At 57.7% G+C, this 57,301-nt stretch carries 54 protein-coding genes (1 of these 54 cut by a window edge); 29 read left to right on the top strand and 25 right to left on the bottom strand.

Annotated elements, in window-relative coordinates; all coding sequences use genetic code 11:
• Positions 1–1,126: the 5' portion of a T9SS type A sorting domain-containing protein gene (locus AC5FXY_RS16670; protein WP_493557837.1), read on the bottom strand. The gene continues 2,033 nt to the left of window position 1, outside the view; 1,126 of the gene's 3,159 nt are visible here — the first part of the coding sequence; the start codon lies at positions 1,124–1,126; its stop codon lies off the left edge, out of view.
• Between the two features lie 805 nt (positions 1,127–1,931).
• A complete protein-coding gene (gene murI / locus AC5FXY_RS16665) occupies positions 1,932–2,762 on the bottom strand; it encodes a glutamate racemase (protein WP_493557836.1) in 831 nt (276 codons plus the stop codon).
• Between the two features lie 164 nt (positions 2,763–2,926).
• On the opposite strand from murI, the gene AC5FXY_RS16660 reads away from it, so the two are divergent.
• The 3 genes from AC5FXY_RS16660 to AC5FXY_RS16650 all read left to right on the top strand — a co-directional run bounded on the left by AC5FXY_RS16660 (position 2,927) and on the right by AC5FXY_RS16650 (position 6,091).
• Positions 2,927–3,166, top strand: coding sequence for a hypothetical protein (locus AC5FXY_RS16660; RefSeq protein ID WP_493557835.1), 240 nt, complete (start codon positions 2,927–2,929; stop codon positions 3,164–3,166).
• Positions 3,167–3,418: 252 nt separating this feature from the next.
• Positions 3,419–5,329, top strand: coding sequence for an ABC-F family ATP-binding cassette domain-containing protein (locus AC5FXY_RS16655; RefSeq protein ID WP_493557834.1), 1,911 nt, complete (start codon positions 3,419–3,421; stop codon positions 5,327–5,329).
• A 207-nt stretch (positions 5,330–5,536) separates the two neighbouring features.
• Positions 5,537–6,091 (top strand): DUF2911 domain-containing protein, encoded by a 555-nt coding sequence (locus AC5FXY_RS16650; RefSeq protein WP_493557833.1) that lies wholly within the window; start codon positions 5,537–5,539, stop codon positions 6,089–6,091.
• A gap of 392 nt (positions 6,092–6,483) precedes the next feature.
• Here the strand turns inward: AC5FXY_RS16650 and AC5FXY_RS16645 are convergent, their stop codons facing one another.
• Both AC5FXY_RS16645 and AC5FXY_RS16640 read right to left on the bottom strand, forming a co-directional pair.
• Positions 6,484–6,831 (bottom strand): DUF952 domain-containing protein, encoded by a 348-nt coding sequence (locus AC5FXY_RS16645; protein ID WP_493557832.1) that lies wholly within the window; start codon positions 6,829–6,831, stop codon positions 6,484–6,486.
• A gap of 150 nt (positions 6,832–6,981) precedes the next feature.
• A complete protein-coding gene (locus tag AC5FXY_RS16640; RefSeq protein WP_493557831.1) occupies positions 6,982–7,356 on the bottom strand; it encodes a hypothetical protein in 375 nt (124 codons plus the stop codon).
• Positions 7,357–7,515: 159 nt separating this feature from the next.
• Here AC5FXY_RS16640 and hppD point away from each other — a divergent pair, with 159 nt between their 5' ends.
• Entirely contained in the window at positions 7,516–8,649 is a 1,134-nt protein-coding gene (hppD, locus tag AC5FXY_RS16635; RefSeq protein ID WP_493557830.1) for a 4-hydroxyphenylpyruvate dioxygenase, read from the top strand.
• Positions 8,650–8,890: 241 nt separating this feature from the next.
• Positions 8,891–9,883, top strand: a complete 993-nt coding sequence (locus AC5FXY_RS16630) for a LamG-like jellyroll fold domain-containing protein (RefSeq protein ID WP_493557829.1) — start codon at positions 8,891–8,893, stop codon at positions 9,881–9,883.
• A gap of 349 nt (positions 9,884–10,232) precedes the next feature.
• On the opposite strand, the gene AC5FXY_RS16625 is transcribed toward AC5FXY_RS16630, so the two are convergent.
• Entirely contained in the window at positions 10,233–11,930 is a 1,698-nt protein-coding gene (locus tag AC5FXY_RS16625) for a Hint domain-containing protein (RefSeq protein WP_493557828.1), read from the bottom strand.
• Positions 11,931–12,158: 228 nt separating this feature from the next.
• Here AC5FXY_RS16625 and AC5FXY_RS16620 point away from each other — a divergent pair, with 228 nt between their 5' ends.
• The 3 genes from AC5FXY_RS16620 (at position 12,159) to AC5FXY_RS16610 (ending at position 16,443) form a co-directional block, all read left to right on the top strand.
• On the top strand, positions 12,159–13,910 hold the full coding sequence (locus AC5FXY_RS16620; protein ID WP_493557827.1) for a phospho-sugar mutase: 1,752 nt from the start codon (positions 12,159–12,161) through the stop codon (positions 13,908–13,910).
• A gap of 108 nt (positions 13,911–14,018) precedes the next feature.
• A complete protein-coding gene (locus AC5FXY_RS16615; RefSeq protein ID WP_493557826.1) occupies positions 14,019–15,164 on the top strand; it encodes a porin family protein in 1,146 nt (381 codons plus the stop codon).
• A gap of 145 nt (positions 15,165–15,309) precedes the next feature.
• Positions 15,310–16,443 (top strand): hypothetical protein, encoded by a 1,134-nt coding sequence (locus AC5FXY_RS16610; RefSeq protein WP_493557825.1) that lies wholly within the window; start codon positions 15,310–15,312, stop codon positions 16,441–16,443.
• Positions 16,444–16,545: 102 nt separating this feature from the next.
• Here the strand turns inward: AC5FXY_RS16610 and AC5FXY_RS16605 are convergent, their stop codons facing one another.
• The 9 genes from AC5FXY_RS16605 to AC5FXY_RS16565 all read right to left on the bottom strand — a co-directional run bounded on the left by AC5FXY_RS16605 (position 16,546) and on the right by AC5FXY_RS16565 (position 27,270).
• Positions 16,546–18,690, bottom strand: coding sequence for a hypothetical protein (locus tag AC5FXY_RS16605; protein ID WP_493557824.1), 2,145 nt, complete (start codon positions 18,688–18,690; stop codon positions 16,546–16,548).
• A 130-nt stretch (positions 18,691–18,820) separates the two neighbouring features.
• Positions 18,821–20,506, bottom strand: a complete 1,686-nt coding sequence (locus tag AC5FXY_RS16600; RefSeq protein ID WP_493557823.1) for an ABC1 kinase family protein — start codon at positions 20,504–20,506, stop codon at positions 18,821–18,823.
• A gap of 113 nt (positions 20,507–20,619) precedes the next feature.
• A complete protein-coding gene (locus tag AC5FXY_RS16595; protein WP_493557822.1) occupies positions 20,620–21,114 on the bottom strand; it encodes a phasin family protein in 495 nt (164 codons plus the stop codon).
• 176 nt (positions 21,115–21,290) lie between these two features.
• Positions 21,291–22,289 carry an alpha/beta hydrolase gene (locus AC5FXY_RS16590; protein WP_493557821.1) on the bottom strand — a complete coding sequence of 333 codons (999 nt, stop codon included), beginning with the start codon at positions 22,287–22,289 and terminating at the stop codon, positions 21,291–21,293.
• 385 nt (positions 22,290–22,674) lie between these two features.
• Complete coding sequence (locus AC5FXY_RS16585) at positions 22,675–23,856, bottom strand: lysophospholipid acyltransferase family protein (RefSeq protein WP_493557820.1); 1,182 nt, start codon at positions 23,854–23,856, stop codon at positions 22,675–22,677.
• 128 nt (positions 23,857–23,984) lie between these two features.
• On the bottom strand, positions 23,985–25,274 hold the full coding sequence (locus AC5FXY_RS16580) for an aspartyl protease family protein (protein WP_493557819.1): 1,290 nt from the start codon (positions 25,272–25,274) through the stop codon (positions 23,985–23,987).
• Between the two features lie 73 nt (positions 25,275–25,347).
• A complete protein-coding gene (locus AC5FXY_RS16575; protein ID WP_493557818.1) occupies positions 25,348–26,424 on the bottom strand; it encodes an o-succinylbenzoate synthase in 1,077 nt (358 codons plus the stop codon).
• A 90-nt stretch (positions 26,425–26,514) separates the two neighbouring features.
• Entirely contained in the window at positions 26,515–26,796 is a 282-nt protein-coding gene (locus tag AC5FXY_RS16570) for a hypothetical protein (RefSeq protein ID WP_493557817.1), read from the bottom strand.
• 141 nt (positions 26,797–26,937) lie between these two features.
• The gene (locus AC5FXY_RS16565; protein WP_493557816.1) at positions 26,938–27,270 is read right to left on the bottom strand and encodes a hypothetical protein; all 333 of its coding nucleotides are present in this window, start codon (positions 27,268–27,270) and stop codon (positions 26,938–26,940) included.
• Between the two features lie 330 nt (positions 27,271–27,600).
• Between AC5FXY_RS16565 and egtB the strand changes: the two genes are divergently transcribed.
• The 5 genes from egtB to AC5FXY_RS16540 all read left to right on the top strand — a co-directional run bounded on the left by egtB (position 27,601) and on the right by AC5FXY_RS16540 (position 32,589).
• A complete protein-coding gene (egtB, locus tag AC5FXY_RS16560; RefSeq protein WP_493557815.1) occupies positions 27,601–28,908 on the top strand; it encodes an ergothioneine biosynthesis protein EgtB in 1,308 nt (435 codons plus the stop codon).
• 56 nt (positions 28,909–28,964) lie between these two features.
• Positions 28,965–29,966, top strand: a complete 1,002-nt coding sequence (gene egtD, locus AC5FXY_RS16555; protein ID WP_493557814.1) for an L-histidine N(alpha)-methyltransferase — start codon at positions 28,965–28,967, stop codon at positions 29,964–29,966.
• A 200-nt stretch (positions 29,967–30,166) separates the two neighbouring features.
• Complete coding sequence (locus AC5FXY_RS16550; RefSeq protein ID WP_493557813.1) at positions 30,167–31,546, top strand: MATE family efflux transporter; 1,380 nt, start codon at positions 30,167–30,169, stop codon at positions 31,544–31,546.
• A 40-nt stretch (positions 31,547–31,586) separates the two neighbouring features.
• Positions 31,587–32,210, top strand: coding sequence for a DUF922 domain-containing protein (locus AC5FXY_RS16545; protein ID WP_493557812.1), 624 nt, complete (start codon positions 31,587–31,589; stop codon positions 32,208–32,210).
• Positions 32,211–32,235: 25 nt separating this feature from the next.
• Positions 32,236–32,589: a tRNA-binding protein gene (locus tag AC5FXY_RS16540; RefSeq protein ID WP_493557811.1), complete on the top strand. Its 354-nt coding sequence runs from the start codon at positions 32,236–32,238 to the stop codon at positions 32,587–32,589.
• A 75-nt stretch (positions 32,590–32,664) separates the two neighbouring features.
• Here AC5FXY_RS16540 and AC5FXY_RS16535 read toward each other — a convergent pair whose 3' ends face one another.
• Complete coding sequence (locus AC5FXY_RS16535; protein ID WP_493557810.1) at positions 32,665–33,027, bottom strand: DUF4296 domain-containing protein; 363 nt, start codon at positions 33,025–33,027, stop codon at positions 32,665–32,667.
• A 50-nt stretch (positions 33,028–33,077) separates the two neighbouring features.
• Between AC5FXY_RS16535 and AC5FXY_RS16530 the strand changes: the two genes are divergently transcribed.
• The 5 genes from AC5FXY_RS16530 to AC5FXY_RS16510 all read left to right on the top strand — a co-directional run bounded on the left by AC5FXY_RS16530 (position 33,078) and on the right by AC5FXY_RS16510 (position 37,255).
• Positions 33,078–33,998, top strand: coding sequence for a DUF58 domain-containing protein (locus AC5FXY_RS16530; protein WP_493557809.1), 921 nt, complete (start codon positions 33,078–33,080; stop codon positions 33,996–33,998).
• A gap of 44 nt (positions 33,999–34,042) precedes the next feature.
• A complete protein-coding gene (locus tag AC5FXY_RS16525) occupies positions 34,043–34,975 on the top strand; it encodes a hypothetical protein (protein ID WP_493557808.1) in 933 nt (310 codons plus the stop codon).
• Between the two features lie 36 nt (positions 34,976–35,011).
• Positions 35,012–36,061: a VWA domain-containing protein gene (locus AC5FXY_RS16520; RefSeq protein WP_493557807.1), complete on the top strand. Its 1,050-nt coding sequence runs from the start codon at positions 35,012–35,014 to the stop codon at positions 36,059–36,061.
• A 20-nt stretch (positions 36,062–36,081) separates the two neighbouring features.
• The gene (locus AC5FXY_RS16515) at positions 36,082–36,759 is read left to right on the top strand and encodes a YggS family pyridoxal phosphate-dependent enzyme (RefSeq protein WP_493557806.1); all 678 of its coding nucleotides are present in this window, start codon (positions 36,082–36,084) and stop codon (positions 36,757–36,759) included.
• Positions 36,760–36,874: 115 nt separating this feature from the next.
• Positions 36,875–37,255, top strand: a complete 381-nt coding sequence (locus AC5FXY_RS16510) for a DUF423 domain-containing protein (protein ID WP_493557805.1) — start codon at positions 36,875–36,877, stop codon at positions 37,253–37,255.
• A gap of 81 nt (positions 37,256–37,336) precedes the next feature.
• On the opposite strand, the gene AC5FXY_RS16505 is transcribed toward AC5FXY_RS16510, so the two are convergent.
• The 5 genes from AC5FXY_RS16505 to AC5FXY_RS16485 form a co-directional block, all read right to left on the bottom strand.
• Positions 37,337–37,855: a DUF1573 domain-containing protein gene (locus AC5FXY_RS16505; protein ID WP_493557804.1), complete on the bottom strand. Its 519-nt coding sequence runs from the start codon at positions 37,853–37,855 to the stop codon at positions 37,337–37,339.
• Between the two features lie 100 nt (positions 37,856–37,955).
• Positions 37,956–38,198 (bottom strand): hypothetical protein, encoded by a 243-nt coding sequence (locus AC5FXY_RS16500; protein ID WP_493557803.1) that lies wholly within the window; start codon positions 38,196–38,198, stop codon positions 37,956–37,958.
• A gap of 72 nt (positions 38,199–38,270) precedes the next feature.
• Complete coding sequence (locus tag AC5FXY_RS16495) at positions 38,271–39,716, bottom strand: ATP-dependent DNA helicase (RefSeq protein ID WP_493557802.1); 1,446 nt, start codon at positions 39,714–39,716, stop codon at positions 38,271–38,273.
• A gap of 32 nt (positions 39,717–39,748) precedes the next feature.
• Positions 39,749–40,318, bottom strand: a complete 570-nt coding sequence (locus tag AC5FXY_RS16490; protein ID WP_493557801.1) for a hypothetical protein — start codon at positions 40,316–40,318, stop codon at positions 39,749–39,751.
• On the bottom strand, positions 40,318–40,776 hold the full coding sequence (locus tag AC5FXY_RS16485) for a PaaI family thioesterase (RefSeq protein ID WP_493557800.1): 459 nt from the start codon (positions 40,774–40,776) through the stop codon (positions 40,318–40,320). Before AC5FXY_RS16485 ends, AC5FXY_RS16490 begins: the two co-directional genes overlap by 1 nt.
• A 170-nt stretch (positions 40,777–40,946) precedes the next feature.
• Between AC5FXY_RS16485 and AC5FXY_RS16480 the strand changes: the two genes are divergently transcribed.
• From AC5FXY_RS16480 to coaD, 3 genes are all read left to right on the top strand, one after another.
• The gene (locus AC5FXY_RS16480; protein WP_493557799.1) at positions 40,947–41,450 is read left to right on the top strand and encodes an NUDIX domain-containing protein; all 504 of its coding nucleotides are present in this window, start codon (positions 40,947–40,949) and stop codon (positions 41,448–41,450) included.
• Positions 41,451–41,664: 214 nt separating this feature from the next.
• The gene (locus tag AC5FXY_RS16475) at positions 41,665–42,561 is read left to right on the top strand and encodes a DUF3822 family protein (RefSeq protein WP_493557798.1); all 897 of its coding nucleotides are present in this window, start codon (positions 41,665–41,667) and stop codon (positions 42,559–42,561) included.
• Between the two features lie 86 nt (positions 42,562–42,647).
• Positions 42,648–43,115 (top strand): pantetheine-phosphate adenylyltransferase, encoded by a 468-nt coding sequence (gene coaD / locus AC5FXY_RS16470; RefSeq protein ID WP_493557797.1) that lies wholly within the window; start codon positions 42,648–42,650, stop codon positions 43,113–43,115.
• On the opposite strand, the gene AC5FXY_RS16465 is transcribed toward coaD, so the two are convergent.
• Positions 43,112–43,597 carry a hypothetical protein gene (locus tag AC5FXY_RS16465; RefSeq protein WP_493557796.1) on the bottom strand — a complete coding sequence of 162 codons (486 nt, stop codon included), beginning with the start codon at positions 43,595–43,597 and terminating at the stop codon, positions 43,112–43,114. The genes coaD and AC5FXY_RS16465 overlap by 4 nt on opposite strands.
• Before the next feature lie 54 nt (positions 43,598–43,651).
• Positions 43,652–44,356, bottom strand: a complete 705-nt coding sequence (locus tag AC5FXY_RS16460) for an NUDIX hydrolase (protein ID WP_493557795.1) — start codon at positions 44,354–44,356, stop codon at positions 43,652–43,654.
• A gap of 238 nt (positions 44,357–44,594) precedes the next feature.
• On the opposite strand from AC5FXY_RS16460, the gene AC5FXY_RS16455 reads away from it, so the two are divergent.
• Positions 44,595–45,089 (top strand): metallophosphoesterase family protein, encoded by a 495-nt coding sequence (locus AC5FXY_RS16455; RefSeq protein WP_493557794.1) that lies wholly within the window; start codon positions 44,595–44,597, stop codon positions 45,087–45,089.
• A gap of 141 nt (positions 45,090–45,230) precedes the next feature.
• On the opposite strand, the gene AC5FXY_RS16450 is transcribed toward AC5FXY_RS16455, so the two are convergent.
• Positions 45,231–45,395: a hypothetical protein gene (locus tag AC5FXY_RS16450; protein WP_493557793.1), complete on the bottom strand. Its 165-nt coding sequence runs from the start codon at positions 45,393–45,395 to the stop codon at positions 45,231–45,233.
• A 326-nt stretch (positions 45,396–45,721) separates the two neighbouring features.
• Here AC5FXY_RS16450 and AC5FXY_RS16445 point away from each other — a divergent pair, with 326 nt between their 5' ends.
• A complete protein-coding gene (locus tag AC5FXY_RS16445) occupies positions 45,722–46,750 on the top strand; it encodes a threonine aldolase family protein (RefSeq protein WP_493557792.1) in 1,029 nt (342 codons plus the stop codon).
• A 188-nt stretch (positions 46,751–46,938) separates the two neighbouring features.
• Here AC5FXY_RS16445 and nhaA (AC5FXY_RS16440) read toward each other — a convergent pair whose 3' ends face one another.
• Both nhaA (AC5FXY_RS16440) and nhaA (AC5FXY_RS16435) read right to left on the bottom strand, forming a co-directional pair.
• Entirely contained in the window at positions 46,939–48,114 is a 1,176-nt protein-coding gene (gene nhaA / locus AC5FXY_RS16440; RefSeq protein WP_493557791.1) for a Na+/H+ antiporter NhaA, read from the bottom strand.
• 165 nt (positions 48,115–48,279) lie between these two features.
• On the bottom strand, positions 48,280–49,425 hold the full coding sequence (gene nhaA / locus AC5FXY_RS16435) for a Na+/H+ antiporter NhaA (protein ID WP_493557790.1): 1,146 nt from the start codon (positions 49,423–49,425) through the stop codon (positions 48,280–48,282).
• Between the two features lie 123 nt (positions 49,426–49,548).
• Here nhaA (AC5FXY_RS16435) and AC5FXY_RS16430 point away from each other — a divergent pair, with 123 nt between their 5' ends.
• The 6 genes from AC5FXY_RS16430 to AC5FXY_RS16405 all read left to right on the top strand — a co-directional run.
• Complete coding sequence (locus AC5FXY_RS16430) at positions 49,549–50,814, top strand: cation:proton antiporter (protein ID WP_493557789.1); 1,266 nt, start codon at positions 49,549–49,551, stop codon at positions 50,812–50,814.
• 21 nt (positions 50,815–50,835) lie between these two features.
• Complete coding sequence (locus AC5FXY_RS16425) at positions 50,836–51,303, top strand: GNAT family N-acetyltransferase (RefSeq protein WP_493557788.1); 468 nt, start codon at positions 50,836–50,838, stop codon at positions 51,301–51,303.
• A gap of 304 nt (positions 51,304–51,607) precedes the next feature.
• A complete protein-coding gene (locus AC5FXY_RS16420; RefSeq protein WP_493557871.1) occupies positions 51,608–52,789 on the top strand; it encodes a serine hydrolase domain-containing protein in 1,182 nt (393 codons plus the stop codon).
• Between the two features lie 11 nt (positions 52,790–52,800).
• Positions 52,801–53,493, top strand: a complete 693-nt coding sequence (locus tag AC5FXY_RS16415; protein ID WP_493557787.1) for a metallophosphoesterase family protein — start codon at positions 52,801–52,803, stop codon at positions 53,491–53,493.
• Between the two features lie 18 nt (positions 53,494–53,511).
• Entirely contained in the window at positions 53,512–54,156 is a 645-nt protein-coding gene (locus tag AC5FXY_RS16410) for a DNA-3-methyladenine glycosylase family protein (RefSeq protein WP_493557786.1), read from the top strand.
• Between the two features lie 774 nt (positions 54,157–54,930).
• The coding region (locus tag AC5FXY_RS16405; protein WP_493557785.1) for an Ig-like domain-containing protein at positions 54,931–57,301 on the top strand (2,371 nt) is incomplete at its 3' end.

Here is a 57,301-nt window from a genome sequence, read left to right as displayed (position 1 = left end):
CATTGGCGCCCGTCGGAGCCGGAGTACCACGCCCCGTCACGGTTACGTTTTGCGTAGTAGCATTAGCAGCCGAAACGGATACGTTCTCAGTGATCTGCCCAGCCACGTTTGGCGTAAAGCGCACATCAACTACAACGTTGGAAATCGTACCGTTAACGGGCACAATCGTCGCGCTGGTGCTGAAGGGATTGGAACCAACACGCACTTGGAAGTTCGTGGGTGCGTCTACGGTTACTTCATTGGTACCGAGGCTGCTTGCATTAACAGTAAACGACTGCGAAGTCGACGCTGTACCAACCTGCGTGTTAGGAAAGGCCAGTGGGTTTGGCGAATAGGTTACCGTTAGCGTAGCCGGTACTTGCTGACCTTGGCCCGAAACCTGAACTGTTTTCTGCGCGGCGCCTGGGCTGTTAAACGTCACATTGCCGATGTAAGGCACTGCTTGGGTCGGTGCAAAGACTACGTTTACCGTGCCACCCGCTGCCGGCAGCGTAAGCGATGAGGCATAGCCAGTGTTGCTAGTGCTAATCAAAAAACCAGCAGGTGCAACCACCGTAATGGGCGACATTACCGAATTGCTGGATACAGCAATAGACTGCGGCGCCGAAGTCGTGTTGATGACCTGCGGCTGGAAGCCCAAAGCAGTTGGGTTCACCAAAATCTCAGGCGTACCAGCAATACCATTGCCAATCAGGTTGACGGTATTTGAAAATATCGGGGGATTGCCACCCGTGCGGTTTGAGAAAGCCGACAGATCATCGTCATAGGCCTGAATCTGGCTCGGAGCGAAGCGCACTTCTACCGTACCCGAAGCAGTACTGCCGTTCCGGGCAATAGTAAGGGTAGATCCGGTGTTAGCAGTAAAGGCACCACCGTTGAGGCTTGCTTGAAAGCCTGCTGGAATAATAACAGTGATGTCACGGTTAAGCCCACTGCCTGTTACTGTGAAAGAACGAGCAGCAGAAGTTTGACCTACCACTACATCTCCGTAGTCTTGAGCAGCCGCAGGAGTGATGGTGACCGTCTGGGCGGTACTGACGAGCGAGAAGCTCAGCAAGGTTATCAGAACCGCACAGAGACGCTGCCAGGCAACGCGTCGTAAGGCGATTTGGTAAGCGTTTTTCATATGAAAAGGCGAGGAATGGTTACTAAAGGAGTCGGCGTGCGTTTTTGCCATGCGCAGATACGTGGCTTACCACGAAGCGGATGGTTGCTTTATGTTAAAAATATTGAATCTTTCCAAGATGTTTTCTGGACCACCCAGTTTTACATTCAGTCCTTCCTACCACATTTCGTGCCACACAAAGCTTTCTTCGGGTTGTTCTCATGCTAGGAAGATTACTCTTTTGCTAACACGCTTTCAGGTAGCACAGCACGTATATAGAATAATACCATATACAATATTACATTTCCTTTATTGTTTAATTTGTGGTGCAAAAATGCATCACAAAAACAGAAATACCTACAAACTTGTCGTATATAGCCGGCTTGTTTGGCCAGCAGCCACCAACTTCTGTATCCGATAGCACTGCGAAAGAACATGAGGAGTCGAGGGCGCAATACGTTTAGATTGATGCTAGGTTAAAAAAAGCAGCCGACCTGATGGTTCTTATTCAAGGGCACCATCACAAATTTACACAATCACGCGTTGGTAGTCAGCGCAATGTATAAGATTATTAAATAGTTAACATGGAATAGCTCCACTTGCAGACATGATTTGCTGTTTTCCTAGAATCCATAAAGGGAATACGTAGCCAGCCTAACGCAGGGAACTTTTTTTTAGTGCTAAGGAAAATTCACTTTTTACCTAACAGCCTCAAGACAAGGAGAAATCGTTAACAAACACTTCTGTCGGGTGATTAGTCCTGAGATGTTGCCTCCTCAAGACCATTCTTTAAGCAATGACTTCAGTAGCAGTTATGTTTTAGGGTTTATTCCCATAGCGGATAATGCTCCAGGCTTACCTCTTTCCCAAAGAATAAGCGGGTGCTTTCCTCGAAGGATGGGGTGAAATCGGAGACGTAAAAGTGATGCACAGGCATCTGCTCCGATGGGTGGGCGGCTAATCCGTGCTCAATCAGCATTTGTTGCAAAGATTTGGCTACGGTGGCAGAAGGATCTAGTACATCCACCTTGCCTTGGTAGTACTCTGCAATCTGTTCCCGAATAAGTGGATAGTGTGTGCAGGCTAACACCAATGCTTCCACCCTTTCAAGTCCAGGGTCGGACAGGTACGTATCAATAACGCTTTGGCTAACAGCTCCACGCACAAAACCTTCTTCAATCATCGGAGCCAGTAGCGGGGTAGCTAAGGCGTGCAGGCTAATGTCCTGATCCAAGTCATCCAGCTTCTTACGGTATACGTTGGACCCGACGGTCTGCTTCGTCCCGATCAAGCCTACCTGCCGGCCCGCGTAATGCTGACCCACATACTTAACGATAGGGTCGATGACGTTGAGCACTTTGGCCTTGGACCCCACGTACTCCCGCACTAGTTCGTAAGCTGCCGCCGAGGCTGAGTTGCAGGCGATTAGAATCACCTTGCAATGTTGCCGCAGTAGCAAATCACAAATTTTAACGCTGTATGCCTGTATGGCTGCGGTTGACTTGTCGCCGTACGGCAAATGGGCTGTATCGCCGAAATACACTAGTCGCTCGTGAGGCAAGAGCTGATTAACGGCGCGGGCTACGGTGAGACCTCCGATGCCACTATCAAACACCCCTATAGGGCGCGAATCAGTGGAAGAAGCAAGTGCAGACATGGCCCCAAAGGTACGGCAGTTTTAGCGGTGCACAGTGCCTTTCACGGTCGGCTGGCAGGTTGCGAATCCGCTGCTAGCTGCATTGGATCGGCAAGGCTGCAACCCTTAAGAGGTGATGATTCGTCCTATTTATGTATGTTGCTCAGCAAATCATCCTTGCTTTTATGACCCGAAGCGTCATTCTGGAAGAAATTGACCAGGCGCTGGCTCATTTTAATGCCGCCCAAGGCCGCCCCGTTGCTATTGAGCTTGGTGAGCGGAAATACACGCAACTGGTTATCGATGTAGCTGGTCTGCACGCTGATGGCGGCCACCTTACTACGAATACGGGGCGCCCCTTGGCTTACCGCGGACTGGAAATACTGCGCGACGACGTGCACGTGGACCGCGTGCGGGTTATTTAGCGCCGCTACCACGCATACTTGACAAAACCCGTTCTGACCTTCCTTTCCTGAAGGATTGGCTACCAGAACATGCCCCGCGTCTAGTCCCTCATTAGAGTGGCGCGGGGTATTTATTTATGAAACGGTTCTGCACGTCCGGCAGGCCAGACATGTTGTTGGTATACCGTGCTGGGCTGCCACGCGCCAACCCGATGACGATGAAATCCGTGGCACGCATCCAATCCGAAAAATCCGTGGTCTACCTTTGTAGTTATGAATCTGCTTTCTGGCGAAAATCTTTCTAAAAATTATGCGGACCGTTGGTTGTTCCGCGACTTGGCGTTTGGCTTGCAGCAAGGGCAGCGCGTGGCGCTGGTCGGTATCAACGGTGCCGGCAAAACGACGTTGCTACGCATTTTGGCTGGCTTGGAGCAGCCCGACACGGGCCTAGTGAGCGTGCGCAAAGGCATACGGGTAGCATTTCTGGGCCAGCAGCCGGTGTTCAACGAAGATCTGACGGTGGAGCAAACCATCTTTGCTTCCCAAAACGATACCCTGGCGGCCATTCGGGACTATGAGCACGTAGTGAACGACCCAAACCACAAGTCAGAAGACTTGCAGCGGGTAATGGAGCAGATGGACGCGCTTAATGCTTGGGACTACGAGGCACAGGTAAAACAAATTCTGGGGCGCTTGGGCATCCTAGGGCCGCTGTTGGATCGGCCGGTGCGGCAGCTTTCGGGCGGGCAGCGTAAGCGCGTAGCGTTGGCGCGTGTGCTCATTGAAGAACCCGAAGTTCTCATTCTCGACGAGCCCACCAACCACCTCGACCTCGACACCATTGAGTGGCTGGAAAACCGGCTGGCATCCCCTACCCTCACGCTGCTGATGGTCACCCACGACCGGTACTTCCTGGACAAGGTGGCCAACGAAATTGTGGAATTGGACCAGGGACGTGTGCACCGCTATCAGGGCAACTACTCCTACTTCGTGGAGAAGAAAGCCGAGCGCGAGCAAATGGAGGTGGCCGAAGTGGAAAAGGCTCGCAACCTGCTGCGGAAGGAATTGGAATGGATGCGCCGCCAACCCCAAGCGCGCGGCACCAAGCAGAAAGCCCGCATCGATGCGTTCTATGAAACGCAGGAGAAAGCCAAAACCAAGATTGGCGGACCGCAGCTGGAGCTATCGGTGAAAACGACCCGACAGGGCGGCAAAATCATCGAAGTCGAGCACCTGCACAAAGAATTTGGCGGCAAAGTGGTGCTGGACGACTTCAGCTACGTGTTCAAGAAAAAGGACCGTATTGGGCTGATCGGCCCGAATGGCGCTGGCAAGTCGACGCTGCTGAACATGCTCACTGGCAAGCTGCAGCCCGACTCCGGCATCGTGGATGCGGGCCAGACTACCGTATTTGGTTATTACACGCAGAACGAGTTGGAGTTCGACGAGTCGCAGCGCGTCATCGACATCGTGAAGGAGGTGGCCGAAGTGGTAGAAATGGCCAACGGTGATGTGGTCACGGCTTCGCAATTCCTGCAGCACTTTCAATTTCCGCCGGCTCAGCAGTACACGCTGGTAAGCAAGCTGAGTGGAGGCGAAAAGCGTCGCTTGCAACTGCTACGCGTGCTGATCAAGAACCCGAACTTCCTGATCCTTGACGAGCCGACCAACGACCTCGACATCATCACGCTCAATATCCTCGAGGACTTTCTGCTGAACTTCACCGGCTGCCTGCTCATCGTATCGCACGACCGGTACTTCATGGATGCCCTGGTTGAGCACGTGTTTGTGCTGGAGCCCGGTGGCCAGATCCGGCAATTTCCCGGTAACTACACCGACTACCGCGAGTGGCAAAAGGAAAACCAAGCTGAGGAGTATGCGCGGGAGCAGGCCCGTACGGCCAAGGCTGCAGCTGGCGTCGCCCCATCAGCCGTGCCGGTAGCCGCGCCCAAACCTGCCGGCAATAAGCGCAAGGCTACTTTCGCGGAGAAGAAAGAGTACGAGCAACTGGAAAAAGACATCGAACGCCTCGAGACTCAGAAGCAGCAGCTTATTGCACAGCTAAATTCTGGTAATGGCTCCCACACCGAGCTAGCCGATTGGGCTGCTGACCTTAAGCGCACCGACGCCGAACTAGACGCGAAGGGCGAGCGGTGGCTGGAGCTGGCTGAGTTCATGGACTAGGCAATCAATAATTGCTGCAACGGCCCAGCACGGAACCTTTGGGTTTCCGTGCTGGGCCGTTGTTGTTATACTCCGTTGCTGCCATTGACGGCAGATATTATGGAACTGCCATAAACAAATAAGCTTACATCAATATTAGAGGAGCAACCTCTGCCTGTCCTTTGGCTTCTGTTCTGCGAATTCATTCTCACCCTACTCCCATCACTCATGAAAACGACTCGTCTTTACACTTTACTGCTTCTCGCACTGATTGGTGCCTTTTCCATTCAGGCCCAAGACAATAATGCTGTTCCTCCGGTTATCGGCACCATCGCCATTCCGGCCCAAGAAAAACCCAGCCCGGCAAGCACCGTGACGGGTAAGGCTGGCCAAGCCAACGTTACCGTCAAATACAGCAGCCCAGCCGTAAAGGGCCGCAAAGTTTGGGGTGAGCTGGTGCCCTACGGCCAAGTGTGGCGTGCCGGTGCCAACGAGGCTACTACCGTAACGTTTGATAAACCCGTAACCGTAGAAGGTCAGGCGCTGCCAGCTGGCACCTACGCCTTCTTTGTCATCCCGACGGAACAGAAGTGGACGGTAATCTTCAATAAGACGGCCAACCAGTGGGGCGCTTACAAATACGACCAGCAACAGGACGCGCTGCGCGTAACGGCCACGCCGCGCAAAGCAGCATCCATGAACGAAAGACTAACTTACGCCGTCACCAGCCCTGGCATTGTGATGCGCTGGGAAAACCTGGAACTGCCTGTTACCATTAAATAGAATCCTGATTCATCGGCGTTCTGCCTTCACACAAAGGCCCGCCTGCTGTACAGCAGGCGGGCCTTTGTGTGACTTGCCGTTGAGGTAGGCCTTTGAGGTTTATCATTCTAAGCCTGAATCAAATCATGAAGAAAAACTAACCCAGCGCCAGCGCTGCCACTGCCCCCATTGCGTACGATATGCACGCCCGACGGCAGTCTGGCCTGTAGGCCTAGCTACAGCTTTCCGGCTGGCTCTCGGATAGTTTTATGACTTGGCGATAGAATTCAATAGGCGCCCCTCGCGGCTTTAATAAAGGCCGAGCGCCCCCAGATGCATTGCTAAAGGTGCTTTCGGCCGCTCCGCCTCAGGAAAGGCGCTTTATTGGGATGAACGGCTGCTCCTCTTGTTGCTCACTGCAGCTCCGTTGGCAGCATAAAAGCCCCGTCTGCCGTAGGCTGAAACTCAATAGCCCGAACAATGGCATGCAAGGGTATCGGGCCGAATACATGTGCAAAGTATTGCTGCCGAGCGGATGCCCACTCTCGCTTTACTTCCACCCCTGCGGTTTGTAGTTGTGCTTCATCTATTTCCAGCAACACCACATCGGAGCGGCCGTGGTAGTAGCGGTTAGCCGTTTCAAGCAATTGATGCCGTTCGGAAGTATGAACGAAGCCTTCGGCCTGTAGGTCGGCGCTGGCGAAGAAACCTGTATGCTGGGCCTGCTGCCAATCAGACAGTTCGGCGACGCGGTAAAGCATTTATTGGAAAGCAAGAATTGAAAATTCAGTCAAGGGCCGCCAGAGAACTGGGGCTAACGTGCGCTGATAAGAACAAGCAAAAAGGAGGACTAACAGCCGCAGCCATCAGTCCTCCTTCTGAATTCTTCGTTCTCAAAATTCAAATTTCTACTAAGCTTTCCACAGCTCTATTTGCTTGGCTTTTGTATTGAGCACCAAGCGCGTAGGACTGGGCAGCAGCACGAGGCGCACCTTGCCGGGGTATTTCTCCGAATCGACCCATACGCCGTCTTCGGAAGTCAACTCAGGGCCGCCGGGCAGGTAGGCGGTGGGCAGCAGCACATCGGTATCCGAACCTAGTTCGCCGTGCACTTTCTCCAGCGCGGCCTCCAGGAACTCCCCATACTCCTCGTTGAAGTCGTCTTCGAGGTCGTGCAGTTCTTCCTCTACGTCGTCGTAGCGGGCGTCGCTGTAAGCGAGCTTGTGCAATTCGTGCTTCTTGGTCAGCAGGGCCGCAAGGGCTTTGTTCAGAGCGTTGGTATCCATAGGCTAGAAAGACGGCCGGCACGGCTGCACGGCTGAGAAGGCAAATTTGGGAAAGATTCAAGAAAACGCATTCGTCGGGCACGAATTACCCCGAAACAGTATTTTTACCGAAGTATTCCCCCGACACCTCATTTTTCCACCCGAACCTCGCTCCTACGCATGGAAACGATGACCCCGGCCGCCGCGGCCACTTCTGTAAGCACTGACTTCTTGCCTCTTAACGGCACCGACTACTTAGAGTTTTATGTCGGCAACGCGAAGCAGTCGGCCTATTTTTATCAGGCCGCCTTTGGTTTTGAGTTGGTGGCTTATGCCGGCCCCGAAACCGGTGTCCGCGACCGGGCTTCCTACGTACTGCAGCAAAACAAGATTCGGCTGGTGCTCACCACGTCGCTACTGCCCGACTCCGACATCACCCGCCACGTAGCCCAGCATGGCGACGGCGTGAAGGTGATGGCCTTGTGGGTGGACGATGCCCGCAAATCATTTGAGGAAACCACCAAGCGGGGTGCCAAGCCGGCCTTCGAGCCTTACACCATCTCTGATGAACACGGCGAAGTAACGCTGGCTGGCATTTACACTTACGGCGAAACCATCCACACCTTCGTGGAACGCTCCAAGTACAACGGCCCGTTCCTGCCCGGCTTTATGGCTCGTACCAGCAATGTGCCACAGGGAAGTCCGGTAGGCCTACAGTACGTTGACCACTGCGTAGGCAACGTGGGCTGGGGTGAAATGAACCAATGGGTGAAGTTTTATGAGGACGTAATGGGCTTTAAGCTGCTCATCACATTCGACGACGACGACATCTCGACCGAGTATTCAGCCCTGATGTCGAAGGTGGTATCGAACGGCAACGGCTACGTGAAGTTCCCGATCAACGAACCGGCTGAAGGCAAGAGAAAGTCGCAAATCGAAGAGTATCTCGACTTCTACCACGGCGCTGGGGTCCAGCACATGGCCCTTATCACCCACGACATCCGCTCGACCGTAGCCGAACTGCGCCGCCGCGGCGTGGAGTTCCTAACGGTCCCCAACACCTACTACGACGACCTGCTGGAGCGCGTGGGCCACATCGATGAGGAACTAGATTCGCTAAAGGAGCTGAACTTGCTGGTAGACCGCGACGAGGAGGGCTACCTGCTGCAGATCTTCACCAAGCCCGTGGAAGACCGCCCCACGGTGTTCTTCGAAATCATTCAGCGCAAGGGCGCCAAGTCGTTCGGCAAAGGCAACTTCAAGGCCCTGTTCGAAGCCATTGAGCGGGAGCAGGCGCTGCGCGGCAACCTGTAAATAAGCCCACTCCATCGGCTCACTGAGGCCACGACCGTTCCGGTCGTGGCCTTTTTGTTTGAGGAGGCTGCGGCCATGGCCTCACACGATTATGTTATTGATCCTTAAGCATCCTAGCCGTTGTTTTGGGCTGGCTTTCAAGCGCAGCTTTTTTCTGCATCAAAACCTCCGTTAGGTCATTGCGAATCAGCGCGCCTGCAGCTTTGGCAAACCGATCTTCACTTCTTATTCCTTTTCTGCTATGAAACATTTCTTCCGAAAAGCCAGCCTGCTTGCGTTGCTCGGCATGGGCCTTAGTGCAAGCAGCTACGCCCAGCGCGGCGGTACTTTCCTAGGCTTCACCAAAAACGAATCCGATAAAGTATCGGTCAACCTGGCTGCCCCCAGCGGCCCTTTCACCCTGGAGGCGTGGGTGTACTACAATGGCGCATCGTTCAGAAATGGGGGGTCCTACAATACCGTTTTGGAATTTGGCAACGACTCTGACTGGTTTGGCGTCAATGGCAGCGGTGAAGTGGAGCTGTACGGCGTGGTGCAGGGTGGCGCAGTACCGGTGCGCCAGTGGGTGCATGTGGCTTACACCTGGGATGGCACCACCAGCCGCCTGTACCTCGATGGCACCCAAGTAGCCTCAACCATCGAAGAGCCCCGGCAATCGGGCACTACGCTGGGCATCGGCTACAACTCCGGCGACTCTGGCTGGCAGGGTTACATCGATGAGGTGATGGTGTGGAATGTGGCTCGTACGGCGGCTCAAATCCAAAGCGACCGGACCAATGGAAACACGACGCTGTCGTCGGCGCTGCTCGCGTATTTCAAGTTCGACGAGCCTGTGCTTACCGACCAAACGGTGATAAACAGCACCCTGCCTGGCGCACCCAATGGCGTGTTTGGTTCCACCGTTGCCGTTGAAACCAACGACCCAATCCGTACCAATGCCATCGTTAACTCCTCGCGCAACCAGACTGCGGAGGACGTAGCCCAACTGCAGACCGCGTTTCCCAACCCGCTCGCGGCAAACAGCACTATTCCTTTTGTATTGAAGCGGGCCGGCCACGTACGTTTGAGCTTGCTCGATATCAATGGTCGCGAAGTAGCTATGCTGCTGGACGAAACCCGCGCTGCGGGCAATCATGCCGCCTCTTTGCAAAGCAGTAAGCTAGCCGCTGGAATTTATGTATGCCGGTTGGATGTCGATGGCCAACGCTTTACCCAACGCGTAGTGGTTCAGTAGTCCTAACCGACAAGCCCCCTCCAAGCAAAACGCCCCCGGTCATACTGACCGGGGGCGTTTTGCTTGGGGTGCTAACCAACGCCAGAATATGTGACGCAGTGTCAGATAGCCGTTGGGCTTGTCCCAAACTGCTGAAGTTCGCCGTGCTGAGTAAAGACGGGGAACAGAAATTAGCTCCTCAACGCCGTGCCTGCCCCCTTTACTGTGGGGCAGCTCAAACTTCTCAGATACCACATGTCGGGATACCCCTAAAAATGACCGTCCTGCTGAAGCCACGCCTTGGATTTGGCAAGGCTAGCTCAGCAGGACGGCTTATCAGTTTCCTCCGCCTGGTGCGGAAAGCAGATGTTTATTTAGATCCTACCAATACCCCGCTCACGAAGTAGTTACCGGACTCGGTTTGCAGGTTGTATACAATGGAGGCCGAGCCCACTGACTGTCGGTCACTGAGATGAGTGATTCCTAAGCCGTTGGTATGCAGTTGCAATACGTCATCAGAAGGCTGCAATTGATCGGCACGCAAAGCTTGGCCATCGGCTGTTACCACGGGGTGATTGGGCGTCAGAACCAATTCCGCGACATCCTTGGCAGAGCGCTCCGGCGCTGCATCCAAGCTTGCATACACGGCGGGCGTACCAATGGTTAGTTGCACCAGCGGGTAATCCTTTTCATCGTGAATATCCAACCGCTGCACACGCACAGGCTTTAGCTGGCCAGTAGTAGCATCATAGCCCAAGACCTTCATGCCCACCCGGATTTTGCTGATAGGTACTTGGCGGCCGTTGGGCAATGTGACGCGGGCGTAGGCCGGGAAGCATACGGCCAGCTCGCACTGGAAGGGCTTGTCGTAGGAAGCCTTCAACTCCATGTACTGCTTGTTCAGCTCGTACAGTTCGGCCGAATAATCCGCCACTTGCTTTACCATGCCCAACATCATTTGCTGACCACCGGCTAGCGTGGCAATGAGCTGCTTTTCGTCGGCACGCTGAATGTCGTCGCCGTAATGAATCTTGGCCAGCTCGGTTTGAAAAGGCGTGACGCGGGCCTTCAACGTCGTTTTGTGCGTGCGCCAGGCTTCGTTGAGTTGGGGCAAGTACTTGCTCATCAGATCGAGGCGGCGCTTGAGGTACTGGCGAGTTTCGTCGTACACCAGCTGCTGACCACGGCAGTCTCCTTCCCGGGCTTCGGGCTTGCGTTTGGTTCGCCACTCTTCCTGCGCAGTGTTGAGGTCGAGCTGAAACTGCTGCTGCAGGCGCGCGAAGCCCGTCGGAGCGTTGATGTTGCTGGCCATAGCACTTACCATTTGACTGTGCGCTTCCATGGCTGCCGTCGTCACCATGGGGCCGGGATTGGCGGGGCGGACGTTGCCCCCGATGGCTTTCATGCGGCTCTCATCGAGGCCGTGTTTGCGCATGAGCTGCGCCATGTACGCATCCTGCTCGGCCACCGACTTCTTTTCCCAGGCTGTCCGAAACGCAGGACTCTGCATCTGCTTCATAAAATCGGCTTGTGCGGCCTGAAAGGCGGGGTCTTGCACCATACGCTGCTGCGAGGAGCCAGGCGTGGCCATCTGGGCCTGCATAAACTGCGCTTTTTCAGCGTCGCTCATCTTGGCTAGCTTAGCCTGGAACGCGGGGTCCTGCATCTGCTGGGCCAATTGGGCCGCTTGCGCATTGTAGCCGGGCATGGCGGCCCCGTTCTGCTGCATGTAGGCCATCTTTTGCTGATCGGTCATTTTACCGACGCCGTCAGCTGTGGCCTTTTGGCTGAATGCCTGCTGCGCCGACTGCTGTTTCGCTTGTTCGGCCGTCCGCGCAGCCCCAATGCTGTTGTGCAGCTGGCCGAGCTGCCGTTCCAGCTCGGCAAAAGCCGCCGGCTGCTTAACGGCGCTGCTAAAGGCCGTGGGCGGCGCGGGCACCTTATCAAAGAGCGGCAGCACATCGGTCTTCACGGGCTTCTGAGCGAAAGCTACCGCAAAGGGAAGCACCACTAGCAGCGCCACCAGCAAGAACATCAACAGGCTGACCAGACGGTGAATCGTTTTCATAGCGGGTAAGAAAAGGGAGTTGGAACGGTAGCGGAGAAGCGAATGGGCAACCCAATTTGCCGGAAGACTAATGACCGAGCTGGCACCAAGCGTTTGCGGCTGCAAGTGCGGAAAAAACTCGACGCCGCTCAATCGCATGATAATGTGAACATTATCCTACCCAAGCTCTTTTGTGTCCAAACTTCCCCTTTCTTTGACGTAGAAACTCCCTCTCGAACTTTCGCACATATGGCAATTACACCCGACGTACAGCGCAAACTCAGCACCTGGCTTACCGGCAACTACGACGACGAAACGAAGACTGAAATCCGCCGCCTGCAAGACAGCGGCGACGACGAAGCGCTGAACGACGCTTTCTACCGCGACCTGGAATTTGGCACCGGCGGCCTGCGCGGCGTCATGGGTGTGGGCTCCAACCGCATGAACCGTTACACCCTGGGCATGGCTACGCAGGGCCTCTGCAACTACCTGTTGCAGCAGTTCCCCGGTCAGGAAATCAAGGTGGCCGTGGCCCACGACTCGCGCCTGAACTCGCGCACCTTCGCCGAAACGGCGGCCGGCATCTTCTCCGCCAACGGCATTAGGGTATACCTATTTGAAGACCTGCGCCCCACGCCTGAGCTGTCGTACACCATTCGCCACCTGGGCTGCCAGAGCGGCGTGGTCATTACGGCCTCGCACAACCCCAAGGAGTACAACGGCTACAAAGTCTACTGGAACGACGGTGCCCAGGTAGTGGCCCCGCACGACAAGAACATTATCACGGAAGTCAACGCCATTCAGAGCGTCGACGAGGTGAAGTTTACGGCCGATCAGGCGCGCATTCACCTGATCGGGACTGATATCGACGAGGCGTACCTGAATGAGGTACAGAAGCTAAGTATCAACCCCGAAGCCATCAAGCGCCAGCACGACCTCAAAATCGTGTACACGCCGCTGCACGGCACGGGCATCACCATGGTGCCGAAAGCCCTGCAGCGTTTCGGCTTCGACAACATTCACATCGTGGCGGAACAAGCCACGCCCGATGGCAATTTCCCCACCGTGAAGTCGCCGAACCCGGAGGAGAAAGTGGCTATGCAGATGGCCCTGGATCAGGCCAAGCAGCTCGATGCCGATATCGTTATTGCCACTGACCCCGACGCGGACCGTGTGGGTATCGGCGTGAAGAATACGCAGGGCGAATGGGTGCTGGTGAATGGTAACCAGACCGCCGCGCTGCTCACGCACTACCTCGTATCGGCCCGCGAGCAGGCCGGCAAGCTGGACAAGGAGAAGGACTACATCGTGTACACCATCGTGACCAGCGACGTGCTCGGCGACGTGGCCCGGCACTACGGCATCCGTTCCTACCAGACGCTGACGGGCTTCAAGTACATCGCCGGCATCATCCGCGAGTTGGAGGCCCAAAACGAAGGCCACTACTACATTGGCGGCGGGGAGGAAAGCTACGGCTACATGATCGGCGACTTCGTACGCGACAAAGATGCCGTATCAGCCTGCTGCCTGATTGCCGAAATGGCCGCGGCTGCCAAGGACCAGGGCCGCACCTTGTACGAGGAAATGGTGCAGATGTACCGCACCTATGGCCTGTACAAGGAAGACCTCATCTCGCTGACCAAGAAAGGCCAGCGCGGCGCCGAGGAAATCCAGGAAATGATGGCTCAGCTGCGCCAGAACCCGCCCGCTTCGCTTGGCGGCTCGCCGGTAGTGCAGCTGCTCGATTACCAGCAGCAAGTGGCCCGCGACCTGCGCAGCGGCCAGGAAACGCCGCTGGACCTGGAGCGCTCCAACGTGCTGCAATTCCTGACCGAAGACGGCTCCAAGGTGTCGGCCCGCCCCTCCGGCACCGAACCCAAGATCAAGTTCTACTTTAGCCTGAAGCAGCCGAATTTCGGCTCCGATGGCTCATTTGAGGAGGCGCAGCAGCAGCTAGACGGCCGAATTCAGCAGATCATCCAGGAGATGCAGCTGCAGTAAGGAAGCCCTCCTAATTGCTTTCCAAAGCCCGTAAACGCAGGTTTACGGGCTTTTGCTTTTCCAATCGGTTGCTACTTTTATCGCTCCAACTCTTACCCCGTTCGATTTGTGCGACGTTTTCTTTTCCTTACCTCAATTCTGTTAACCTCCTCCGTCGCACTGGCGCAACGTTTCGCTTCCGATTACCTAGTCACGCAAGCCGGCGACACCTTGCGTGGGGAGGTAGAGCTGCATCGTTATGAGTCCGTGCGCTTGCACCGCAAGGGCTTGCCCACGGCTACGTTTACCCCGACTGAAATGGTCAGCTGCGGCAATGCCAAAGGGCCGTACTTAGTCAGCCGGACCGTGGGAGCGCACGGCCGGCGGCAGCTACTAGCTCCGTTGGTGGAAGGTCCCACACGCCTATATCTAGCCGAAGACGCCGACCGCAAGAACCGCTTCTTTGTGCAGCCCGCCGACTCGGCATACGCCGTGGAGGTGCCGCCCGTCACCGCGCGCGTTACGCTGCTGCGCCTGCTGCCTGGTTGCGCCACGCTCGACTTTGCCTACAGCGACATCGAGCGGCGCTACCCCTACACTCCCATCGGTATGACGCGCTTAGTGCAGGCCTACGACGCCTGCCGCCACCCTGAGCAACCGAGCAGGGCGGTAAAGTCTATCGGTGGGATCAGCACGCAGTTTGGGGTTAGAGCCGGGTTGAATACTGCCCGCTTCCTGCTGCCAGCCTCTATTGGCACCGGCTCCCTGGTACTAAACGTTGGCTACCAAGCGGGCGTAGTGATGCATGTTGCGACGAAAACCCGCCTTTCGATGCAGGCCGAACTAGTTTATGCTCACCTGCGCAATCTGCACCGGCCAGTTCAGGTTCCCAATGGCTTTGCTTTCTACACTACCACCCGAACCTCGGACATCCGGCTTTCTCAGTTACAAGTTCCCCTCCTATTCCGGTATACATTGGGCAGAAACTCCATACGCCCTTATCTAAACGCCGGAGCGAACATTGGCTATAATCTTTTCAACCGCTCCGAGACTATCTACAAAAACTCGCATCAAGCCGAGTCTACCCGAGTGCCAATGGCGTTGCCTTGGAAAGCAAGTATTGGAGTTGCCGGTGGTTCAGGCGTATCGATTCAAGTCGCGGGGCTTCCAGAGTTCAATGCTGAACTTCGGTTGATTCAACATTCCGCCGAAGCCAATGATCAGACATGGGCAAAACAGCGCGTTCTGCGTTTGGATTTTGGAGTGATGCTCTAAGCTTATAGTGCAGCTGCAGTAATCCTCTTCGCGCCAGCATTAATTGGAATCTGGCACCTAACCCTAAAGTCTAGGCGTCGCTGCTCAGGCTTTCCTTTACCTTTGTACAAGGTTCAGCTACTTGTAACTCATCTACCCCTGCTTTATGCCTCACTTTTACGTACTAGTTTGCTTTATATTCTTAAGCGTAAATGCAGCAGCACAAGGTCTTCCTGGGTATGTAATTAACTTGGCAGGCGACACTCTCCGCGGCAATGTGCAGGAAAAGTCAGATGGGCGTGTTCAGTTGTACCAGCAAGGGGGTGAATTACCTCAGGTGTATCGGGCACAACATCTGCGTGGCTATGGAGTAGGACGCAACCCCTTGGTGCGCAGCTTCATCGTGCATCTTTCCAATGGCAGTGACTCGGCTCGGTTTGCGCTACCCATCCTTACCGGCACTGCTAGCTTATATTCATTTACCGACGAAAGCGGTCAGCTCCTGCGTCCATCTGCGGCCGATACGCTCTACGAGCTGACGGCTGTGAATTGGCATGTGGTATTTCACCGGTACCTAACTGTCTGCCCTACCTTACAACAAACCGATCCGAAGTTGATAGGCCTGGCGTTTAACCCTGCGAACTTGGAGCAGGTGCTGAAGCAGTACAATAAATGTGTGGATGCGCAATGGCAGCACCGCCCGAGCCCATCAGCACTTTCGCAACGGGGCTTTGCAGTCAGGATAAGCGGCTACCGCCGTTTCTTCTCCGAAGCCGGCATTTACGGGCAGTGCTTTAACGGTAAAGGAGTGCAGGTAGGCGGTGAATGGACTAGTGTACGTACCACAGGTTTGCAGACGAGCATTCAGCTCAATTATGGGGTAGAAAGACTGCAGTCCACAGTATACGATTTTACAACTAGCCCTTCCTCTCCCACCGACCAACGAGAACGAGGCCAAGTAAGCATTCTGACGGGTGTAGCTACTCTAGGCAAGCGCTGGGCTGTATGTTCTAAGGCTTATGTGACGCTCGGTTCAGGTTTGGGGCTCGATTACGTGCTGCTTGGCCAATATGTAACTCAGCAGCGCGCAGCCAATAGCGCAGAAGCCTTCCGTACAACTGTTTTGGAGCAGCAGCGCGGTGATGCTTCCCCATTTTTGTCGGTGTATGCCGGCCTAGCCTTGCCCATAGCCTCACACAAGGAAATACGCCTTAATGGCTATTACGAAGGGTTACTACCCTACTTACACCTGACCGGTAGGTGGGGCATTCAACTCGCTTACTATATGTATCAAAGGTAGTCCTGCTCACAACCGGGTGCATTACCCGTTAACTACCCTAAACCACTTCCATTCGTTTAAAGCACTGGGGGCCGACTGCGCTTGGATGTGTAGTACAGAAAGCTACAGCCGCACTCCGATACCTGGCCCCAACAGGAAAAACCAGTCTTTCTTCGAAAGCAGATAACCGCCGCCTAAGTACAGCGGGAAGGTAAGCTTAGCCTCGCGACGTGTGGGGTATACCGACCCTAAGATTACTAAGCCTAGGTCGCGGTTTGCGTTGTCACTCAGGTTGAAAGCATTGATGGCGACGAAGCCGGCACCCACTTTATACGGGCGCAGGCGGTTAATTTTCTCCGGGTGATAGAAGCTGAACTGGGCCAGGGTCGCCAACGAAATACCCCCGAATGAACTGTAGCCCGATTCGCTTAAGCGCTTCGTAAGCAAACCGGCCGGAAAGCTCACGTCGATGTCAAACTTAAACTTGCGCTTCAGCACTAGTTCCACCGTTTGGGTGTAGCCCGGCTCGCTGTACTGCGTGGCATTGTGCTTCACCGTCACAATGATGCGGCTCCAATCGTCGAGGTCGTAGGTTTTGCGGGAAAGGATGGTGTTCAGGCTGAGCGGGTCAGTGCGGCACTGCTTGTCCTGGTAAAAGGCGGCGCGGGGCGAGTTGTCGCCGGGGCAGATGAGCACATTATCGATGTTGCGCATCTCCACCAATTCGCCCTTACTATTCAGGGTACGAATCTCAAACGAGAGGTACTGCTTGCCAAAGAGTTGCCGGTCCGAATCGATGCCGGCGGGGTTAAAGTTGAACACCACGTCGCGCACGGTGTGGTCGTACAGAATCGGTCCGCCCAGGCGCGTAATCTGCCGTGCCGATTCGCCGTAGCTCACTGATATAAAGTCCAGCGCGTGCGGGCGTTGGAATTCGCGCACACTTAGCGAAAAGCCCGTCGGTTGGCCGGCGTTGTAGATGATGCTTTTGCGCTTGTCGTACGTCACGGGCACCTGCACGCGGTATACCGTGCGCGTATCGGTACGCACAGCCGAATCGGAAGGAATAATCTGCAGATCCTCGAAGTGGAAGCGGGCTTTCTGCAGCCCCTCCCCTTCTAGGCGCACGTCCACCGTTTCGCCGGGATTCACGTTCAGCGACGACGACCAGTCGCCGCCGCGGTGCAGTACCTGCACGCTGCTGATGGTGGTTTTGGGCGTGATGTCGAGGTTGGTGATGTACTGGGCCTGGTCGTTGAGCTTGATGTAGAGGTAGCCTTCGGTCTGGCGGTGCGTGTTGTAGGGGCGCAGGTAGCACAGCACCCGGTCGTTGCTGAGGTACTGGCGCGTGTAGAGCTCGGCGATAAGTGAGCCGCCGGGCTCCTCCTGATCTTCGAGGCGATAGGTACGGCGCAAATCGAAGGAACGGCCGTTGTCCAGAATCAGCTCCACGCCCCGGCGACGGTTTTGCTCGTCCAGCGTTATGCTACGTTTATCGGGCGAAAGAAAGCGCAGACGCGAGGCCTTCACCGTAAACTCATAGCGCAACGGAGGCAACTGATAATTCAGCTTACCGCCGCTCTGCAGCAGGGGCCGTTCGGTTTGCAGCTTCACTACCAAAGTGCGTCGGCCCAGCTGATTAGGCAGCACGTGCAGCCGCAGGGTGCCGCTGGCTTCTCGGACAAGCCGGTAGTCAAATTCTGCCTCGCGCACCCATTCCCCGGTGGCGCGCACGTTGCGCGGGTTGGAGCTGGTCAGCTCAAATACTTTTTCCTCCCCCACGTACAGTTCTTCATCGACGCGGCGCAGGGCTACGGTGGTTCGCGCTACGGGCAGCAGGGGCACTACATCGCGCGTGGGCTCCTGGCCGGCTACATCGGCGGGCTGCTCCACCACTAACCGGATAAACTGCGCGTTAGTAAGGTCGTTGAATTTCAGGCGCGTGCGGTACGAGCCATCGGCTTCGAGCGTGAGCGAGTCGAGTTGCTGAAAATCAGCGGAGCGGCGCAGGCGCAACGGGCGCTGCCCCGGCAACTTAGCTTCGGGCTGCAGGCGCAATTCCACTGTCTCATCGTCGCGCCGAAACCAGAAGAACATGGTCGGCTCACCTTGCACGACGACGGTGTGCCGGCTCAGCTGATAAGTAGCCGTGTCGGTCCGGATGGTGACGTCGCGCAGCAATGAAACTTGTGCTTTAGCCGTTACGGGCAGCAAAAACAGCAGGCCAAATAGCCCACCCAACAGGCGGAGAACAGAATTGAAGCGCACGATGCAGAACCCAAGCGCAGCCAATGGTTTCTAGCTGCGCAATTCGGGGGCAAAGTTCAGCCCTTCAGCCGGGAGCTGCAATGAAACGTCCCTTAAAAAGTGCAAAGTCTCTGTATCAGCCTAGCATCGGCTATAGCTTCTGCTTCCGAATCGTTAGAATAAACAGCACCATCAACCAAAAAGCGGTGGCGCCTAGCCCCCACCAGGTCACGGCCGGGAGGCCTCGGTAGTAAGGCATCTGATCGGCGGGGTAACGCCCGAGCAGCGACAGGCCCGAGAACAGCAGAAAGGCAATGGCCAGTAGCGTGATAATGGTGCGCGACACCAACCGCTCGGCAGTGCTTAGCAATGGCCCGTAGCCCGACAGTTGTGCCTGCACCCGCAGGTCGCCTTTCGACAGCTTGCGCACAATCTGCCGCACATCCGTCGGCAAAGTATACATCAGCGCCAGCAGCTGCTGTCCGGTGTGTTGCAGCTCCGTGGTGACATTCGAAACGGAATACTGTTCCAGAATCAGCCGCCGGCCGTAAGGGCGCACAAACTCAAACGTATTGAAAGCCGGGTGCAGCACCTTGCCGATGCCTTCGAGAATTACCAAGGCCCGCAAAATCAAAAACACCGAGCCCGGCACCTGCAGCTTGTAGCGATATATCACGTGCTGCAGCCGCTCGGCCAAGGCGCTCATGCTCATCTCCTTTACATCCAGCCCAGCAAAGTCGTCAATAAGCAGTTGCAGGTCAGCCTCAAAGGTGCGCATGTCTTGAATATCGGCGGTGAGGGCCAGCCGCCGAAAGTTCAGCGCCATGCCGCGGGCATCTTGCTGGCCCATGCTGATGAATACGCCCGCAAAGGCGTATTTCTGCTGCTTGGTGAGGCGCCCCACCATGCCGAAATCGATGAGTACAATGGTGCCATCGGGCCGCACGAGCACGTTGCCGGGGTGCGGATCGGCGTGGAAGATGCCGAACTCGAATATCTGCGTCAGGTAGATATCCATGCCGGTTTCAGCGACGATGGCCGGGTTCAGCTTCCAGCGCAGCAGTTGCTCCTTGTCCGTGATTTTGCAACCGCTCACAAACTCAATAACCAAGATCTGCGCCGTACTCAGCTCGCGGTAGGGCTTGGGCACGTAGAAGGTCTGGTAATCGGCGTAGAGCTTGCGAAACTGCTCCATGGCCCGCGCCTCGGAAGTGTAGTCCAGCTCCTGCATCATGCTCCGCTCGAACGCTTCCACGATGTCGCGCGGGTTGGAAAGGCCTTGCTTGCGAAGGTAGCCTCCGGTGAGGCGTACCAACTCGCGCAGCAGGCTAAGGTCGGTCGTGACTTTGTCCCGGGCATCGGGCCGCTGCACCTTCACCACCACTTCGGTACCATCGATGAGACGGGCGCGGTGCACCTGCCCGATGCTGGCCGAGCCCAGCGGCACCTCATCAAACTCGCTAAACACTTCCTCCAAGGGCCGCCCCAGTTCCCGGGCTACTATTTGCCGGGCTACTTCGGTGCTAAAAGGCGGCACGTTGCTTTGCAACTTGGCAAACTCATCCACCAAGGCCTGCGGAAGCAGGTCAGCCCGGTTGCTGAGCACCTGCGCCAGTTTGATAAACGTAGGCCCCAGCTCTTCGATGACCATGCGCACCCGTTCCCAGCGCGACATTTCGAATACGGACTGCTCACCGTGCTGCCAAGTGAGCCGGCGGCCGTTCGGCACCAGCCGCCGCAAAGCGGTGGAAGTCACAGCATCCTCGAACCCGTAGCGCAATAGCACCTCCGCCACTTGACCGATGCGGCCGAGGTTGGACATCGTATTTTTGAACATTGTCGCCAAAGTCGGAAAAAAACGGGTGCGGCGCACTTGCCCGCCCGCGGGGAGCAACAAAAGAAAACCCCGCTGGCACCGGCCAGCGGGGTTCTTTTAGCTATAAGCTGAAATTAGGAGTTGTCGGCGGCAGTATCCGTAGCAGCAGCGGGGGCAGCAGTCGACTTTTTGGCCGAACCGCCCTTGCTGCCAGCAGCGGCTTTCTTGGCCGTCGTCGAGGCACCTTCAGTTTTCTTGGCTGTGCTGCTAGCAGCCGATTTGGTGGCGCTGCCTGCGCCCGACTTGCTGGTAGTGGCTTTCTTCTCACCGGTAGCGGCGCTGGATTTGCTGGCAGGACCTTTCACTGCACGCTTCAGCTCCTCAACTTCTGCGTCGGAAGCTACGCCCATGCCCTTCATCACGCGCTTGGCGATGCTGTTGATTTGGGTCTCGAACTCCTTGCGCTTGGTGTCGGTGTTTTTCTGCAGGGCCTTGATGATGTTCTCGCCTTCCTGCTGCGAGAGTTTGTTTTCCTGCACCAGCTGATTGATGGTGTCCTGCACCCGGTCGTTGGTACGCGAAACAAAGCCAACGCCGGCGTAGATGAATTTCTTGAACAAATCTTCCATGACTGGGAAAAAATTGGGAGTTAAGAAAACCGGCGCGGCAAGCTTGGGGTGCTCAAAAGTAGTATGCATGCCGACTACCTGATGCAAACCTACAAAAAGGTAAATATTCAGGGACAATTGAGTGCCAATTTTTTGCAGAAAAAATCGGCAGCGTGATTCATCCGTCTAATACAGCCTTATGCAGCGGCACGCATGCGGCTGCGAAGCGGCTTTTCTGCCAATTTTCGATTTCTGTGCAGCGTAGCCAGCCGCTGTGCTTCTGCTTGGGCGCGCCACACGTTTTGAACAAAATCACTGGCCTGCACCAAGGCCAATTTGGCCTCCGGCATGGTGCGCCAGAACAGATGCCACCAATGCACCAACCCTTCAAACGCCTGCACCGTCACGGGCACACCCACGGCGCGGGCGCGGGTTGCCAACGTTAGGGTATCGTGATACAGCAGTTCGCCATCCGATACTTGCAGTAACAACGGCGGTAGGTTGTGCAGATCGGCGTACAAGGGCGAGAGTAGCGGGTTGGTTAGGGGCGTCTGGCCCGCGTACTGCTGCCCCCAAGCCCGTATTTCGAGGGCTTCCACGAATTTGGCTTCGTCGGGCAGGCTTTCAGCGGTGCGGGCGGCTCCGGGCAGGTCAAGGTCGGTCCAGGGCGAAAGGCATAGGGCAGCAGCGGGCAGTGGCTTTCCGGCATCGCGCAGGTATTGAAGCAGGGCCAGCACTAGCCCACCACCCGCCGAGTCGCCGGCCAGTATTACGTCTTGGGGTTGATAGCCCTGCCGTAGCAGCCAGTGCCAGGCCGCTACCGCGTCGTGCAAGGCTGCCGGAAAGGGGTTTTCAGGGGCCTTGCGGTAGTCAGCTGATAAAGCCCGCATGCCGCAGCGCTGGGCTAGTGCCCCGATGAAACCGCGGTGGGTATTCAGGGAACCCATTACGTAAGCACCGCCGTGCAAGTACAGCAGCACCCGGCTTTGGTCGGCACCTTCAGGCTCTATCCATTCAGCCACCACGCCTTCTTGGGCGGCGACGCGTTCAAAATGCACGCCCCAAGGCATAAACTGCAGCAAGGTGCTCACCTCTAGCCCAAGGCGTAGGCTATTGATGGTTGGGCGGCGACGCGCAATAGGTCCGGCCGCTGCCGTAAGCAGGCATTTGACCAGCTGGTGCTGAAACGAAGGCATGAGGTGGGGATGCGTAGGAAAAGAAAGCGGCAAGCATGGCCCGCCGAAGCTTGCCAAACGGGCAGCAGGCCCAAAGGTCCGTTGTCCAGACTACCAGTAGTTTAGGTGGTAAACGAGGGTAGCGGGTGCAGGGTTGATAAGGTACTGGTTTTTCTGCAGCGTTTTGTCTTTTTCCGCTGTCGTGTGTTTTTGAAAAGCATTACCCTTTACAGTCGTTGAGCTAACTAGGTGCTTGTCAAGGCTTTTATACAATACTAGGTGCCAGCCACAACTATAAGGGCTTGATTGATATCGAAAAATCCAAAATGACTTGGCAGTATGTGAGCCAGGAAAAGGCTGTGGCTAACCGTGCACTTTACAACATGTACTTCGCAAGTGTCGGAGGCTATTGGCCGGGCAGCTTCTGGCCGATGCGGTTTTTATAGTAACCGCGAATGGCAATAGGAATCCAGCCCAGGATGGGAATAAAGAAATTGATAACAAACGGGTTGCGCCACAGCAGGCGCAGCGTGGTGCCCCATCCGGTTAGCTTCATCTTAAAGCCTCGTTTGCCCTCTTTGGCGTAGCAACGTTCAAACTCATGAAAAATCAACGGCCAGAATGGCGGTAGGTAGAACGGGAAGTATTGCCGGTGCTCTTTCATGCGCTGCCACAGTTCCCGCCAGTTGTAAGGCTTCTGGCCGTATTGTGCCACGGCTGCATCCAGTTCCTGCTGCATCTGGGCTTGCACCCGCTCCGACAGCGCCACGAAATCCTCCCGGGTCAACTCTTCGAACGGCTTATCGACCCACTCATACGGCCGTACCCGACTGCCGAGCACAAAGGTAAGCTTGGCCGGAAAGGCCATGTAGAACATCCAAGGCTGCAAGATGATACCGATGAGCAGCAGCGTCATTGGCAGAAACGGTATACCGATTTTCTTGCTCCACTTGTTGATGCCTTCCCAGCTGTAGGCGTGGGGATTCAGGTACTCGCCGTTGACGGTGGAGAAGAGAATCAAATCGGTGCGGTGCTGAATGCTGAGGCGCACGGTGCTGCTGGCCAAACGCTGCAGTTGGTACTTCCGGTTGAATCCCTTCCCGATGCCCGGTACGCCCTCGGGGTACAGCATCAGGTTGTGGGCGGTGTAGTACATCATCGTCTCGAAGTTCAGCGTGGTGGCATCCACGCAGCCCGCGCGCTTCCAGAAGTCGCGCAGCAGGAAGGGGTTCATCAGGGCCGACTGCGAGAGTAGCGGGGCCGATAAAGGCCGGGGCACATCGGCGATGCTGGGCAGGCGGCGGTACATGTGCGACAGGGCCACCACAGCGTCCCAGGGAAAAGCCATGCCCGAGTGGTTGGAACAGAAGATCAGCGGCCGCGCCGGGTTGTTGCGCTCAGGATAATTCTCCACGAACCCCACTAGCTCTGAACGAAACCACACCTTGTCCAACAGCTCTAGCAGGTTTTCATCGATAGCCCGCACGAATTCCTCGTCGAAATAGTCGTGGTAAATATGTTGATTGGCCCGAATAGCGGCCGACGTAGGGGGCTGAGACGGGGCGGCGGAGATGGTGGCCGAGGACATCGGGACGGAACGCGACGAAGCTGGAAGAAGCCCCAAGCCTGATAGAGGGGTGTTCCAAGATACGGGTTTGCCCGATACGCGGGTACTCGCCCACGTCGTGCCCAGTGTTGGCTTTTGCCGCTTTGCGCTTAAAGCAGGCGCTTGAGCGTGATGCGGGCCACGTGCAACTCGCCATCGGAGCGGCGCACGAACAGCAGCAGCTGGCGGCCATCGTCGGAGTGCAGCAGGCGGCTGAGCTGGGTGAGCGACAGTTGGTGGGCCGGAGTCATGTTGACGGAAACAATCTCGTCATTGGGCTTGAGTTCGGCACGGTCGGCGGGCGAGCCGGGCTCGATGCGCTGGATGACGTAGCGGCGGTAATCGCGCCCCACGGCCATCAACTCCATGCCACACATGTCGTGTTCAAACGGGTCGCGAAAGAGTACATTAGGTTTCAACCACAAGCGGTTGTGTGGGTAATCGATGACTACGTGAAAGCGCTTCAGCAGCTCAAAGCCAATGTTGCCATTGCGCGGCACATCGGTACGGGCACGCACGGCCTCCTCGTCGGGAAACGAAGTGATAAGCGACTTTACGTGGTAGCGGCCGAGATGCAGGCCTTGCACCCGGCCCAGAAAACCATGCACATCGCCGCTCAGGCCCCGCCCGAGGTGCGTGCGCAGACGGCGCGGCGGCAACGCCAAGCGCTTGTCGGAACCGGTTTCGAGCGACAAGGCGTGGCCGGCACCGGTATCCAGAATTAGCTTTAAGGGCAGTTTGAGGGTGTCGTGGAGGACCACGTCGGTACGGATGTAGGGCTTGTCGCCTTCCAGCTCAAGCGGCAGGCTGGTCCAGCGCCGGCCGCGCGGAGCCCGAAAACGTTGGGGCTCGTGCAAGGTCAGCACCTGGTGCTCGGCGTCGACTTCCACCACGAAGCTGCGGAAAACATCGGCCCCCAGAATGCCGTGTACCGGCTGCCCCACGTAGCCCGACAGGTCGAAAATATCGTCGGAGAGCAGCAGCAGCGAAAGGTTGGGCGAAAGGGCTTTGCCGTCGATTTCTACACGTACGCTGTCGGTTCGAAAAGCAACCAACGGAGCCTCCTCTCCCACTCCGGCTACCAGGAAACGCTGCCCCAAACGCAGGTTGAGCGAATCGCGCAGGCGCGGATCGGTGATAAGCGAGGTGCCTACGCCGGTATCAAGCATGAAGTAGTAAGGACCGCGGCCGTTCAGCTTCACCGGCACCACGATCAGATTGCGCTGGAGCTCAAACGGGACTTTGGCTTTACCGCTCCAAGACCGAATCAGGCGAAAAGGCTGCACCTGCGCGGCAGCCTCTGTACTTACAAAAGCCACCAGAAACGCCGCCATGCATAGCCACCAGCCCAGCCGCACGCGGCCAGTCAGCAGACAACGACACGGGCGGAACGCAGCCATAGGATGGCAGATACGGCGAGGTAGAGGAAGACAGCGGAATAATATACAAAATCTACGGCGCGCTTCCCAATTCCTAGCCTTTTAGCGGCTCCCAAGTGCCGCGGGCATCGTAGTGCAGGAAGCCGCCGCCCACCGTCAGCGGGGCCGCCACGTTGTTGTGGTATAGCTGCCCAGTACCTAGGCCCTGGGCAAAGTCGCCCACGGCGTACTGTGCCGTAAACTGACTAATGGCATTCAGTCCCACATTGGATTCCAAGGCCGAAGTCATCCACCAACCCATACCGTGTTGCTGCGCCAAGGCTATCCAGCGGCCAGCAGCAGCCAGTCCGCCGAGCAAGGTGGGCTTCAGCACCACGTAGGCTGGCCGTACGGTTTGCAGCAGCTCCTGCTGGCGGTCGGGCTCGGTAAGGCTTATCAGCTCTTCGTCCAAAGCAATGGGTACGGGCGAACGGCGGCACACGTCGGCCAAAGATTCCCACTGCCCGGCCCGGATGGGCTGCTCGATGGAATGCAACTCGAATTCGGCCAGTTGGTGCAGCTTGGCTTCGGCTTCCTCGGGGGCAAAGGCGCCGTTGGCATCCACGCGCAGCACCAACTCGGCGGGGCCAGCCACTTCGCGGATGCTCCGCAGCAAGCTCAGCTCAGTAGCGAAGTCAATGCCGCCAATTTTGAGCTTGAGGCAGCGGTAGCCTTCCGCCAGCTTTTTGCGAATTTGAGTGCGCATGAAATCGGCGTCGCCCATCCACACCAGTCCGTTGATGGGCAGGCCAGCTTCGCCACGAGCAAAGGCGTTGTCGAAAAGCTGGTAGGTACCGCCCTGCTCCCAATCGAGCAGCGCCGTTTCAAGCCCGAAGCGCAAGGCTGGCCACTCCGGCTCGAGCAATTGCTCAACGTGTACGTCGGCAGAACTGCTAAATTCCTGCTCATTGAATTCGGCACAGAGCTGCTGCAGACGGCCTTCCATATCGGGCCGAAAGTCGGGGCTGAGGCCAGCCAGCGGAGCCGCCTCGCCGAGACCCACCCGGCCGGGCACTTGCGTATCGGTAAGGTGCAGGTACCAGGCCACGTGCTCAGTGAGGGCCCCGCGGGAGGTGCGGGCCGGAAAATTGAAGCGAAGCGGGCGGTGCGAGTAGTGCAGGCGCAGGGCCATGGGCAGCAGAATCGGGTGGGCTCAAATGTAAGCGCCGCGCCGCAGCTCCCAAGGAAGCAGCAGCACGGCGCTCAGCAGCTATTCAGCAATTTAGTCAATCACAGGGCCGGTGGTGGCTTCCGGGTCGCGGTTGATGGGTGAGCCGGTCTGGGCATCCTCAGTGTTATCGTCGCCGGTGATGCCGCCCAAGGCCGAAGCGGGCACATCCAGCTTTTCGCCGCGCTGCAGCTTTTCGCGCTCAAAGGCTTCCACCAACGAATCATCGATTCGCTCGCTCATACCGCTGCTGCTCTGGCTGCCGGGCGTGTTGGCGTTGTTGAGTTCATCAGGTTGTCCGGCTTCGCCGGCAGTATTTTTCTGTTGATCAGCCATAGCTGTAGGGTTCAGGTTAGTGGGAATGCCCGCAGGGGCTTTGCCAGGAATACGCGCAAAGCCAACCCAACGGTTACAGCACCGCCCCTGCCGGCCGGGGCCAACAGGGGCGGATGCGGAAAAGAATACCTCGGGGAAGGCCTACCGGTCTTCGCTTACGCTGCCGCCGCGGCTCTCACTGCCCTTCTCGGTAGGGCTGGTGCCGTAGTTGCCGGCTTGGCTTTGGTTTTGGCCCGAGCTGCTGTGGTCCTTGTTTAGCTCTTTGTTGATCTTGTCTTCCAAGTCTTTGCCACGGTCGGCACCTACGTGCATCTGGCTAGGAATGCCCGGCACACCGCTCTGCACCGACCGGCTTTGGTCGGTAGAGCCCATGTTCTGGGCCTGTTCGGAAGACTGAATGCTTTGCTTATCGCCCTGGTTTTGCGGGGCGTTCGGATCGTTTTGGCTGCGTTTGCCTTGCTGATTATTGGCCATCGTTGACAGGTGTTTGGGTTAAGAAAATAAACTTACCCGCGGCGCTGGGGCGGGCTCATCGATGGGGAACTGCTGCTGGCTTGGGCCTACAGTACAGCGCCAGCTATTTGCCGAGCAACTGGCCGGCGCCGCCCATCGATTACGCTATTTCTGTACGCCAGGCTTCCGGACACGGTTGGCTGATGGTGGAATTATTTCGCGGCCCAAAACGGCTAACCACATATTGGAAACCTGATATTTAGCTAGCTCAAGCGCCGCAAGCTGAGCAGCTACCAAGCCTTACCTAGCCGGTTTGCGTAGCTAAACGTTGGTTCTATTTGTTTCAGACTCATGAACGCTTCCGTTGCCGCCCCTGCTACTCAACTCGCTCAACGTTTTGCGGCCGTACGGGCTCAGACCGAAGCCCTATGCCGCCCGCTGCTGCCCGAAGACACGGTGGTGCAGCCGGTCATCGATGTAAGCCCGCCCAAGTGGCACCTAGCGCACACCACGTGGTTTTTCGAAACCTTTCTGCTCCGGGAGCACCTGCCCGGCTACGAGCTCTTTCACCCGCAGTACGCTTATCTGTTTAACTCGTACTACAACTCGCTCGGCTCCCGTGTAAACCGCGCCGACCGCGGCACGCTCTCCCGGCCGGCCTTAGCCGACGTATATAAGTACCGCGCTTACGTCGATGAGCACATGCAGCGGCTGCTAGCGCCTTACGCCGATGAGCCCGAAACGGCGCCGTTTGCCGAAGTACTGGAGTTGGGCCTGCAGCACGAGCAGCAGCACCAGGAGTTGCTTGTTACCGATATCAAGTACATCCTCAGCACCAATCCGCTAGCACCTTCCTACTGGCCCCAGGCCCCCGCTCCTGCCGAACGTGCTACGGCCACGCCCAACGCGGCTTGGCTACCGGTGCCGGGCGGCTTGGGCACCATCGGCTACCAGCCGGCCGCCGGCGACCCGGCTGGCTTCTGCTTTGATAATGAGCTGGGTGCCCACACGGTGCACATCGAGCCTTTTGAGATGCAAAGCCGCCTCGTCACCAATGCCAATTACCTGGAATTCATGGAAGCCGGCGGCTATACCGACTTCCGCTATTGGCTGGGTGAAGGCTGGGAACTGGTGCAGCAGGAAGGCTGGCAGGCCCCACTGTATTGGGTGCGGCAAGACGACGGCTCGTGGCAGCGCTTTACCCACCACGGTCTGCAGCCCCTGGACTTGGCGGCACCTGTCACCCACATCAGCTTTTACGAGGCAGCAGCCTACGCCCATTGGGCTGGAGGCCGCCTGCCTACTGAGCAAGAATGGGAGCTGGCCGCTCGCCACTTCGGGGCCGATAGCAGCGAAGGACAGTTCCTGGAAAGCAACCACTTCGACCCCATACCCCTGCCCACGGACGCTGCCGCCTCGCAGTGCCAGCAGTTGCTGGGCGAGTGTTGGCAGTGGACCTATTCGGCCTATCATCCTTACCCCGGCTACTCCCAAGCGCCTGGCGCACTGGGCGAGTACAACGGCAAGTTCATGATCAACCAAATGGTACTGCGCGGCGGCTCTTGTGCCACCCCGCGCAGCCACATCCGCGTCAGCTACCGCAACTTCTTCCACCCCGACAAGCGCTGGCAGTTCACGGGCATCCGGCTGGTTCGCTAGCCATTTGCCACTTCCCGCTGTTTAACCTCTGACCGCTCACCTGCCGCATTGCCTGTATGAAGACAACGAATCTGACCGCGCCCGCGCCGCCGGCGAAAACCACGCCAGCCCCCAGCGCCGCCCTGGCCCAGCACGTGCTGGAAGGCCTGAGCCGCACACCGCGCACTTTATCATCGATGTACTTCTACGATGACGCCGGCAGCCGCCTGTTCCAGCAAATCATGGAGCTGCCGGAGTATTACCCCACCCGCACGGAGTTCGGGTTGCTGACGCAGCACCGCCAAGCCATCAGCCAAGCCCTGGCCCCCACTGATGGTAGTGCGTTTCACCTGCTGGAGTTAGGCGCTGGCGACGGCCTAAAAACTAAAATACTGCTGCGGGAACTGCTCGACCGCGAGGTAGACTTTGCTTATGCGCCCGTCGATATATCGGGTTCCGCTCTCGAGGGTTTAGCTCAAAGCCTGCAAGCTGAGCTACCCACGCTCCAAGTGCAGCCGCTGGTAGCCGAATACACGCAGGCGCTGGCCGCGCTGCGCAGCCAGGCCGGTCGCAAAGCCGTGCTGTTCCTGGGCTCCAACATTGGCAACTTCCACGCCCAGGCCCGGCAGCAGTTCCTGGCCGCGCTGGCCGATCAGCTCACTGCCGACGACCGCCTGCTCATCGGCTTCGACTTGCGCAAGAACCCGCGCACCATCCGCGCCGCCTACGACGACGCCCAAGGCGTAACGGCCGCCTTCAACCTGAACCTGCTCACCCGCCTCAACCGCGAGTTGCAGGCTGAGTTTGACCTGCATCAATGGGAGCATTTCACCGATTACGATCCACTGGTAGGCGTGGTGCGCTCTTACCTCATCAGCCGCCGCCGCCAAGAAGTACACATCGGGGCGCTGAAGCGCAGCTTCACGTTTGCGGCTTGGGAAGCCATTCACACCGAAAACTCTTACAAGTTCACGCTGCCGCAGATCGAGGAGCTGGCGGCATCTGCGGGCCTGCGGGTGCAGCAGGTCTTCACCGACGAACAGCACTGGTTTGCCGATGTGTTACTGGCGCCACTTTAGTAGCGGCCCTTTTGTGCGATACCGCAGGTTTATAAGAGGCTGTCAAAAGCAAGTGACTCACTTGGGTGGCTAAGCTAAAGCCAGTTCACTCGTTGACTGACGAGGGAGCTGGCTAGCCACACTGCATGCTACTATCCACCAGAGGACGGGATTCCGCCCTGCAACGGGTTACCTTTGCGGTCCGGTTTTCTTTTCTTGCTATGACTCTGGCTTCGCTGCGCCCACATATTTCCCCCACGCTACTGCTTGCTTACCCGGTAGTGCTGAGCCAGTTGGGTCACGTGCTGGTCAACGTGGTCGATAGCATTGCGGTGGGGCAGACGGGCACGGTGCCGCTGGCGGCCGTTTCGTTGGGCGTCAGCCTGAATACCTTGTTTATGGTGATGGGCCTCGGCCTGTCCATGGGCATTACGCCGCTGGTAGCCGCTGCCAACGGCCAACGTGACCTGCCGCAGCTAGGCCGTTTGCTGGCGGGCGGTGTGTTTATGTCCGCGCTGGCCGGGTTGGCATTGGCGGCGGCGGGCTGGCTGGTGACGCCCTTTCTGCAATACCTAAACCAGCCGCCAGCCGTGGTGGCGCTGGCCGGGCCGTGGGTGCGCGTCATGTTCTTGTCGCTGGTTCCGCTCATGGTGTTTCAGGGCTTCCGGCAGTTTGCCGAGGGCTTGGGCCTCACGCGCCAGCCCATGCAGCTTTCGGTTCTGGCCAACGTCATCAACGCTTTGTTGTGTTACATGCTGGTGTTTGGGAAGCTTGGAGCCCCGGCCATGGGCATGATGGGCGCCGCTTGGGCCACCGTTATTGCCCGCACCCTCATGGCTGTCCTGATGGCCTTGTACGTGCTGCGCGCTTCGCGTTTGCGGCCCTACCGCGAAGCCATCCTCAGTTGGAAACCAGATTGGGCGATTCAGCGGAGGCTACTGGATATCGGCCTGCCCATAGGGGCTCATCTGGTGTTTGAAGTAGGTGCGTTCAGCGCATCGGCCATTATGGCTGGCTGGCTGGGCGCCACTATCCAGGCAGCGCACCAAATTGCTATCAATGTGGCCTCGGTAACGTTCATGGCCGTGAGCGGCATTGCCGCGGCGGCCACCATCCGCGTGGGCAATTACCGCGGCTTGGGCGATATGCTAAGTGCCCGCCAAGCCGGCTTCACGGCCTATTTGCTCACGTTCGTGTTTATGAGCACTTGCGGGCTAGTGCTGATTGTAGCCCGTTATTACGTTCCCTTCCTGTATACCTCCGACCCGGCCGTAATTGCGCAAGCTTCCTCACTGCTGCTGATTGCAGCCTTGTTCCAGGTTTCGGATGGCCTGCAAGTGGTAGGTCTGGGCGCACTGCGCGGTTTGGAAGACGTGAAAGTACCGTCGCTGGTAGCTTTGCTATCTTACTGGGTAGTGGCGCTGCCATTAAGCTACGCACTGGGCTTTTGGCTTGATTGGGGGGCGCCAGGCGTTTGGGTGGGCCTGTTGGTGGGACTTTCCGTCGTAGCTGCGATATTGTTACTTCGTTTCAGCCGCGAAAGCCAAGAACCCACGGTTCCGGGCGCGGCAGTGAACGAAACGACAGCGCTTGCGCGTTGACGCGGCAGCTACGTGGGTTTGCTCAACAGGTTTCGCTTTTATGCTCGATTTGCTTCTCTTTCCGCTGTTTCTTCGGCTTCTACTGCCGCTTCCAGCTACGGCTGCGCACCAACAGCAACCAGCTGCCAAGCAACAACAGCCTGCAGCCCAGGGCAAACCCGAACTCCTGACTTGGTCGGCCAAACGCCCGCTTACCTGGGCCGATTTTAAAGCCCGCCCTAGCTCCTCCGATCCGCTCCATGCGCTGACCACCGCCAACATCGGCGCCCAGATCGGCTGCAAAGACTATGTTTTTTCGGCCAACGTGCAGGCTACCTTCACGCCGTCGGAGTCGTGGGTTAAGACGCCGCAAACTGCTTCGGCTGCCCTGCTGCACCACGAGCAAATTCACTTTGACCTGACCGAAGTGCACGCCCGCCAGCTGCGCCAGCGCCTGCAAACCATCAAGTTCGACTGCGAGCATCTGCAGCCGGCTTTCAATAACCTGATGAAAGTGGCCATCGGCAACTGGCAGCGCGAGCAGCAGCGCTACGACATGGAAACCAACCACGGCCTGAACCTCGTCAAGCAAAAAGCCTGGGACGAGCAGGTGCAACGTCGCCTCAACGAGCTGCAGGCATTCGCAGCCCCCGAGCCGATGGCTCAAACTGCTGCCGGCCAGTAAGGCCGCGGCCGCTTACCTTGCGGCCATGACTACTGCTGCTTCCACGCCCATTACCTGGGCCGATTTTGAACGTGTGGACTTACGCGTGGGCACCATTTTGGAAGCCCGGCCGTTTCCGCAGGCTCGCAAGCCAGCTTATCAGCTGTTGATTGACCTAGGTCCCGAAATCGGGCAGAAAAAATCCAGCGCCCAGATTACCGACCACTATACGCCCGAAACGCTCGTGGGCCGGCAGGTGCTGTGCGTGGTCAACTTCCCTCCGAAACAGATCGGCCCATTCCGCTCGGAAGTTCTGGTAACGGGCGCCCCCGATGAGGCCGGCCGCATTGTGCTGGCCACGCTGGCCGGGCCGGTGCCCAACGGTAGCCGTCTGGCCTAAGCTGGAAGCGAGAGGAGAGATATGTAGACTGAGATTATAGGACGATAACTCGCTTCTATGGCCTCACTACTGCATCTACTTCTTGGTCCCCAGTTGCACTTCGCGCATGCTTAGGCTGTCGATTACGGTTCCGTAAATCTGCTCCAGGTCTTTGCCGTGAATGGCGTAGTACTGAATGCTTTGCCGGAAGGTAGCCTCGTCGGTGTTGTGGCGCTTGAAAAGGGCTTTCTGCTGTTTGTTAAACAAAACCCGGGAAGAATCGGCATTCATTCGGCTGGCTTCTACCCGTGCTTCCAGCAAATGCAGATCCATGAGCATGGTCACCATCTTGTCGCGCGGCAGCAGCTGCGCCGGCGGCGTGGGCTCTTCGGGACGGCCGCACTGGCTGAACAGCAGCGTAGTAAGCAGCAGCGCAAGGGTAAGGAAAGAATTCTTCACGGCGCAAAACTAACACCTGCCAGCCGGACTCGTTATTTTAGCCGCTACGCATGACCGAATCAGCCCCCGATAACTCCCTGCAAGCCGTGTTGCGGCGCCTGCGCCAGCTGGAAATCCGCATCCGCAAGGTAGTGGATGCCCAGCTGCAGGGGGACTTTCACTCCGTGTTCAAGGGCACGGGGCTGGAGTTCGACGACGTGCGCCTTTACCAGTACGGCGACGAAGTGCGGGCCATTGACTGGGCCGTATCGGCTAAGGGCCACGGCACCTTTGTGAAGACCTACAAAGAGGAGCGCGAACAATCGGTGCTGATGCTGCTGGACGTCAGCCGCTCGCAGCAGGTGGGCGCCGAAGGCCGGCGCAAGCTCGATGTAGCGCAGGAAATTTGTGGCATTCTGGCCTTATCGGCCGCCCGGCAGGATGCGCAGCTGGGCGTACTGGCTTTTTCGGATCAGAAAGAGCTATATATGCCACCGGGCAAGGGCATCCGGCACGCATATGCCCTGATCAAGGGTGTGTTTGGCCTGCAGCCGCAGCGCGCCGGCACCAATGTGGCCGCTGGTATCCGGCAGGCACTCAGCTTGCTCAAGCGCCGCAGCCTGGTATTGCTGATTTCGGACTTTATCGATACCGACTACGAGCGGGAACTGACGATGCTCGCCCGCAAGCACGACCTCATCGTGGTGCAGCTGCTGGACCGCCGCGAAAAGGAGTTTCCGCCGCTGGGCATTGTACCGCTGCGCGACCAGGAAACCGGCCGCACCGTGTGGGTAAACACCTCATCCAAAGCCTGGAGGGCGCGTTACAAGGCGACCTATGAGCAAAACCGCGAGCAGATCGGGCAAATCTGCCGCCGGCACCGCACCTCATTTCTAAGCATCGCCACCGATGTAGATTACGTGCCGCAGCTGCTGAACCTGTTTCGCCTGCGCAACCGCCGCGGCGCCTCACCTCAGCCGCCGGCCGCGTGATGGGGTACAGCAGTGCCTTGAGGGGCTGGTTGTTGGCCGTAGGCATGGGATTATTTCTCAGCCCCGTGGCCACGGCGCAGGTGCCAGCGGTTACGGCCGTCGATTCGCTGCCACGGGGGGAATTTGTGCGCTCGGCGGTACGCGTGGGCGATTTGGTGGAGTACGAACTGACGTTTCGCCACGCGCCGGCCTTGAACGTGGTTTTTCCCGATTCCACGGCTGATTACAAGCCTTTTGAGTACGTAAGCCGGCGTTACTGGCCCACGCGCACGCGCAACGGCGTCAGCCTCGACCGCTGCCGCTATACTGTGCGCACCTTCAACCTCGACTCAGTGCAGGCGCTGAGCCTGCCGGTAACCATTCTGCGCGGCCGTGACTCTACCATGCTCTACCCCGCACCGGCCGCTGTTAAGCTGCTGCGCACCGCCCCGGTGCTCACGCCGGACGACGAGCTGCCGCCGCTGCGCCAAAGCACCGAGCTGCAGCCCGTGAAGCCGCAGTTTAATTATCCGTACTGGCTGGCTGGTGCTGCAGGCGTGCTGGCTTTGCTGGGGGTGCTGTGGTGGACCTTCGGCCGCAACCTGCGCCGTCGTTACCAGCTGTACCGCATGGCCCGCAACCACGTGTACTTTCTGGCCCAATACACTCGCCACTTGGAGCGCTTTCAGCTAAGCCGCTCCATGGCCAATATGGAACGCGCCATTACGCTCTGGAAAAACTACCTCACGCGCCTGGAAGGCAATGCCCTGAACACCTTCACTACCCGCGAAATCGTGGCGCACTACGGCGGCAGCTCCGACGTAGCCACCGCGTTGCGCCTCTCCGACCGCGTGATTTACGGCAATCAGCAGCCCGACGAAGCCACCGAGCAAATGGATTACGCCCTCGAAATGCTGCGCCGCTTTGCCGACCGCCGTTACGCCATGGTGCGGGCTTCCATGCTCGGCCGCCCGGCAAGCCCGCCCGGCACCGTGTAGCTCGGCTGCGTACCTTTGCCCTCTCCCCTAGCCCGCATGGAGCAATTTTGGCAGCAATTGGTGGCGCCGCTGATCGATGGCTTGCGCTACTCTACACTCACTAGCTACACGTGGGCGCAGCCGCGCGTGCTGCTGCTGCTGCCCGCCGTGCCCCTGCTGTTTGTGCTGCGCGAGCTGCTGGCCCAGCGCCGACGGCGCAAGCTGGGCGTAGCCTTCGTGCGCGGACAGGTGCGCGGCCACTGGAGCGCGCTGCTGCGGTTTATTCCTGATCTGGTCTTGACGCTGAGCCTGATGATGGGCTTGCTGGCCCTGGCCCGTCCGCAGCGCACCGATGAGCGCGTGGAGCAGTCGGGGCGCGGAATTGACATCGTGCTGGCTGTAGACGTATCGGCCTCCATGGAGCTGCAGGACCTGCAGCCCAACCGCCTGGAAGCTGCCAAACGCGTAGCCCGGGCCTTTGTCAACGGCCGCCGCGGCGACCGAATTGGCGTGGTAGCCTTCGCCGGCGATGCTTACTCCGTACTGCCGCTTACCACTGACTATGAGTTGCTGCGCGAGGAGCTACAAAGCCTGCGCCTAGGCATGATTCCTACCGACGGCACGGCCATCGGAACGGCCCTGGGCGTGGCTACCAACCGCCTGCGCGACTCCCCGGGCCGCTCCCGGGTGTGCATCCTGCTTTCCGACGGCGAAAACACCGCCGGCGCACTCGATCCGCTTACGGCCGCCCAGCTGGCCCACGCCTTCGGCCTAAAGCTGTACACCATCGGGCTGGGCAAAGACGGAACCGTGCCCTACGGCCGCGACGAAGCCGGCCGGCCCCGCTTCGTAGAAACCCGCCTCGATGAGTCTACGATGCGCCAGATAGCCAGCGCCGGCGAAGGGCAGTTTTTCCGGGCCACCGACAACTCGGCCCTGCGCCGCGTATTCAACCGCATCGACCAACTGGAAAAAACCGAAATTAAGCTCACCCGCTACCGCAACACCCACGACTATTACCGTTACTACCTGTACTGGTGCCTGGGTTTGTGGCTGCTCTGGCTGGGTCTGAAGAATACATTCCTGGTCAGCGCCCTGGAAGACTAGCCGCGCGTTAGCTTTGCCCTATGTCTATTGCTGATTCCATTCAAACCTTCCAACAAAAGCTGACCGGCACCAACTGCCGCTTGGTGGCCGTATCCAAAACGCACCCCGTAGAGCTCATCCGCGAGGCTTACGACGCGGGCCAGCGCCTTTTCGGCGAGAACCGGGTGCAGGAGCTTACCGCCAAGCACCCCGAGCTGCCCGCCGACATCGAATGGCACCTCATTGGGCACTTGCAGACCAATAAGGTGAAGTACCTCGCGTCCTTCGTGCACACCATCCAGAGCATCGACAGCCTGAAGCTGTTGCTGGAAGTGGAGCGGCAGGCCGCCAAGCACCAACGTACCATTCGCTGCCTGCTCCAGTTTCACATTGCCGATGAAGAAACCAAGTTTGGCCTGTCGCTGCCCGAGGCGGAGGAGCTGCTTCGCGACGAAGCCGTGCGCCAGTTTCAGCATGTGCGCCTGACCGGCGTGATGGGCATCGCCACCAACACCGACGACGAAGCCAAGCTGCAACAGGAATTCAGCACGCTGCGCGGCTACTTCCAGCATTTGAAAGGCACTTATTTTGCTGCCGATGAGGAGTTTCGGGAAATATCCATGGGCATGAGCGGCGACTACCAGCTGGCTATTGCGGAAGGCAGCACGCTCATTCGGGTGGGCAGTGCCATTTTTGGCAGCCGTCAGTACCCGGCATAGCAGGTACTCCAGCTGAGCAGGAAAAGTACAGGAGCCCTTCGGTAAGTTCTAGTCAGCTACCTTTGTAGAGCTACTCCACCGTGGCCAAGGCCACGCTCCATTCCCTAGTTAGACCATGAATGCTCGCCTGATTATTCTGTTATCCGCTGCATTGGGCGCCATCGGCGTTTCGCTGGGTGCTTTTGGTGCCCACGCCCTTAAAGCACACCTGGAGGCCACCGGCCGCCTCGATACGTTTGAAACCGCCGTTCGCTACCAATTTTACCACACCTTGGCCCTTTTTGCCTTGGGTTTGCTTCGCCTGATCCGCCCCGACGCTGCCAGCCTGAACACCGTTGCCTGGCTGTGGCTGGCTGGTATTGCCATCTTTAGCGGTTCTCTCTATGTGCTGTGCTTCACTGGGCTGCGCTGGTTGGGAGCCATCACGCCCATTGGTGGGGTGCTGCTGATTGCGGGCTGGATCATGCTAGCCGTAGCGGCCATGCGCCTGAGCTAGACTATTGCACGAAAAAACCTGAAAGGCCCGGTTGGCAGCTGCCAGCCGGGCCTTTCAGGTTTTTATCGAAAGCCGGTTTGATTACGACTTCTTGGCTTTGGCCTTAGCCTTGACCTCGCCGTCTTTCACTTTTACTTTGGCGTCGGCCGAAGCTTCCTTGGCGGTTTCAACCGGCATGTTGGCCGGGTCCAGCACCTCACCATTCAGCGACACCATAGCGCTGCCCGCTGCGGCATTCGATTCGATGGTCAGCACTTTGTTTTGCATGCCCATCTTGCCAGCGGTGTTGAACTTGGCTGTGATGGTGCCCGTCTTACCCGGCATTACGGGGTCCTTGGTCCAGTCAGGGGTAGTGCAGCCGCAGCTGGTACCGATGTTGGAAATGACCAGCGGCGCCGTGCCGGTGTTTTTAAACTTGAAAGTGTGCTCCACCACGTCGCCCATCTTCACTTTACCGAAGTCAAACTTCGATTCGGTGAACGTAATGGCCGGGCCATTAGCCTTTTCTTTAGCGTTGGCGGGCTGTACGGCCGCCGTTTGAGCCTCTGCGGCAAAACCGGCCAGCGTGAGCGACAGGGCCAGTACGAGTGCTTTTTTCATGGTGCGGGTGAACTGTGAGGTATTGGAGGTCAGCAAATTTAAGATTTTCGAGCCGCCAGCCAAGAATCAGGCCAGCCACGTAAAATTCCGGTAAGACCGGCTACCAGATGCGCACCATTTTTTTGCGCGACCGGGGCCCAAAGCGGCGCGGATCGGGGCAGTTTTCGTACGCCTGCTTATCCTGCTTCGAAAGCCGCAATGGTTGCTTTACCTCCTGCTGGGACTGGTTGCGCCACGCCGACGGAGCACTATTGCGCGGTACGGCCGGTGGCGGGCCCAACCGGTGGGGCCGGCCAGGAGTAAGTTGAGCGAAGGCCGATGCAGGCACCAAAAGGCACAGCACAGCAGCACAAAAGATCATCCGAAATAGCATCGGCTCAGGGTCATTCACCCCGAAACGCTGGTTGCGGGCTAATCATTCCGCCGAGCCATCAACAAGTTTCGCGTTGAAATTCAGCAGGAACAGCTTCTCTGAGGCCCGCGTCACAGCCGTGTATAGCCAGCGAGTAAACTCGGCATTGATCATATCCTCCTTCAGAAAGCCGTGGTCGACGAACACGGCGGGCCATTGGCCACCTTGGGCCTTGTGGCAGGTAAGAGCGTAGGCAAACTTCACCTGCAGGGCGTTCAGGTACGGATCGGCGCGCAGGGCGGCCGTCTTCTCTTTTTTGGTAGTCAGGTGCGCGTAATCCGCCGAAACGGCCTCGTAGAGGGCCTTATTGCGGTCGGCGGGAAAGGCAGGGCTTTCGGTGTGCAGCGTGTCCAGCAGCAGGCGGGCTTCCAGTTCGGGCTCGTCGGGGTAGTCCACGAGGCGCAGGCGGGCATCAGCGAAGCGGCACCCGAACTCCTCGATGCGGCGCACGATCTTGGTGACTTCTACGAAGTCGCCGTTGGCCAAGAAGCCCGCCTCCGATTCGGCCGGCAGCCAAGTGTAGTTGTTGCGCACTACCATGAGGTAGTCGCCAGCTTCTATCTCATCCTCAGCGTCGAACAAGGTGCGCCGGATGAGCTGGTTGTACTGGTTGGCGTTCTTGTTGGAGCGGCAGATGATGGTGGTATTCTCGTGCCCAAAATGCCGGTAAGCCCAGCGCAGGCCGTCTTCCAGCTTATCGCCGCCCATCTTATACAGGTCGGGGTAGCCTTTGGTCACGAAGTTGATGTTGGGCGTAGCCTCCGGCGTGCCGGGCACAGCTTCCTGCGCATCGCGCAGCTGCTCGCGCAGCACGGTGGCGTTCATCAGAATGCCCGATGATTCGGCCTGACGCATCACTTGGCGCAGTTCGGCGGCTTCCACGCGGCAGCGGTACGAGCTGGCCAGCACGCCGGGGTCGAGGGCAGGACTCAGGCTCTGCCCTACCGGCGGCAGCTGGGCCGTATCACCGATGAGCAGCAGGCGGTTGGTCGTTTTTTCGAACACGTAACCCAACAGGTCGTCCAGCAGCGCGCTTTCGCCGAAAGACTTTTCGTTGGAAATCATGGAGGCTTCGTCCACGATGAACAGCGTTTCGCCCGAGCGGTTGGGCTGGCGCGTAAAGGCCATGCTGTCGGAGCCGCCCGACTTGCGGTAGATGCGCTTGTGAATGGTGCTGGCCGGCACGCCCGCGTACTGGCTCATTACCTTGGCGGCGCGGCCAGTGGGCGCCATCAGCACATACTTGCGGCCCATTTTATCGAGCCACTTCACGAGGGCACTAACCACGGTGGTTTTGCCAGTGCCGGCGTAGCCACGCAGCATAAATACCTTTCGGCCAGGTAGTTGATCTTTTAAAAAGCCGTCGAGCTGCCCGAAGAGGTCAGCCTGGTCGTCGGTAGGCTCGTAGGGGAAGTAGTTCCGGACGGAAGGTATGCGGGTGGTTATCATTCGGGGCTGAGCTCAGCTCTTAGAACAGCAAATTAGGCATCTACATTCGATGCGTCGTAGACATATTTCTGCCACAGCCGAAAACCCTGCTGCAGTACGCGCCGAAACGTCTTTCGCTCCTCGGTGCGCCAGATTGGTTTCCAGGTCCTGACCGAACTATCACCATCCCGGAGCTGCATTTGCCCTTGGGCATTTACCCCAAAGACGCCGCTTCCCCAGAATAGCTTGTCATATACCCGGTTGCGGACAGGACCAAGTTGTCTGCCTTTATAATGAGCTCCTGTTCCAGGAGCCGAATCATCAAAGAGGTCCCAAGCATTGAGGCATAGCTCACAAGGCACCTGTTTTGCAGGGTTGCGGCTCCAGGTAAGTACCGGGTCAAAGTCAAGGAAGGAAAGTTCCTGTTCGACCAGACTGATGCCTATTCGCCGAGTAAGGTTCAACAAGTCTTCAACGCTACGAAAACTCGGGACCCGTCCGGTACCATCAGTCCAGAGTGCTTCGCTTTCGGCACACTCCATCCACAATAGATAAGCGTCCTGCTGCTGAACTCTTACCCGAGCAACGTAGTACTTCCACGTACTTTGCTCTGAATCAATCACTAGTTTACCGGCTCGATAATAGCCATCGTGGCCGTAGCCTTCGCAATCAGCAGCCCTTCTTCCGGGTTTTTGCCCCCAAAGGCCCGCACTTCCGCTTCGCAGAACTGCAGCCGGCGGCCGGCTTTCAGCACCCAGCCAGTAGCAATGAGTTTGTCGCCGAGGCCGGGGTGCAGGTAGCTGACTTTCAGCTCCACGGTCACGAGGCCGTGGTCGTCGGGGATGAGAGTGACGCCGGCGAAACCGGCTACCAGATCGGCCATAGTAGCCACCAAGCCGCCGTGAGCGAAGCCACGCTGCTGCTGGTGGTGCTGGCCCAGGTCCAGCTCGGCCTGCACGCGGCCGGGTTCGATGGTGGTGAGGTCGGCACCGATGAGGTGCATGAAGTGCTGACGCTCCAGCTTGCGACGGATGCGCGCCGTGAGGTCGGCGGTCGGTTCGGGGGAAGTAAAGGATGACATTGGCACAAAAATACCGCTTCCGACCGGTAGCGCGTTGCTGAGGCGTGAGCTTTGCTTTAGCAGAGCCGCTATTGCATTGGCCAAGCTTTTTCCATCCTAAGCCCAACTTGCGCCGTACTCATTCGGTTTAGCACCGTACTACTGCTTTTTTGCGCCGCTTCGTCACACCTATGTCCACTCAGCCCGAACTGCCCGATTCCTTACTTCAAGCCTATACCGAACGTGCCCGCGTGCGTGTGTGCGGCCTGCTGGTACACGAAGGGGCCCTCCTACTCACTGCCCACCGCGGCCTGCTAGCCGACAACCAGCCGTTTTGGTCGCCGCCTGGCGGTGGCTGGCACTTTGGCGAAACGCTGCGCGAAGGTGTTATTCGGGAGTTTCGGGAGGAGACGGGTCTGAACGTGACCACCGGCCGCTTTCTGCACCTACACGAGTACCACGGCGACGGGCTTCAGGCCCTGGAGCTGTTTTTTGAAGTACGACTAACCGATGGGATGGCTCGGCCCCGCCTCGGCCACGACCCCGAGCACGCCCCCGACCGCCAACTGCTCACGGAGCTGGCCTGGCGCACCCCGCGGGAGCTGGTACAGCTGCCGCCCCAGCAGGTGCATCCCATCCTGCGCGGCCTCATCAGCCCCGACGACGTGTACATCCCGCAGACACGGCTTTTCTAACACCGAATCTGACGGTCACTGAGGGGATTAGAGGATATTAGGCCCTATTTATTGTTTGACAGCAATATACAGAACGAACCAAAAGGTGCTAACGACAGGCAATAGGAGAAGCCTTTGGGTAGTTTGGCTCCTAGCTCGCCACTTGCCGCAGCCGTGCGGCAGTTGCCTCCATCATGTGTACCTTTAGCCCGTATTCCCTTTTGCCGTGCCGCCTGTGTCTACCGCTGATTCCGTTGATTACGTCGCTGCGGCGGCCATGCCGTCTGCCTTACAACGCCTGCGCGACGAAACGCTCGATCCGGCGAATCTTGCCGGCTACAACCTCTACCTCACCGCTGGGCCCTATGGTCTGCGAGTAGGCGTAGCCGACGTGCGCCGCAACAAGTTTGTGGTGCTTGAAGATTACGCCGCCGAGCCAGCTGCCTCCATGGCCGGCCAACTGCAGGCACTGGCTGCCCAGCACGACCTCGTAGCTCGCACGGGCTGGAATCGGGTACTGCTAGCCGTGCAAAATCGGCACTTCACGCTTTTGCCCGCGCCTCTGTTTCGCGCCGGCGACGAAGATACCTACCTACGCCTGCACAACCCCACCGACCCGCAGCACGAAGTAATCCGCCACTACCGGCACACCAACCAGGAAATCGTGAGCGTGTTTGCGGCGGAAAAGGCGCTGGTGGAGTGGTTTGAGCGTACGCATCCCCAACAGAAAATCCTGCACCAAACCAGCACCCTGCTCGCAGGAGTAATGCACCAAAGCGAGCGGCAGGGTCCGCCCCGCCTGTTTATCAGCGTCGGCACCCAGGAAATTACCATCGCCGTGGTGCGCGACAAGCGCCCGGATTTCTGCAACGTTTTCGCGTTCAGCACCGCCGAGGACTTCATTTACTACGTCATCCTGGTGATGCAGGAGCTGAGCCTCAACCCCGACGAGGACCCAATAGTGGTGTACGGCGACCTGATGCACGACTCGGAGCTATTCACGGTGCTACGCAAGTACATTCGGCACGTTCGCTTCGGCAACCGCCCCTACGACCTGAGCTATAGCTACCGCCTAAACGACGTTTTTGAATACCGTTATTTCGAGCTCTACAGCCTGCACCTCTGTGAATAGGTAAACGGGGAGTTGGTGAGCAGATGAGCGTCCTCCGAGCTTCACAGCACCGCCTACCGTCTTACCACCGCACCATTTCACCACTCATGCGTATTGCCCTCTTTCCCGGCTCGTTTGACCCGTTTACCAATGGCCACCTCGACGTGGTGAAGCGCGGCACAGCGCTATTCGACCACATCATCATTGCCATCGGCAACAACAGCAGCAAGGTGCGCTACCTGCCGGTGGAGCAAACCATTGACATCATCAACGATGTCTTTCGCGATGAGCCGCGGGTATCGGTGCAGGCGTACAAGGGGCTGACGGCTGACTTTGCCCGCGAAACGGGCGCCCGGTTTCTGCTCCGTGGCCTGCGCAACACCACCGATTTCGAGTACGAAAACACCATCGCGCAGGCCAACCGCCACGTCAACCCGGACCTGGAAACGGTGTTCCTGATTACCTCGCCTGCGCTGGCTGCCATCAGCAGTACCATCATCCGCGAAATTCACCGCTTTGGCGGCAACGTCGATGATTTTGTGCCCTTCCAGATGCCGCCGGCGCAGCTCCCCTAGTCCTGACGCTTGATTACGCGCACGCCTTTGATGGCTGAGGGCTCGGCCGCGTCCACTACTGGCAACACCAAGTAATCATCGTTGACGAAGCTAAGATTGCCACGGCGCATGAGCTCATCTTCGTTGTTGCCGGGCAACACCAAGTCGCGCACTTTGCGGGTGCGGGTGTTGAAAGTAACCACTACAGTCGTGCCTTGCTGCTCGAAGGTATTGACCCAGTCCTCACCCTGTGGGGCGGCGTCTTCCTTGCTCGGCTCGGCGCCAATAGCTTGATGGTGGCTTTCCTGGGGCTTGCCAAGTTGCTGACGCACCTGATCAATGCTGAGTCCCACCAGCGCCGGCACATTTACGGCGTAAGTGGCCTCGGTTGTGCTGGCAGTTGTTGGGGCCGCGTTTTCGGTCATGGGCGTGCTGCGGGTGCAGGCTGCCCCCATACAACCCAGCAATACAGCAAGCAGCAAACACTGGCGGCTTAGGTGCATATCACTCAGTAAGGGCGGAGCTGAACTAAGGCTGCACCGCTCAGCCTGCTGAGGCTATTTGTTGACGTTGTTCATAGCCGCCGTGGAGTTGCCGGCCACCTCGCTCAGGTAGTGACGTACCACCAGCGCAATGGACGCGTATGACTCTTCCAACGCCTGCAGTGCCTCCTGCGGCTGCATCCAACGCACCTCCTCGATGTACTCTTCGGCCTGCGGCTTCATGAGCGTGTCGTCGAGGCACTGCATGATGTACCAGTTGGTTTTCTTCAGGATTTTATTCCCGTTGTAGGCGTAAGAATGCCAAGTGCTGGGCAGCTTTTCGCCGAGCGCCACTTTAATGTTGCATTCCTCCTCCACCTCGCGCAAAGCGCCTTCAGCAGGATCTTCCTCCTTCTTGAGCTTGCCCTTTGGCAAATCCCACTTACCCAAGCGGTAAATCATTAGCACCAAGCCATCCTTTACCACGAGGCCACCGGCCGCTTTGGCAATTTTGAACTGGTCCTTAAGGTGCAGAATGAGCAAGCTCTTTTTGCGGGCCATCAGCGTGAGCGAGACCAGCTTCTTGAGCTTTTTGACCTCCATCAGCCGCAGCATGCGGTCAATGAAAGCCGGCGTCACGTCGCGCACGAGCACGTCGCCCACCAGGTCCTTCGACAGGAATTCATCTTCCGGCCCCAGAATCAGGTCGTAACGATGTTTGTAGACCTTGTCGGAGGTCTTCTTGATAATTATTGGGATGTCGTTGATGAAGACATTCATCGCGGCAAGTCGGAAGGAAAATGGGAGCCAAAGGTCGTCCGGCAGGCTGCAAAACACAGCATTAATTTCGGCATACGAAAGGTAAACGCAAGCGAAAAGCTAGCGAGCCGACCGGGTGTGACGGCCAACTAGGCCAGATACGGCAGTTGGCAGGAAAGGTAACACGCTGCCGGAAAATAGCCCAACAGTCACGCCCCAGCCCGCATTGTACCTTGCGGCTGCTTTATTTCTCCTGCTTATGCTCATTGGCCTGCTTTCCGACACGCACAGCTACCTCGACGACCGAATCCTGCACCACCTGCAGGGCTGCGACGAAATATGGCACGCCGGCGACGTGGGCGACGAAAGAGTACTGGATCAGTTGCTGGAAGTAGCGCCACTACGGGCCGTCCACGGCAACATCGACGCCCGCGAAGTGCGCCTGCGCTGCCCCGAAACGCTGATTTTTGATGTGAACGGACTTAAAGTACTTATTACGCACATCGGAGGCTACCCCGGGCGCTACGCCCCACCGGCCCGCCCCCTACTCCAGCGCGAGCGGCCAGGCCTGTTTATCTGCGGCCACTCGCACATCCTGCGGGTAATGCCCGACCGCCAACTGGGCCTGCTACATCTTAATCCCGGTGCGGCTGGCAAGCACGGCTTTCACAAGGTGCGCACGCTGCTGAAGTTTCGGGTAGAAGATGGCCGTGTACAACAGCTACAGGCCGTAGAACTGGGGGCCCGCGTGTAAGTGCGTATTTGGCCTTACCCAATTTGTCCTATGGCACAAAAAAAGCCCTTGCTGCGGATGGCAGCAAGGGCTTTTTAAGTATTACCAGCCGACCGGCCGGAATGCCGTGGGCGGTTCTCTCAGAAACCGCCGACGCTAGTACTAGGCTTGAGCGGCTTCGGTGTTCTTGTTGAAGCTAGCCTTCAGCTCCTCGATGTCCACGTTCTTCAGAACGGGCGTGCGGAGCAGATCTTTAATTTCCTGCACCTTGTTGTTGGCGCGGGCGATGTTCTTGCGGTGCTTACGCTTGAGACGGGTAACGGTCATGACGCGGTCGGTTTGAGTCTATTCAGCAGAATGAGGGGGCAAAGGTAAGCAAAAGTTCGATACGTTTTGTTCCTCGTAGCGTGTTTGTTACTGATGCAGTTCAGCCGCGGGTGCTATGAGTTGGCTTAGGCTCCGTAGTTTGGGGAACGAAAACGCGGTTAATACCTTCATTAGTTGCGTTGGCACTCGGAGTGCTTGAGGCCTCTACCAAGCGGCAGGCGCTGATATACTTCAGCGTTTTTTAAGTGCTGGGCGGTGTCTGACTGCGCACCATTTGCTTTTCATCAACCAAGGCGGACCCTGCCTTCACTGTTACTTTTCTGTTTATGATTGACTTACGCTCCGACACCATCACTCGCCCTACACCAGCCATGCTCGATGCCATGTTTCGGGCTCAGGTGGGCGATGATGTATACGAAGAAGACCCCACTGTGCGGGAGCTGGAGCACGAAGCGGCTCGCCGTTTTGGGCTGGAAGCAGGCTTGTTCTGCCCCTCCGGTACCATGACCAACCAAATTGCTATTAAGGGTCATACGGAGCCACTCTCGGAGGTTATCTGCGAGCAGACGGCTCACGTGTACTTATGGGAAGTAGGCGGTATTGCTTTCCACTCCGGCGCTTCCGTGGCGCTGCTACCCGGCGACCGGGGCTGCCTCACGGCTGCGCAGGTGGCCTCAGCCATTCGCTCCGAAAACATCCACTACCCCACTACACGGCTAATCTGCCTCGAAAACACCCACAACCGGGGCGGCGGCAGCTGCTACAGCTGGCAGGCCATGGAGGAAATAGCGGAGCTGGCCCAACGTCAGCGCATTCCACTGCACCTGGATGGCGCCCGCGTTTACAATGCGTTGGTAGCCACGGGCCAGCGCAGCGAAGACTACGGGCAGCTGTTCGATTCCATTTCTATCTGCCTGAGCAAGGGCCTGGGTACACCGGTGGGCTCGGTGCTTCTAGGCAGCCGCGAGTTTATCCAGAAGTGTAAGCGCATCCGGAAGGTAATGGGCGGCGGCTGGCGCCAGGCCGGTTATCTGGCGGCAGCGGGCCTGTACGCACTGGAAAACCATGTGGAGCGCCTCGCCGACGACCACCGCCGCGCCCGCCAGTTGGCCGAGGCCCTGGAAGCTGCGCCGTACGTCGATTATGTGCTGCCCGCCGAAACCAATCTGGTGATTTTCCGCTTGCGTGACGGGCTTACCGAAAACCAGTTTCTGGCGCACCTGGCTGAGTACAACATCAAAGCCTCCGCCTTCGGCCCGCAGCTGGTGCGCTTCGTAACGCACCTGGATGTAAACGACGCTGACATCGAGCAAGTGCTTACTGCTCTTCACGCCGTGCCGCAGGAAGTAGCTTAGGGCTGCCGCAGCATTGCCTACTGTTTTTTGATTAAGTAACAAGCCTTCCTGGTCAAGCAGAACCTACCGCAGCGGGTTCTGCTTGACCAGGAAGGCTTGTTACTTCCAATAGACATCCTACAGCTTCCACCCAGCGCTGTGCAGAATGCTTCGGTACCGGTCCCTTTGCCGGAAGCAGAGCGGAAAGCTTAGCGCTTCTCCCCTATGCGAATGCGCTGCATCGGCTCCTCGGTCAGTTGGCCCGGCGCCAGAATAGCCATACCGATGATGGCCGACAGCGCCGAACCGATAAGCACCGCCAACTTGGCCAGGTCTACGGCCTGTTCGTCGGAGAAAGACAGCGTGGCGATGAAAATAGCCATGGTGAAGCCAATACCAGCCGTAAAACCCAAGCCGATAAAGCGCCGCCAGTCGACGCCGGTGGGCAGGCTGCCCCAGCCCAGACGCACTAGCACCCAGGTAATGGCTACGATGCCCAACGGCTTACCGATCAATAGTCCTAACCCAACGCCCAGCGCCAGCCCGGAAACCAGCTCCGGCAAAATGTCTGTCGACAGCACAATGGCCGTGTTGCACAGAGCGAAAAGCGGCAGCACAAAATAATTGACAGGCCGCTGCAGGGTGTGCTCCAAGTCTTCGAGGCGGTCGGTGGGAATGGAGAGAGCCAGCAGCACACCGGCAATAGTGGCGTGAATTCCTGATTCTAACACGCAGAACCACAGCCCCAGGCCGAGCACCAAGTATATCCACAACTGCCCCACCCGCAGGCGGTTCAGCACCATCAGCACCACAAAGATGCCGGCAGCGGCTAGCAAGAAGCTGAAGTGTAGGCCGCTGGTGTAGAAGGCGGCAATGATGATAACGGCCAGCAAATCATCGATGATGGCCAGGGCCGTAAGAAACACCCGCAGGCCAAAGGGCACCCGGTCGCCGAGCAAAGAGAGAATGCCGAGCGAAAAAGCAATGTCGGTAGCGGTCGGAATGGCCCAGCCTTGGGCCGCCGGGGTGCCTTTGGTAAAAAACAAGTGGATGGCGGCCGGCATCAGCACGCCTCCCACGGCCGCCAGGGCGGGTACCATGGCCTGGCGCGGTTCGGCCAGCTCGCCGTAGAGCACCTCACGCTTGATTTCCAGCCCCACCAGGAAAAAGAACACGGCCATCAGCCCGTCGTTGATCCAGTGAGAGAGAGATTTATTGAGGACGCCGTAACCGACGTGGGTTTCCCAAAAATTCAGGTAGCTGGGGCCGACAGCGGTATTGCTAAGTACCAGCGACACTATCGTGGCCACCATAAGTAGCAGACCAGCCAGCTTGCCTTGCTCGGACAGCTCGCGAATGGGACTAATGATGCGACGGAAGGGCATAAGACAAAAAGCAGGATAAATCAGGACTGCCTGATTGCTGACAAAATTGGCACATTTCGATTGACTTCACCAACCAAAATCATTTCTCCTTATTTATCAGATACTTAATCAAGGAAGATATAAGAGCCAATGGCTCAAACCTCAAGCAGCCTCAGTATACGACTCCTAGCTGGCAACTTCATTTGGCCTCACGCGCAACAGCAGTACGCCCATGAAAGCGGCCACCAACGAACCCAGAATAACCGCGAGTTTGGCAAGGTCGACGGCGGCAGCATCGTCAAACGAAAGCGTAGCGATGAAGATGGCCATGGTAAAGCCGATGCCGGCCGTGAAGCCGAGCCCTAGTAGCAAGCGCCACGTCATGCCCACGGGCAGGCTAGTAAGCTTAGCCATTACGACCAACCGGCAAGCGCCCCAGATACCCAGCGGCTTGCCCACCACCAGCCCCAGCCCGATGCCCAGGCCCAGCGGCGAGGTCAGGGCCGGCAATGTGGCGGCTGAAATGGCAATAGCGGTGTTACAGAGCGCAAACAAGGGCAGTATCACATAGCTTACCGGCTTGTGCAGGGCGTGCTCCAGGTCTTCAAGGCGGTCGGTAGGAATGGTGAGGGCCAGCACTACGCCAGCAATGGTGGCATGAACCCCCGATTTCAGCACGCAGTACCACAGCACTGCGCCAAGTAGGAAATACAGCGGGAGCCAGCCTACCCGCAGCCGATTTAGCAGCGCCAGCACCGCCACGATGCCCCCGGCTATCAGCAAGTAAGTAGTTGAAAGATTGGCAGTATAGAAGGCGGCAATGATGATGACGGCCAGCAGATCATCGATGATGGCCAGGGCAGTAAGGAAAATGCGCAGCGAAAACGGTACTCGGTTGCCAAGTAGGGCCAGCACTCCTAGCGAAAAGGCAATGTCGGTGGCCGTGGGAATGGCCCAGCCCGAAGCAGCGGGGGTACCCTTTGCCAGCCACCAGAAAAGTGCGGCCGGGACTACGGCGCCACCGATGGCGGCCACGGCCGGCAGCAGGGCTTGGCGCGGTTCGGCCAGTTCGCCGTAGAGCACCTCGCGCTTAATTTCCAACCCCACCAAGAAAAAGAACACGGCCATCAGCCCGTCGTTGATCCAGTGGGAAACCGACTTGTACAATGGCCCGGCCCCTACTTTTAGCTCCCAAAATCCCTGGTAACCCGGACCGGCGGCAGTATTGCTGAGCACTAGGGAAAGCACGGTGGCTACCACCAGCAGAAGTCCCGAAAGCTTACCACTTTCGGACAACTCGCGGATGGGACTGATGATTCGGCGGAAAGGCATTGGCAAGGGGTAGGCTAACTACAATAGACTTGCTTGGGTATACGAGAAACCCGTTCAGGCATTGCGTTTCAAGTAAAAACTACATTTTCACAGCCCGTAAAGCCGTTTAGCTCCCCATTTCGCATGAAACTATACAACATCTTCGCCCTGCTATTGGTCGTAGCAGCCGGCTTTGGCTACTTCAACCACCGCTACCTGCGCCTGCCCTCCACCATCGGGCTGATGGTGCTGGCGCTGATTTCCTCACTGGTAGTGGTAATACTGGGCCAGTTGGAAGTGGAAGGCGTAATAGCGGTGGTCCAAACGGTGCGGCAGATTGATTTTCACACCGTGCTCATGCAGGTGATGCTCAGCTTTTTGCTGTTTGCGGGGGCCATTCACGTCGATGCGGGCCAACTGGGCCAGCTGCGGCGGCAGGTAGGCTCATTGGCCGTGGTGGGCACCTTGATTTCCACGGTAGTGGTAGGCGGTGCGATGTTCTTCATCCTGCCGCTACTGGGCTTGCCGGTGCCGCTGCTCTACTGCCTGCTGTTCGGCGCGCTCATCTCCCCCACCGACCCCATTGCGGTACTCGGAATTCTGACGCAGGCGGGCATACCGAAAGATTTGGAAGTCAAGATTGTGGGCGAATCATTATTTAACGACGGCGTAGGCGTGGTGGTGTTTGTGAGCATTATGCAGCTGATTGCGGCCAGCGGCGCTGGGCCTGACTTCGGCGAACTGGCCACTCTTTTTGCCCACGAGGCCTTGGGCGGCGTGGCCTTGGGCGCAGCGCTGGGCTTCGGCACTTCTTGGCTGCTGCGCACCATCGACAACTACAAGGTAGAAGTGCTCATTACCTTGGCCTTGGTGACGGGCGGTACGGCCCTCGCTGCCAGCCTACACACCTCAGCGCCGCTGGCCATGGTGGTGGCGGGCCTAGTGGTCGGCAACAACGGCCGCATGCACGGCATGTCAGACCTTACCCGGGAATACGTGGACAAGTTCTGGGAGCTGCTCGATGAGATACTGAACGCGGTACTTTTCGTGCTCATCGGCCTCGAAATGCTGGTGGTGCCGCTGGAGCAGCGCTTCCTGCTAGCCGGCGTGGTGGCCATTGTGGTGGTGCTGTTGGCCCGGCTAATTGCCGTGTCGGTTCCGCTGGTGATGCTGCGCCAGTGGCATGACTTCACCAACAAAAGCCTGCCCGTGCTGACGTGGGGTGGCCTGCGCGGCGGTATTTCGGTGGCGCTGGCACTGTCCATTCCGCCCAGCCCCTCGCGCGACTTGATCGTGGCCGTTACTTATATGGTTGTGATTTTTAGCATCTTGGTGCAAGGCCTCAGCATCGGCCCGCTGGTGCGGCGCCTGGGCCTGGCCAATCCGGCGGCCGCCAAACCTGCTCACTAACTCACAATCAGCTTACCCGCCATGTCGGTTCAGCCTTTTATCTTCCGGCCCTACGATCCAGTCCGCGACGAGGAAGCTGTTGTGGCCCTGTTTCGCACCAACCTCGACCCGTATTTCGTGCCCGAGGAGGAAGAGCAGTTGCGCGACTATCTAACCCAGTCGACTCCGTATTTCGTGGCCGAAGCCGGGTCTGAGCATCCGCAAGCCGGGCAGTTGCTGGCCGCCGGCGGTTACGCCCTAAACAACCCCTATGCCGTGCTCACTTGGGGCATGGTCGACCGCCGTTTGCACCGGCAGGGCCTGGGGCGCGCTTTCACGGCTTTCCGCATTCAGGAGTGTCAGCGGGCCTACCCCAGCAAAAGCATCGAAATTGGCACCTCGCAGCACACCGAAGGCTTTTACCATAAGCTGGGCTTTCGTACGCTGTCTATTGAGGCTGACAAGTTTGCACCGGGCCTGCACGAGGTGCACATGCTGCTGGATGCGTGAACCGTTCAGGCTCAGCTACGTCACCGGAGCCTGGGAGCCGCGCTTTTGCAACCTTTTCCGGGACCTCACTAGCCTTTGAAGTTGAGGTATTTGTAAACCGATTACCGAACTGCGTACCAATTTGCGAGGCTAGTTCCGCAGCACCGGCCGCAGCTACGTACCAAGATTAAAGGCTGAGCTCAAACCCGAAGGCCGCAACGGAGGTACTTGTATAGTTTCCCACCGTTCCGCGTAGGTTTACAGTATGCCTCACTTCATTTATCCGCGCTATTGGCTGCTTGTACTGCTCTGTGCTTGGCAGCTTATGCCTGCCTTAGCGCAGAAGAAGTCCAAGGCATACTTTCCGCCGGCCAACACTTGGGAGCAGCGCAAGCCCGATGCGGTGGGCATGAATGCGGCCCTGCTGCAGGAGGCTGTGCAGTTTGCCATTGCCAGCGAAAGCAAAGCCCCGCGCGACCTTCGCGACGCCCATTACCAAAGCGCCTTTGGCCGGGAGCCGTTTGGCTACCCCGTTGGGCCCATGAAAGAGCGCGGCGGCCCTACCGGCCTTGTCATCAAAAACGGCTACCTCGTGGCCCAATGGGGCGAGCCGCAGCGCGTAGACCTCACCTTCAGCGTAGCCAAAAGCTTTCTATCTACGGTGGTCGGCTTGGCCTATCAGGATGGACTGATCAAAAGCCTCGACGATAAAGTAGCGCCCTATATGGCGCCCATCATTCCTTTTCAACCGTGGAATAGGCCCGCCAACAAGGCCGACGAGTTGGGCCAGCCGGATGTCATCGAGCTGTTCGGCACCGAGCACAACCGCCAAATCAGTTGGGACCACCTACTGCGTCAAACCTCTGACTGGGAAGGCACCCTTTGGGGTAAACCAGACTGGGCCGACCGCCCGCAGGGCAAACCGGAGGAGTGGCGCACCCGCCCGCGCAATGCTCCCGGCAGCGTATACAAGTACAACGACACCCGCGTAAACGTGCTGGCCCTGGCCATCATGAACCTGTGGCGCCGCCCGCTACCGCAAGTGCTCAAGGAGCGCGTGATGGACCCCATTGGAGCCTCGGCTACGTGGCGCTGGACGGGCTACGAAAACTCTTGGGTTATCATGGATGGCCAGCCCATGCAGGCCGTGAGCGGCGGCTCGCATTGGGGCGGCGGCCTGTTCATTTCGGCGCTGGACCAAGCCCGCTTCGGCCTGCTCACCCTGCGCAACGGCAATTGGAACGGCCGCCAGATTCTGACGCCTGAGTGGCTGCGGCTGGCCCGTACCCCCACTGCGCCACAGCCTACCTACGGCTTCATGAATTATTTTCTTAATACCGACCGCAAGCTGTATCCCAGCGCGCCGGCCACGGCCTTCGCCCATCTCGGCGCGGGTACCAATTTCGTGTACGTCGACCCAGAGCACGATTTGATCATCGTGGCGCGCTGGATCGAAAACGACGCGTTGGACGGCTTGGTTAGCCGCGTACTCAAGAGCCTTAAGTAAGCCATCAGCCTGTGGAAGCACCCGAATACGACAGCCTGGATTTTGGCGCGATGAACCTCTTTGTGGTGGGCGATGTGCACGGCTGCTATGAGACGCTGCAGGAGCTGCTGCAATACTGGAACCCGGCCGAGGACCTGCTGATTCAGGTAGGCGATATGGTAGACCGCGGCCGCTTCAGCGCCGACTGTGTGGAACTGGCGCGGGTGCTGGAAGCCCAGTACCCCGGGCAAACGATATTTCTGCTCGGCAACCACGAGCACGCCATGCTGCGCCACCTCGGCCCCAAAGGCCCATTTAAGCACTGGCTAGGCTGGGGCGGCGACCGAACGATGGAAAGCTATATCGGCCAGAAAAACCTGCTGCAGGAGCATCTGGAGTGGCTTGCCCAACGTCCGTTGTTCTGGGATAACGACTACGTGCTGATCAGCCACGCGGGCTTTGCCCAGACGCTCGATCCACTCGACCGCGACAACCCCGATGGCGTGCTTTGGCGCCGCGGCCCGCTGCATTACGTAGGCAAGCGTCAGATAGTGGGCCACACCCCCACGGAAGACGGCAAAATCAGGCACGACGCCGACAAAGATGTGCTTTACATAGATACCGGCGCCTATGACGGCGGCGCCCTCACGGCCGTGCGCATCTCCCCCACCGGCGAGCTGATCGACTGCTTTGCAGTGCCCACGGCCCCGCTGGATATTATCTGACGCTACTGCTTCTCCTTTATGCCCACGCAATCATCCGCCTCAACCAGCTCAGCGGAGGCCCTGCAGCACCTTATCCAGGCCGATCCAATACTAGCCGCCATCATTGCCACCGGTCGTCCCATTCAGGCTTCGGCGCACGAAGACCTGTACCTGGCCTTGCTCAAGGCCGTGGTCAGCCAGCAGATATCCACCAAAGCGGCGGCGGCCATCTGGCGGAAGGTAGAAGGCCTCTTCCGGCCCGATGGTTACCCCGAACCCACCGTGCTGGTGCAGCTTTCAGATGAGGAGCTGCGCGCCGCGGGCATTTCCAAACAGAAGGCCGGCTACCTGCGCGCCATTGCGGAGTTTCGCTTGCAGCATCAGCTCGACCACGCCCACCTTTCCAAGCTCGACGAGGAAGCTTTTACCAAGCACCTTACTGCCATCAAAGGTGTCGGGCGCTGGACGGCCCAGATGATTCAGATGTTTGCCCTAGACCAGCCCGATGTTTTTGCCGAAGGCGACTTAGGCATTCAAAACGCCATGCGCCGGCACTACGGGCTTAGTGAAACCGGCAAGCCCCTGCTCCGCCGCATGACCGAAATTGCCGAACCTTGGCGCCCATACCGCACTTTAGCCTGCAAGTACCTCTGGCAGTCGTTGGATAACACACCGACGAACTAACACAGTTTTCAACTAGCAGCAAACCTCCACTCCACCGCTGATACCTACTTGGTGTCCGTCGTCACCACGTGGCCTGATCGGTAGTGTCCTTACTCTATTGGAAACTACGCTTTAGCGAGTTACAGGTAAGTTGCCCAATCAGCCAAATGCCATAGGCCGTTGTGCCATGTCCTGCTGCAAGTTGGCTCATATGGGCATAAGTAAGGCAAATAAGCTTTGGCTGATAAGCCATTCAATAGTGACAAACCAAGAAAGCTAGATTTTTATAAAAATATTAATATATTTCATTGATTTATTTCTTTTTAACCATCCTTGTGAGTATCATTGACCATAAGCTACACTGAATATTCAGCAACAGGCTTTAAGCGTCCAATAATAGCGGGGGCAGGAAGCACCTTGATAAGTGAACGAAGGACTGAGGGGTATCATCTAGCGCTGCCGACGCGCCTATCATCTGCTCTCCATAGCATAAAAAGTACTCGTGATGCCAACGCAAAGGCTTGTTGGCGTAGCGCATCCCGCTCAGACTAGTGCGGCATGCTGATCCAGGCTGAACTTCTCGCTCTTCCCATTTAACCGCCCGCCATACCGCACCACAACTCCTCACCCGTGGCCGAATCTCATTGCTGCTAAGCCAATCGAGTCCTGTAAAGCTAGCCTGCTAGGTGCCTACACCGAGCTTAATCAGCCAGCGGCCATACTCTCACGTCGGCAAACTACCACCAGCTTCCCCTGCCGACTCCCTCCTACTTCTTACACAATTCCGCAAGCACTATGGCCCACTTCTCCAGGATTTTTCTTGCTAGCCTTTTATGCCTTTGCTTGGCTGCGCTGCTACCAGTTCAAGCCCAAACCAACCCGCAGGCACGGGTAAAGTCCAGCTTGCAGTTGGGCACAGCTGCCACTGTAACCGCACCTTTTCAGCAGAAAGCTGCAGCCAAAGCCGCCAACCCCAGCTCTTCCCAAAACCAGATTACACAATCAGTAACGGATGGCAATACGTTGCTTCTTAACCTGGCTTCTAGCAAACAAGAAGGAACTACTACCTACTTCTACGGTAACGTGGCAGCCGCTCGCAACAGCAGTTTTCACCTAAAAGCGACGGGTACAGAGGTAACAGGCGAAATTATCCTACGTGAGCAAAAGAAGTATTACAGTTACACCACCCGCGCCGATGGCTTGGTCTTTATGGAGGAGAAAGACATTGATGAGGTTCTGTGCATCGGCTACTACCAGGCACGCGGCAGCAAGCCGTCAGCCGAAAGCCCTACGGCAGCGCGCACCGCCGCCATTCCGTTGTTGGAGAGTCAGCCAGGAGCGGGTGCCGTGGTTTACTTGGATTTTGATGGGGAGACGGTAACCGGCACCGGATGGAATCAGAATTTCAATGCCGGCAATCCTATCGTAGCGGCTCCCTCCACTTTGCCAGAAGCTGAGATACTGACAATGTGGAAGATCATGAGTGAGGACTTCCGCCCGTTCGGCATCAACGTCACCACCAGCCTCGCGGCGTTTACCAATGCCCCGGTTGATCGTCGCCAACGGGTCATTATCACCCCTACTACTTATTTCTACCCAAATGTGGGTGGTGTTGCTTATGTAGGTTCGTTTAACTGGGGCGGCATCGTTTATGGCGAGACTCCGTGTTGGGTATTTGATATCAATCTGGGCACTGGAAAAAATGCTGGTGAAGCAGGTTCCCATGAAGTAGGGCATACCCTTTCTCTCAGCCACGACGGTCGCATCTCCCCATCGGAAGCCTATTATGAAGGCCAAGCTTCGTGGGCTCCTATTATGGGCATAGGTTACTATAAACCAGTTGTACAGTGGAGCAAGGGCGAATACGTTGGGGCTAATCAGCTGGAAGATGACTTACTGAAGATTACCACGTTGTTCGGCTTTACTTACCGTTCGGATGATCATGGCGATTCGAATGGAGCATCTACGAGCCTAAGCGTTAGCAGCACCGGCGCTATTCTTTCTTCTAACACAGGTGCTATTACCACCCGCACCGATGTTGATGTTTTCTCCTTCACCACCACCGGCGGCCCAGCCACGATAGAGGTCAGCCCCGATCCAGACCACCCAAACCTAGATGTCAGCCTATCACTGAAGAACTCGACCGGTGCCGTTGTAGGGTCAGCTGACCCCAGCACCATGAACGCAGCCATAACGCAGACGCTGCCAGCCGATACTTATTATCTAGTGATTGACGGGGCAAAAGGGGCGTTAGGAGCCGATTCAGACTACGGTTCACTCGGTTCCTATTTCGTTTCGGGCACCATCACCACCAATACGGCCCCAACGGTAAGCATTACCTCGCCGGCTGTTGGAGCGCAATTCTTGGCTCCGGCCACCATCACCATCACAGCCGCAGCCAACGACGCCAACGGCACCATCACCAAGGTTGAGTTTTTCAACGGGGTTACCAAGCTCGGCGAAGACGCAACAGCCCCCTACTCCTTTAATTGGACCAACGTACTTGCTAGCAGCTACAGTCTTACAGCCCAAGCCACCGACAATCAAGGCGCGACCACCACATCGGCAGCCGTAGCGGTGACCGTGAATAACAACACTGGCAATGTGCCACCCACAGTGGCTATTCAAACGCCTAAAGCGGGTAGTTCTTTCGGAGCACCAGCTACCATCGTAATCCATGCCTTTGCCAATGATGCGGATGGCAGAATAGTCAAGGTTGAGTTTTTCGATGGGCAAACGAAACTCGGCGAGGACACCAATGGCGCAAACCGAAACTTCAAATACCAATGGAAGGGAGCTAGCCAAGGTACTCACAGCCTTACGGCTAAAGCCATAGACAATGCCGGAGCAAGCACGGTATCGGCAGCCGTACTTATTACTGTTGGCAGGTCGGCCCGCACTTTAGCAGGCGCAGTAACGTCAGCCGACTGGGAGAGCGAGGCGCAGGTGTATCCAAACCCGACTTCAGAACCTCAATTAACAATTACCGTTCGCTCGGCTGTCGAAGAACGCATCAGCCTGGAGTTGTTTGATGCAAGGTTGCAGCGGGTAGCAACGGTTCAGCAAGTGCTCAACGTTGGTGACAATCAACTACAATTGCTAATTAGCTCACTGCCGAATGGTTTGTATACCCTCCAGGGTCAGCAAGGAACCAAGCGTTTTTCGC

The sequence above is a fragment of the Hymenobacter sp. FMD4 genome (assembly GCF_058932745.1).
This window is presented reverse-complemented; position numbering and strand designations above follow the sequence as displayed.

Coding starts and splice junctions, on each gene's coding strand:
- AC5FXY_RS16420 (WP_493557871.1), top strand. CDS start 51,608: ATGCCTGCCTTAGCGCAGAAGAAGTCCAAGGCATACTTTCCGCCGGCC.
- AC5FXY_RS16600 (WP_493557823.1), bottom strand. CDS start 20,506: ATGTTCAAAAATACGATGTCCAACCTCGGCCGCATCGGTCAAGTGGCG.
- AC5FXY_RS16585 (WP_493557820.1), bottom strand. CDS start 23,856: ATGTCCTCGGCCACCATCTCCGCCGCCCCGTCTCAGCCCCCTACGTCG.
- AC5FXY_RS16460 (WP_493557795.1), bottom strand. CDS start 44,356: ATGAATGTCTTCATCAACGACATCCCAATAATTATCAAGAAGACCTCC.
- AC5FXY_RS16465 (WP_493557796.1), bottom strand. CDS start 43,597: ATGCACCTAAGCCGCCAGTGTTTGCTGCTTGCTGTATTGCTGGGTTGT.
- AC5FXY_RS16580 (WP_493557819.1), bottom strand. CDS start 25,274: ATGGCTGCGTTCCGCCCGTGTCGTTGTCTGCTGACTGGCCGCGTGCGG.
- AC5FXY_RS16645 (WP_493557832.1), bottom strand. CDS start 6,831: ATGCTTTACCGCGTCGCCGAACTGTCTGATTGGCAGCAGGCCCAGCAT.
- AC5FXY_RS16505 (WP_493557804.1), bottom strand. CDS start 37,855: ATGAAAAAAGCACTCGTACTGGCCCTGTCGCTCACGCTGGCCGGTTTT.
- AC5FXY_RS16570 (WP_493557817.1), bottom strand. CDS start 26,796: ATGGCTGATCAACAGAAAAATACTGCCGGCGAAGCCGGACAACCTGAT.
- AC5FXY_RS16495 (WP_493557802.1), bottom strand. CDS start 39,716: ATGATAACCACCCGCATACCTTCCGTCCGGAACTACTTCCCCTACGAG.
- AC5FXY_RS16480 (WP_493557799.1), top strand. CDS start 40,947: ATGTCCACTCAGCCCGAACTGCCCGATTCCTTACTTCAAGCCTATACC.
- AC5FXY_RS16655 (WP_493557834.1), top strand. CDS start 3,419: ATGAATCTGCTTTCTGGCGAAAATCTTTCTAAAAATTATGCGGACCGT.
- AC5FXY_RS16565 (WP_493557816.1), bottom strand. CDS start 27,270: ATGGCCAATAATCAGCAAGGCAAACGCAGCCAAAACGATCCGAACGCC.
- AC5FXY_RS16550 (WP_493557813.1), top strand. CDS start 30,167: ATGACTCTGGCTTCGCTGCGCCCACATATTTCCCCCACGCTACTGCTT.
- nhaA (WP_493557791.1), bottom strand. CDS start 48,114: ATGCCCTTCCGTCGCATCATTAGTCCCATTCGCGAGCTGTCCGAGCAA.
- murI (WP_493557836.1), bottom strand. CDS start 2,762: ATGTCTGCACTTGCTTCTTCCACTGATTCGCGCCCTATAGGGGTGTTT.
- AC5FXY_RS16595 (WP_493557822.1), bottom strand. CDS start 21,114: ATGGAAGATTTGTTCAAGAAATTCATCTACGCCGGCGTTGGCTTTGTT.
- AC5FXY_RS16610 (WP_493557825.1), top strand. CDS start 15,310: ATGCCTCACTTTTACGTACTAGTTTGCTTTATATTCTTAAGCGTAAAT.
- AC5FXY_RS16430 (WP_493557789.1), top strand. CDS start 49,549: ATGAAACTATACAACATCTTCGCCCTGCTATTGGTCGTAGCAGCCGGC.
- AC5FXY_RS16450 (WP_493557793.1), bottom strand. CDS start 45,395: ATGACCGTTACCCGTCTCAAGCGTAAGCACCGCAAGAACATCGCCCGC.
- egtD (WP_493557814.1), top strand. CDS start 28,965: ATGAAGACAACGAATCTGACCGCGCCCGCGCCGCCGGCGAAAACCACG.
- AC5FXY_RS16520 (WP_493557807.1), top strand. CDS start 35,012: ATGGAGCAATTTTGGCAGCAATTGGTGGCGCCGCTGATCGATGGCTTG.
- AC5FXY_RS16630 (WP_493557829.1), top strand. CDS start 8,891: ATGAAACATTTCTTCCGAAAAGCCAGCCTGCTTGCGTTGCTCGGCATG.
- AC5FXY_RS16510 (WP_493557805.1), top strand. CDS start 36,875: ATGAATGCTCGCCTGATTATTCTGTTATCCGCTGCATTGGGCGCCATC.
- AC5FXY_RS16445 (WP_493557792.1), top strand. CDS start 45,722: ATGATTGACTTACGCTCCGACACCATCACTCGCCCTACACCAGCCATG.
- nhaA (WP_493557790.1), bottom strand. CDS start 49,425: ATGCCTTTCCGCCGAATCATCAGTCCCATCCGCGAGTTGTCCGAAAGT.
- AC5FXY_RS16425 (WP_493557788.1), top strand. CDS start 50,836: ATGTCGGTTCAGCCTTTTATCTTCCGGCCCTACGATCCAGTCCGCGAC.
- AC5FXY_RS16660 (WP_493557835.1), top strand. CDS start 2,927: ATGACCCGAAGCGTCATTCTGGAAGAAATTGACCAGGCGCTGGCTCAT.
- AC5FXY_RS16530 (WP_493557809.1), top strand. CDS start 33,078: ATGACCGAATCAGCCCCCGATAACTCCCTGCAAGCCGTGTTGCGGCGC.
- AC5FXY_RS16540 (WP_493557811.1), top strand. CDS start 32,236: ATGACTACTGCTGCTTCCACGCCCATTACCTGGGCCGATTTTGAACGT.
- AC5FXY_RS16575 (WP_493557818.1), bottom strand. CDS start 26,424: ATGGCCCTGCGCCTGCACTACTCGCACCGCCCGCTTCGCTTCAATTTT.
- AC5FXY_RS16410 (WP_493557786.1), top strand. CDS start 53,512: ATGCCCACGCAATCATCCGCCTCAACCAGCTCAGCGGAGGCCCTGCAG.
- AC5FXY_RS16590 (WP_493557821.1), bottom strand. CDS start 22,289: ATGCCTTCGTTTCAGCACCAGCTGGTCAAATGCCTGCTTACGGCAGCG.
- AC5FXY_RS16625 (WP_493557828.1), bottom strand. CDS start 11,930: ATGAAAACGATTCACCGTCTGGTCAGCCTGTTGATGTTCTTGCTGGTG.
- AC5FXY_RS16455 (WP_493557794.1), top strand. CDS start 44,595: ATGCTCATTGGCCTGCTTTCCGACACGCACAGCTACCTCGACGACCGA.
- egtB (WP_493557815.1), top strand. CDS start 27,601: ATGAACGCTTCCGTTGCCGCCCCTGCTACTCAACTCGCTCAACGTTTT.
- AC5FXY_RS16545 (WP_493557812.1), top strand. CDS start 31,587: ATGCTCGATTTGCTTCTCTTTCCGCTGTTTCTTCGGCTTCTACTGCCG.
- AC5FXY_RS16650 (WP_493557833.1), top strand. CDS start 5,537: ATGAAAACGACTCGTCTTTACACTTTACTGCTTCTCGCACTGATTGGT.
- AC5FXY_RS16485 (WP_493557800.1), bottom strand. CDS start 40,776: ATGTCATCCTTTACTTCCCCCGAACCGACCGCCGACCTCACGGCGCGC.
- AC5FXY_RS16640 (WP_493557831.1), bottom strand. CDS start 7,356: ATGGATACCAACGCTCTGAACAAAGCCCTTGCGGCCCTGCTGACCAAG.
- AC5FXY_RS16620 (WP_493557827.1), top strand. CDS start 12,159: ATGGCAATTACACCCGACGTACAGCGCAAACTCAGCACCTGGCTTACC.
- AC5FXY_RS16515 (WP_493557806.1), top strand. CDS start 36,082: ATGTCTATTGCTGATTCCATTCAAACCTTCCAACAAAAGCTGACCGGC.
- hppD (WP_493557830.1), top strand. CDS start 7,516: ATGGAAACGATGACCCCGGCCGCCGCGGCCACTTCTGTAAGCACTGAC.
- coaD (WP_493557797.1), top strand. CDS start 42,648: ATGCGTATTGCCCTCTTTCCCGGCTCGTTTGACCCGTTTACCAATGGC.
- AC5FXY_RS16525 (WP_493557808.1), top strand. CDS start 34,043: ATGGGATTATTTCTCAGCCCCGTGGCCACGGCGCAGGTGCCAGCGGTT.